Raw genomic sequence first — 57,671 nt, 5'->3', positions numbered from 1 at the left:
CTTACCGCAAGGAACCATGACATTAAAGTCAGGGTTTTGATAGAGTACGTTTGCAACACGCAGGCTATTGGTGATCACCTGTAACCCACGCTTCTGCAACAGATGCTTCGCAATGGTCTCAGTAGTGGTGCCAATGGAAACGAAGATGGAACTGTTATCAGGAATCTGGGCCGCAATAGCTTCTCCAATGGCTTCTTTTTCTTCGGTTTCGGAAGTCTGCCGGACGGAATAGTCCAAGTTGACAACGCTGGAATTGCGCGCGGCCCCCCCATGGTGCCGGATGAGAAGCTTTTGATCGCTGAGTTTCTTAATATCGCGCCGGATTGTTTGCGCAGAAACGTCGAGCAGCTCCGTCAATTCCTCTACGCTGATATAACCCCGTTCATTGACTTCCCTTAGAAGCTTGTCCTGGCGGGGGGTCCCAACAATGACGGCGTCTGACATGTGGCTTTATTCCTGTTCTTGCAAATCAGATTCATTCCCGACCCTTCGCTTCATCGGAAATGACCTCTTAATATGTTCATTGTTATAGGGCGGCGTCCCTATTGGCTGGCAGCCAGAAAGGCATTCACGGTTTCCAGATCAGGAATGCCTTCTCGCCCTCCATATTTTGTACATTTCAGCGCAGCAACGGCGCTGGCAAACCGCACGGTTTGCGACGTTTCCATACTCTTGGCCAGAGCGAATGCAAAGGCCCCGTGGAAAACATCTCCGGCCCCGGTTGTATCCAATACATCCACTTTGAAGCCGGAAGCATGCCGGATATCCCCATCTTCCAACCAGTAGCAGCCATTCGCTCCTGCTGTCACATAGACTTTACCATCGGTTCTAGTCTGAGCAAGGCGCAATCCACTCAAAAGATCATCTGTTTGTGCGAATTTCGCCAATCCCGGTTCGGAAAACGCCACATGATCGGCCAAACCGACCAGATCTGAAATGTCCTGCGGCGTGACGTCGGCATCCAGCACACTGGGAACAGAAGCATTTTTAGCCATTTTCAGAGCATATGCAGCCCCGTCGTGCCAGCGCACATCGCACAGAACGGCTTGGAACTTTGCGAAATCAACAGTCTGCATCCATGTTGGATCTGTGCTCAGGGTTTCATCCTGGTAGTTAATGATCATCCTCTCCCCCTCATCATCAACAAGGATGGCAGAGAAGGATGAGGTGGCATCTTGTACTTCACGGGTGAAGCGATGCCCGACACCATAATGATCGAATTCACGTATGATTGCCTGCGCCACATCGTCAGAACCAACCCGGCCAAGAAATTCAACCGGAAGTCCAAGTCGAGCCACGGCAACTGCGGCTGTTGCCGCCGGTCCACCTCCAATTTCGAAGTAATCCTTAGCAACAAACTTGCCACCATTGGAGGGGAGTTTTTCAACGCGGAATACGCGGTCGAGAACGGTAATACCGACGCATGCAACGGTCATGCTTTTTTCCTTGTGTTTGCAACGCGCTGAAGGCGCTTGTCTTCTGAGCTTGGCGTTCTATCTCCAAAATATCACCAAAAACGACCACAAAACAACTAATATGTGTTGTAATTTGTCTATTTTTATTGCAAATGTTGTATTGCGATCAAATTCGCTCAAATGGGAGGTCTGAATGACGACAGTCGGTTTTATCGGTCTGGGGCAGATGGGCGCCGCAATGGCAGCCAATCTGATCAAGGGGGGCAATCAGCTCAAGGTTTTCGACATCAACAAGGATGCAGTAGACAATTTGGCCGCGCAAGGGGCTATTGCATGCTCTTCTGCCGCAGAGGCTGTCAGCGATGTAGGATTTGTCATCACCATGCTGCCCAATGGCGCACTGGTGCGTGATGTATTGTTGGGAGGCGGAGGCGTTGCGGCAGCCATGCCCAAGGATGCATTGGTTATTGATATGTCGACCATTCATCCACTGGAGACAGATGCCCTTATCAAAGACCTCGCCGTCCAAGACATTGAAATGATGGAAGCGCCGGTGGGGCGCACGTCCGATCATGCCGTTGCAGGCACCCTGCTTATTCTGGCTGGCGGCACAAAGGACCAGATCGCGCGCGCGCAACCTCTGTTCGACTTGATGGGCTCGGAAACCGTGGATGCTGGCGGGCCGGGCAAAGGCATTCGCGTCAAGATCATCAATAACTATATGAGCATTGCGCTCAATGCCCTTTCGGCTGAAGCAATTACCCTCTCCGAGAAGATCGGCCTCGAGTTCGACACGGCCATGTCTGTCATGAGCGGCACACCAGCTGGCAAAGGTCATTTTACAACAACATGGCCCAACAAGGTGCTGGCTGGCGACCTTTCCCCTGCCTTCATGATCGATCTGGCACACAAGGATCTAGGCATCGCACTTGATTTGGCCAATCAGGTGGGCGTGCCCATGCCGATGGGAGCTGCTTCACGAGAGCTCTACAATATCAGCCGCGTTTCCGGACGTGGGCGTCAGGACTGGACCGCGGTTCTGGAACAAGTGCGCGATCTGTCCGGCCTTGAAACCAAGGCATAACAGGACAGGCACGGGAGGATTATCATGAAAAAGACTATAGAAACCTACGGCGCGGTGGACGGCAAACGGGTCGATCTCATCACACTGAGCAACAAGGGTGGCATGACCGTTCGTGTCACCAACTATGGCTGCATCGTTACCAGCATCGAGGTCCCGGATAAAAATGGCACCTTGGCAGATGTGGTGCTTGGCTACGAATCTCTTGAGCGCTATCTAAGTGGTCACCCCTTCTTTGGTGCGATCGCCGGACGCTTTGCCAACCGCATCAAGGATGGCCAATTCGCAATCGACGGCCAAAGCTATGAACTTGAAACCAACGAAGCCCCTACGGGCCAGCATTTGCATGGCGGTTCCAAGGGCTTTGACAAATATGTCTGGGGCTATGACCTTGAGGAAAGCGAAGACGCGATCCTCATTCACTTCCATCGGGTCTCGCCCGACGGTGAATCCGGCTATCCGGGCACCATGCAGGTCACCCACACCATAGGCCTTAGCGAAGACAATGCCCTTTGCTATGATTTCACGGCAAGTTGTGATCAGCCAACCATCGTCAATCTGGTCAATCACAGTTATTACAATCTGGCAGGCCATGATAGCGGCAGCGTCGCGGATCATGAATTGACGCTCTATTCCGATTTCTACACACCTGTTTCAGACACCATGATCCCCACCGGCGAAATCCGATTGGTTGAGGGCACTGGACTTGATTTCCGCAATCCGACGGTGATTGGCACCAACATGAAGAAAGTGGATGCAGGCGGAATTGACAATAATTTCATCCTCAGTGACAAACAAACCGAAGGCCCCTACACGCTCGCCGCTGATCTCTACGAACCCAAGTCTGGTCGCTCTATGACTGTGCTCACCACGCAGCCTGCGATTCAGTTCTACAATGCCTTCAAGCTTTCCAACAAGGAATGGATCGGGCGCAACGGGTTCAAATATGAAGCATTTGGGGGCCTTTGCCTTGAGACCCAAGGTTTCCCCGACGCTCCGAACCAGCCGCACTTCCCCAGTGCGGTTCTCAAACCCGGTGAAGTTTATCATCATCGCACCCTTCACCGGTTCGGCACCCGCTAAGCCACCTATCCCCCGAGAGGCCAGAGGTCATTTTGCAGCAGCATGATCTCTGGTCACCTTTTGGCAGGACCCTCCCCATGATCATGGAAATTATCGTCGTATCGGCTATCATCGCGCTGGGTAGCTTTACGCAAGGTCTGACCGGCTTCGGATTGGCACTCGTCAGCGTGCCACTTCTCTCCATGGCGGTCGATGTCAAGGCGGCGGTGCCAATCGCAGGCATCTTCGGCTGGCTGGTTACTTTTCCGCTGGTTTGGAAAATGCGCAAGAATGTGCAATGGAAAAGTGGTTTGATTCTGTTTGTCGGATCGCTTCCAGGCTCCTTCCTTGGTGCGGATTTGCTCAAGCGGTTGCCGGGAGAGGCAATTCTGATCACGATGGGCGTCGTGCTGATCCTCTCCAGCCTTTATTCCCTCTTCTCCCGTGCGCCCCTTTTCAAAAAGACGTCGCCCCCCATCACACTGGGAACCGGATTCTTCTCCGGTGCCTTGGGCGCCAGTGTTGGAGAACCCGGCCCACCTGTGATTGCCTACACATCAATGCAGCCATGGAGTGCCCATGAGGTTAAATCGACTCTGGTGTTCTTCTTCATGCTGCAGATGGTCGGGGCCATCGCTGGTTTCTGGACCAAGGGGCTTCTGGATGCCTATGTACTAGAGCGTGTGGCCTATGCCTTTCCTGCCTTTATCGTGGGCATGAGCCTTGGCATGTTCGCCTATCACCTGCTGCACACATACAAGATCAACTATCACGGCATCATCCATTCGTTGCTTTTGATCATTGGGGTCATGCTCGTGGTGAAAAATTTCCATATTTTGTAGGTTTCATGCAGTAATTTGTGTAATAGTGTTGCTTTTCACCCAATTATCCGTCAGAACACTTTCGGAAACGATCAAAACTTGGTAACCTGCACATAGAGAAACATGAAATATGACATTGGCAGCCAATAAGATCCCAGACAGCTGTCGCGGCGCATTTTTTCGAAGAGATGCGTAACAAGAGGTAACAGAATGGCCTATATTTCCGGTACAAAACTGATCGAACGCGCCTGGAAAGACGGATATGCGATCGGCGCCTTCAGTGTACACAACGCCGAGACAACACGAGCGATTCTCAAGGCGGCCGAAGAAGAGCAGGCCCCCATCATGGTGATGATCGGACAAAAAGTGATCAACACCATGGGGCTGGATGAAATGAAGGCCATTGTGGATGCCTTCATGACAAACATCACGGCTCCAGTAGCTATCCATCTCGATCATAGCCGCCAGTTTCCGCAAACCATGGCTGCGGCGCGCGTCGGTTTCCATTCCCTCATGTTTGATGGGTCCGGCCTTGAATTTGACGAAAACTGCCGCATCACCAAAATAGTGACAGAAGTTGCGCATGCTCTGAATATTGGCTGTGAAGGTGAAATCGGCAAGATTGGCGGTGTGGAAGATGACATCGCCGTGGATGAAGCAGATGCAATGATCACCACGGTTGCCGAGGCACAGGAATTTGTTGACCGCACCAACCTCGACTATTTGGCCATTTCCATTGGCACTGCGCATGGTATGTACAAAGCAGAACCCAAGTTGGCCTTTGACCGTATCAGGGAAATCAAGGAAATCGTGCAGAAACCCTTGGTGATGCATGGCGGTTCGGGTGTGCCGGACGAGCAGGTCGAGCGCGCAATAAAACTGGGTATCGCCAAGGTCAATGTAGACACTGAGCTGCGCCAGGCCTTCACTTATGGCGCTCAGGCCTATTGGAAAGAGAGTCCAGAAGACTTTGTTCTGGCCGACTCTCTTGGGGCTGCTGAAACCATCATGAAAGAAAAGGTGAAAGAGAAAATTCGCCTGTTTGGTTCCAGTGGAAAAGCTTCTGATTTTTAAATTGGACCTCGTTCTCCCGCGAGTTTTTTCCTCCACTATAGCTGGACCATACCTCGCCCTGACCCATTTACGGGTCAGGGTTTTTGTTGTTGGGCGTTCTTGCTTCTCCCGCACGTCCTCCGTTTGATACCAATAATGTCGATTACTTTTGCCAACGTTGGATGAGTTCAGGATAGGCATTGCAAGCAAAAGGCCCAGGCAAACAAACCCCTCTGCGCACCAAGAGCGCAGAGGGGTTTAACATTTGGCTCACCATGCAGCCGGTGAGAATTGCCCGAACGCCGCTCAACCGTGAGGGTACCGACTCCTGCTAAAGCAGATCTTCAGCTGCATCCTGGATCTTGGCAAACAGCACTGTGTCTGCGCTTGACGCTCTATAGAAAACTGCGGGCTTCCCGATGGGAGCCTCCACTTCAACCCAGCCACCCTGATAATGCTCACCGCTCCAGATATGAATCCACTGATCAGGAGGCAAATAGAGTTTGCGCTGCCTTGCGCCCTGCTCATAAACCGGTGCGACAAGCAGATCGCGGCCAAACAGATATTCATACATGATCTCATAAGACAGGGCATCACCTTCATAATGCATGAAGAGCGGGCGCTGAACCGGCATACCCGTTAAGGCATTCTCTTTAACTGCGGCCTTTATGTAGGGCTTCAGATGAGTGAAAATCCGCGTCATGCGGGCCAGATGGCAAAGGGTTTCGGTGTCCGTATCAAACTGGTGATTGTCTGCAGGTCGGTTGCCTTCATGGGTGCGCATCATAGGCGTGAAGGCGGCCATTTCCGCCCAGCGCATGAACAATTCCCGATCCCGCTTCATGCCGTGCAAAGTGGTATAGCCGCCAATGTCCGAATGATGGATGCCATTGCCCAGAAGACCTGAAGAGAGCGCTCCATTGATCACTGAGGGCATACCGTCGTCGATATTCCAGTTTACGCATTGATCGCCCGCCCATAGGGTGTGGCAATAGCGCTGAATACCTGTGTAGCCTGCGCGCATAAAAAACAGGATATCATCGGTCTTGCCGGCTTCCTCAATGGCTTCATGGTTGATCTTGGCCCAGCGACGTGGCCAGTCATTATGTTCGATCTCGGCGGATTTGCCATTGGCAAGAGTGCAGTCGGTGGGCAGATATTCCCCGAAATCCGCCATCCAGCCATCAAGGCCGAAATCGATCATGTTGGTCTTGATAACGCCTTTATACCATTCACAGGCCGCAGGATTGGTGAAATCCACCACGCCACAATAGAATTCGCCAAAGTCGACCACATATTTGGAGCCGTCCTGGCGGGTTGCCAGATAGCCCTTGCTGGCAGCCTCTTGATAAAGCGGAAAGTCTTCGAGCACATAGGGATTGATATAGCCAAGAAAGCGAATGCCCTCGCGCTTCAACGCATGGATCTTGCTGTCTAGCTCAGGGTATAGATCCGGGTTCCACTGCCAGTCCCATTGCAGGCGTTTGCCAAAGGACGTGATCTTGATGCCCTGCCAATCCTGACACCATGCGCCAGCCACCTTGATGCCAGCGGCCTTGGCCTTGTGCAATTTCTCTAGAGTGGTTTCGGTGCCTCCCTGAATGCCCAGAATGACCCCGTCATGAACCCAGTCAGGCATCTCGGGCTGGGTGCCGAATAGACCGTAAATATTATGCACCAGAGCCGGAAAGCTCTGCTCGCAATCAAAGAGCAGATAGTCGGGAATGGCCCAGCACTGCAATTCATGAAAGTCTGAGTGACGGAAGTCGAAATCGGCATAGGCCGTGGTTTGCAGATGCACGAAATAGCGGTCGCTTGAAACAAAGGTCGGCTGCGGATAGTTGGTGTTGTAGTAATCGCCCCCTGCCCGGTCTTTGACATCAGCCTGCCAGGTGATGTAACTGGCCTTATTGCGCCCCACGCCGGGCTCGGACGTCCAGAGCGGAAAGTTGTGACCTCTGAGATTGAAATAGGTGAGCTGTTCGCCGCAGCCGTAAATCTTTTCATCTTTGCTGGCGTCAAGCCTGATCCAAACCCTGTTAAGGCTTTCCTTGGCATCATGGAATCCTATCTTGAGGCGGCCTTCCGGGGTTTCCTCGGCACAGAGCGTGATTTGGAGTTCTCCTTCATAGTGGAACTCAATACGAACAGCCTGTCCATCACCCTTGATTGTGAAGCAGCGCAAAGCAATACGTTCGTTCACATAGTCCTTGATGTCGAAATTGCCGCGATACATATCGTAAGTGGCGTTACCAGTGCCGACAAACAGGATGGGTGAGCTATGAGAGTGCTGCAGCACGATCTGGTCTTTGTGCGAGAGTATAAAACCGGTCTCGGATCTTTCGAATTTCATATGATTGTCCCTCGATCTACTCTTGTGAATGCTGACGGCAATCAGAATTCAGAAGGGGAGGCCGCTTTGAGCTGTTGAAATATTGACGGTTTTCGGATTGTGAGAGATGAAGGGGGCGCGCCCCCTTCACTATCCTCAAAGACGATTACTCGGATGCCTTGATGAAATCTGCATCCAGCTTGGCTTCGCACGATTTTATTTCACTCTCAAAGCGGTCCAGCCATTCCTTGCCCGGTTCACCGACTTGATCGATGAAGAAATCTCTGACCGGTGCGGTTGCTTCCTGGAAGGCCTTCTTTTCTTCAGGAGTTGGCGTATAAACCGTGCCGCCAGCCTTGCGGAAGGTTTCGTACGCATCATATTCCTTCCATTTGGGATAAACGCGCAGGAACTGGTTCTGGGCGGCAACACCATCGATGATGACCCGTTTGAGATCATCGGGGAAGGCTTCAAAGCGATCATTATTCATGACCCAAACACCGCCCATATAGGCGTGGCCGTCCAAAATAATGTAGTTCAGACTTTCCTCGAATTTCATGGTGGTTATATCGACGATGCCATTCTTGGTGCCGTCAACAACGCCGGTCGAGAGAGCGGTATAAACTTCCGGCCATGAGATCGGCGTCGGAGCACCTCCAAGGGATTTGACCAATTCCTGCTGGGTTGGCGCAGGAACTGTACGGATTTTCAGTCCTTTGACATCTTCAGGGGATTTGATCTGCTTGTTGGTGGTGGCAAAATTACGCCATCCGCCCGAGTTGGAAACCATCATCAGGCGCAAATTGTCGGTTTCCTCAAGCAAATTGTCGCGCACATCAGAGAGGAAATCTTCGTTATCATAAACGCACTCGGCCACTCGGTCGTTGGGTAGCATGTAGGGCAGATCAAACGCCCCAACAGGTGCCCAATAGTTGGCCAGTTCCGGAATGGTGGTCTGGAAATAATCAAAGATGCCAGACTGCACGCCAGAGAGGCATTCACGAGCAGTGCCGCAAAGCTGTCCACTTGGATAGATGTCGACTTCGATCGCACCGTTGGAATGGTTTTCGACGAAGTTCTTGAACACCAGAAGCGATTGATGATTGTAGCTATCGATATTGGTCACATGTGGGACCGTCAGTTTGTAGTCTGCGGCCTGCGCTGTGGCAGAAAGCAGACCGGCGGTCAGCAGGGACAGACCAAGTGCTTTGATATTCATATGTTACCTCCACTGGTAAACGTTTCGCCGACAGAGCTTCCTCTTTTCACTGCCGGCCTCCTCCATAAGCCCGCTCACATCATTCCAAGCAGTTTCGGCAAGCCAATAACGAGTGACGGGAAGAACGAAATCATGAAAATCACCACAGCTTCCGCTAAAAGGAACGGGATGATCGCTTTTGAAATTTTCTGCAATGGCACACCGGATACGCCGGAGGCCACGAAGAGCACCAGCCCCATCGGCGGTGTTGCCAGCCCGATGGACAGATTGACCACCATGACAACGCCGAAATGGATCGGGTCAATGCCCACATTGGTCATGATAGGAGCCAGAATAGGCGCAAAGATCAGGATCGCAGGTCCTGCATCCAGGAACATGCCAACAAAGAACAAGAAGATATTCATGATGAAGAACAACAGGTAGGGGTTGTCCGTCACCGAATAAAAGAATTTCGTGATATGTTCCGCCACACCGGACAGAGAAATCGCGGATGCAAAGCCGCTTGCCGCAGCCACGATGATCAGAATTGCGCCTGCATTGATACCGATGCGCACGAACATCGGGAATACATCCTTGAGCTTTAGGATGCGCATGATGAAGACCGACAGAATGAAGGCATAGAAGACAGCTACAGCTGCGGCTTCGGTTGGCGTGAAGATACCGCCATAAATACCACCTAAAATGATAACCGGGGTCAGCAATGGCAGGATTGCCGCCTTGAATGCAGCGCTGCGCTCGGCGCGCGGAGCGCGTTCGAACTGTTCAACGGCGGGATATTTCTGGATCTGCCAGCGATTGATGAGCATCAATGCAAAACAAAGGATCAAGCCGGGCACAATACCAGACATGAACATGGCAGCAACCGAAGTGTTCATCACAAAGGCATAGATCAACATGATGCCACTGGGGGGGATGATAGTCCCCAGCACGGTCGCCGCTGCGGTAATGGCTGCGGCATAAGTCCGGTCGTACTTAAAGCGCTCCATTTCCGGAATCATCATGTTGCCGATAGCGGAAGTGGCGGCCACGGAAGAGCCCGTAAGAGCACCAAACAGGGTCGCGGAGATGATCACCACATGGCCGAGCCCCCCACGCATATGCTGCACCATCTTCTGCGAAAAACTAATGATGCGCGTGGTGATGCCACCATTGACCATGAACTCGCCTGCCAGCATGAAGAAGGGTAGCGCGAGAAGTAGGAAATTGTCCAAACCAGCATAGAGCCGCTGATAGAGTAGGTTCATGAACAGCACCTTGTCGGCTTGCAACAAGGCGATGGCCGGGGAGAGCCCGAGCGCAAAGAGAACTGGAACGCCGATAACCAGAAGGATCAGGAAATAAACGGCAAAGATCGGAGAAACCATAACTATTTTCCTCGTTTACGTCCTCGCCCGTCAGGCTTTGGGCGCATCATCGACTGGTATGAAGTGAAAAAACTGGCGCAGCTCGGAAACGATTTTCTGCAATGCCGAAAGCAGCGTGATAGCCATGAGAAGAGGCGGCGCGATATAGATGACATTCATCTTTATCGGCAAGCTGTCTGCATGACTGGTGCCGCGCAGGAAGAAGTCGTAGCCAAACTTGATCCAGACCAGAAATGTGAGGATGGCGAGAATATGGATCACGACCATCAACAGATGCCGAATCCGCGTGCCATGCAAAGCATCGAGCAGGAAAGTCATGGCAATATTCTTGTCCTGCAGATAGATTAGCGGCAGGCACAGATAGGTCATGTAGATCATCAGAAAGCGCGAGGCTTCATCGGTCCAGCTCAATGGCATATTCAGGATATAGCGGAAAAGCACCTGTAGCAGCACAATGACGGTCATGATGACCAGCATGATGCCCCCGACCCAACTGCCGAACTTACCCAAAGGCGCATTGATGGCATTGAGGCCCTTTTCAATTGTTGCCAACATTATTTTCATTCCTGTTTGAAAAAATCCGTTCTGAAACGCATGCCGACAGGGTTTGCCAGCATGCATTGGCAGTGTCAGGTCAGTTCAACCACTTCAATTCCAAGGCGTTTGGCAATCGCACGCAAAACCGGACGATGGTCGCCATAGGTCAGCGCAGTGTGGTGCTCAAGCCCTTCAGAGATCATACGATCAAGGAACTCCGCCACCGGAATATCCGGTTTGGCTGTTCCCGCTGTGCCTGAGAAGGCAAGCGGCGCTTTGATCATTTCGGCTCCGGCCAGAATGAGGCGCAGTTTTTCATGTCCCTGAGAGAAGCGGGCGACAGTGATGCGCCCGGGTTTGAGAGCGAATTCAGACAATAATGGCAATTTTCGGTTGGAATGGATCGTGCCCTGTATGGTCTGTTCTCTGTCGGCCATGTCGATCGGTGCCTGCCCGCAATGCCAGAAGACAATCGTGTCGTCTTCAAGATTGACATCGACGAGGTCGGTATTGAAAACGCTTCCGCCAGAGGCATTCTGCAACACAACGGAAGTCAACACGCCAAGCATGTCGGCTTCACAGCCTCCCGGTGTATGGTCTTCGTTGAGCAGAGCCAGCGCACCGCAGGCCGCGCAGCCATATTCGGTAAAGAAGTCAGGCCAGCAGCGCACGGCCACCCCCTTGTAGCCCTTGTCATCAGCCTCTTGGCGCAGCTTGGAATAGACCTTAAGGGTCTTGCGGGTTGCGTCCTGATCCAGCTCGGCAAGATTGGGGAAGTCCTTGGCGCGACGCTCATAGGGGGCATCAGCGACAGAATCTGGCAGCTCTTTGACTTCCTTGATAAAATCAAGGATCGGGATTTGATCCACGTCGACGCCGAATGTCGTCTTGAGCTGTTCTGCTTTGAAATTGCAGGCATCAAATCCATCTGGATGATGCCCGACCAGCTTCATGCGTGCTCCCTGAAGATCATTGACCACTGCACCGGCACGCGCCAGCACCATGAGGCGGTCTCTTGCAGCGGCGCTATCGGGCGCATCATGGATATAATCGATGCTGAGATTGTTGCGACTCAATGCATGACTGGCCAGATTGACACCACAGAAAGAATTGAGGCGCAGACGACCACCGGTTCTCGCCTCAGGGAAGGACCACATGACCAGAAGCCCATCAACCTCCTTGCCCAGCTCAACCGTCATTGTAGCATCGGTGAATGTCACCTGTAGCAACAGCAGCATATCAAGCTTACGCTCTTTGAGGGCAGGCAGAGCAGCGAGTACAGCATCGGCATCAAATAGCAGTTCGGGCTTGCCAATCAGCTCAACATCCAGTTTTTCGAGATTTTTCCAAGCCTTGGCCAGAATTTCTTCTGCATAGGGAACATCAAAAGTCGGCCTGCCAAGAGCGACGACTCCGACGCATGGTCTTTCAACGGACATCTTATTCCTCCACAATTCTGATTTCCTCTCAGCAAGCGAAGCCTGGTCTTGACTTCGTCCTGCCGGATACCTCCATATCTGGAAATCAGAAATTTCGTTATCGATCACAATAAGGCGACAAACGATCATATACCATAGGTTATTATACGTATAAACGGCTATTTCACACAAAATAGATCAAATTTTGAAACATAAATGTTTATTATATTCCAATTATGATCAACTTTACCCTCTAAAAGGCAACCCAAAATACTCTCCGACTTGAAAGCCGGCAGAGTATCGGGGCGCAGGAATATAATCCTGTGCTTGAGCGCCTGAACCGACAATGAATTCAGAAAAACTCAAAGCCTAACCGTAAATCAGGGGGGAGGAAGAGGGGAAGAGAAATCATCGGTGGTGAGGAAGGTGTGCGCCTGTCCCTCGCCGGTGCGCAGGATAAGTTGGCGGTATGCGTGATGGACGGTCAAATCTCGCTCCCCAGAGCCGGCAAGCCGACGACCCATATCCTCAAGCCCTTTATTGAAGGGCTGGATGGCACGGTTGAGAATGAACTCTTCTGCATGCGTCTTGCAAACCGCGTCGGGCTACAGGCTCCACATGTCATCAAATCGTCAGCAGGAGACACCGACTTCATTCTGGTGGAACGCTATGACCGCGTTCAGGAAGCCGACGGCTCCATTGCCAAGCTGCATCAGGAAGACTTCTGTCAGGCTCTCAGCATGCCGCCCGAACTCAAATATGAAGAAGAAGGTGGACCGGGGATCGCACAGTCGGCTGGTTTGATCCAGAAACACACGCGTCGCCCTGCCGCTGACAGGCTCGCCTTCCAGCGCATGGTGATGTTTCACTATATGGTCGGAAACGCAGATGCACATGGCAAGAATTTCTCTTTGCTCTATCACGCCAGCACACCGGATCTGGCGCCCCTCTATGACGTGGTTTGCACTGCGGCCTATCCCCGTCTCACCAAGAAACTGGCCATGCAGATAGGCGGGCGGGGTCTTGTTGACACGATCATGCTTGAACAATGGTACGCGCTTGCTGCTCCAACCAAGGCCGCACAGAGAGTGCTCCGCACCGAGCTGGCCACAATGGCCAACAGGATCGAAGAAGAAGCCGATGCTCTGCTCGTCGAGCTGCAAGCCGAAGACCTGTTTCATCCGATGCTGAAGACCGTCAGGACAATCATTGGCACGCGCGTCAAGCTTGTGAGAGACCAACTCGAGAAGGCATGAAGAAGGCTCCGGCGGTTGCCGGAGCCTTCGTGATTTCATTCGCCACGGTGCCCATTGGGACGAGACCAGATCAGGATGCAGCTCTCACCATCTTCATCGTCGAAGAGGTTGGCATAGATGGGAGCTGTAAAGCTGGGATCATCCAGTTTGAGGCCAAGATAGTCGCGACCTTCGCTGGATTGCTTGGACCAGGCAGCCTCAATTTCTGCACGGCCTACTAGGACACGGTGGCTGGGAGCGTTTTCACCAGTTGCGCGAATGTCGGGAATGATGCGGACGCCTTTTGCCTGGACGCTGAGAGTGACGATTTCGCCAGTGTATTCGTTGGTGCCGTTCTTCTTGAAGGTGCCGATGGTAGCCATTTTAAATCTCCATTTTGTTTCCGATCCCGCACCATGCGGTCTCGATGGCGATCAAAGGGCCGAAGACGATTGCCGCCGCATCCTTGCGACCGAAGCACAGCGGAGGATGGAAAGGAGTGGCTTTGTTGTTTCGCGAGGAATGTCGGCTCGACGAAGGGGAAGAAAGCCAATCAGAACCATTGCGGCCTAGGCAATCGAGGCGGCAGCCGATCTTCGGCCAGATCAGGCCAGGTCAAGAGACCGTTTGAGGCGATCGGGAAATGTTGGGGTTTCGAGAAAGCGCGAAGCGAGGGCTCAATGAAAACTGTACAAAAGAAAGAAGGCTTTTACAGTTACAAAAACAGCAAACGTAAGGCCAATGACGGCATCGTACAATGCAACGCCTGTGCCGCATCAAATGAGCGGCCACTGGTAAGCTTATTCGTCATCAAAGATATTGGAACCAAGCGGGTTCAAACATAAGAGAGAGTTCTCCTCATCTGGTTGCGGATATTATGCGGCTGTTTTGCGGTGAAGCAAGCGCCTTGTTGTGAGCGTTTTTGTTTGATGATTTCTCTTTGGTTCAGAATGGCTTAGTCTCGGCCAAAGTAGACGTCAGCAGGTGTGATATTTTCAAGAAAAAACCGGTTTCTCAAGGTTTTATGCCACCATTCAGTTTTGCCCTGTGTCTCCTGTTTGATATGTAATACCACGAGAATGCTTCATGTCTTTGACGATCTTCCCTCAAGAACTGAGTCCATTACCTGATGTTCACCTCATGCCTTCCCTATTGGGTTACAATGAGACAAAATCTATCTCTTAGAAAATCAACCTATTTGGCCCAATACGCGCTAACGGAGAGCACATTCCATAAACTAATCGTGCTTCCCCTGCCGAAGCATTTGGAATGACGATTGGTTTTATCCGCATCTACAGTTAACAGTTATTCTATGGAGCAAATCTGGTATATAGCCTCAACAAATGCGTGGTAGTTGTTCTCCGACCAGCATATCAACAATCCGCCTGCCCCCAAACAACGTTTGCATGATGACGCGTTTCGGATGGTCCTTCACGGCACGTCCTATGATCGCCGATTGATGTCCCGCAGATGTAGCTTTCATGGCACTGAGCGCGGCTTCGGCTTCAGCTTCAGGCACAAACAGAACCAAGGTGCCCTCGTTAGCCAGATAGAGAGGGTCAAGCCCGAGAATTTCGGAAACACCACGCACCTCAGAATGAATCGGCAAAAGCTTTTCCTCGATCTCGATCCCGACACCAGCCTCTTGAGCGATTTCATTAAGAGATGAAGCAAGCCCACCTCTGGTCGCGTCTCGCGCCGCCCTAACATGGGGAGCAACCCGTAGCACCGCTTCCATGAGGCCATTGAGCGGTTGGCAATCACTGGCAATGGAAGCCGATAGGGCAAGATCGCCCCGCGCTGCCAAAATCGCAGCGCCATGGTCGCCAAGCCGATGATTGACAATGGCCACGTCACCCGCCTTGACTGAAGAAGCAAGCAATTCCCTTCCCGGAGGGATCACTCCAACCCCTGACGTATTGATAAAAACACCATCCCCCTTGCCTTTGTCGACCACCTTGGTATCACCCGTAACGATTGATACCCCGGCTTCTTCAGCGGTGCAGACCATGCTCTCAACGATGCGCACCAAGGTCGCAATATCAAAGCCTTCCTCAAGGATAAAGCCAGCCGATAACCAGAGAGGCAGAGCTCCGCCCACGGCTAGATCGTTGACCGTGCCGCACACCGAGATCTTACCGATATCACCACCGGGAAATTCCAACGGAGAAACAACAAAGCTGTCAGTGGTAAAGGCCAGTTGCGCGCCCGGCTCTAACAATGCAGGATGCTTAAGGCGGGCCTGATCCTCTCGGCTTTGCGGCTTGAAGCGTGCAGCAAAAATCTGGTCGATCAGATCATGCATGGCCTTGCCGCCACCACCATGCGCAAGAGATATCCGCCCCGCAGCAAGTTTACTCATCTCATTCATTCTGCACCCTCCGGCCTCATATCGGCATATTGATAATAGGCTGCACAAGCCCCTTCAGATGAAACCATCAGCGCCCCAAGAGGATGCTCCGGCGTACAGCCTTTGCCAAATTCCGGACAAACGAAAGGCTTCATTCGCCCCGTCATCACCGCACCACAGGCAAAGCTCTCAATATCCGGTTGATGCGGTTTGGACGATCCATAGCCGATGTCGAATTTACGCTCTGCGTCATAGGAGGCATAAGCTTTGCGAATGCGCAGGCCGGACTTGTCAATTTCGCCAAGACCGCGCCACTCAAAGGTCGGACGCGGTTCATAGACTTGTGAAATCGCAGCCAAAGAGGCCGGATTGCCTTCTGCAGGCACGATCCGTGCGTATTGGTTTTCGATTTCGGCACGCCCTTCGGCCAGCTGCCTGAGCACCATAAGTATCGACTGCAAGAGATCAAGCGGCTCGAACCCGGCCACCACCAGCGGCTTGCAATAATCACGCGCAATGAAATCATACGGACGTGTGCCAATAACCATGGAAACATGCCCCGGCCCTATAAAACCATCAAGCTTCATTTCCGGATCTTCCAGCAACAGCCTGAGAGGCGGGGTCACTGTTATATGATTGCAAAAAAGTGAAAAATTGGAGATCCCTTCCTCAGCCGCCTGCAAAATTGTCAAGGCCGTAGACGGCGTCGTCGTCTCAAAACCGAGACCGAAAAACACAACTTCCCGATCCGGATTGGTCCGCGCCAACTCCAGCGCATCGAGAGGGGAATAGACCATGCGCACATCTGCCCCTTCAGATTTCGCATCAAGAAGCGATTTCTTGCGTCCGGGCACCCGCATGGCATCACCAAAGCTGGTGAAGATCACTTCCGGCTTCATGGCGATCTCCACGCATTCATCCACCCTCTTCATGGGCAGCACACAGACAGGGCAGCCCGGCCCGTGAATGAATTCCAGCCCTTGAGGGGTGAGACGATCCAGCCCATAGCGGAAAATTGCATGGGTGTGTCCGCCACAGATTTCCATCAGGCGCACAGGTTCTTCTGCCGTAGCCCCAATCTCGTCAATGGTTTTGCAGATCGCGCCAAGAAGGCTCTTTGCTGCTGTTGGATCGCGAAATTCAGTCACATATTTCATTACGAAGGTCCCTGCCCCGACTGAGTTTCCGCCCCCAGCATGGTCTTTGTTTCTTCGATGCTTTCCAGCGTGTCGGATACCTCATCCAGCTCATGCAGAGCCTTGAGGGTCAGGGCGGCCTCTGCTTCGTCAATCAGGCTCATGGCGAACCCCACATGGATGAGCGTCCATTGACCAACAAGATCTTCCAGAGCGTTGTTTATCGCTACGCAAGTGACATTGACCTCGCGGCGTACGCCGGAAATATCCACCATCGCCAGTTTTCGTTCTGGATCAGTGATCCCAACGATCTGTCCAGGAATTCCCAAACACATCTCGCACCCTTTCTTCTCTCAAGTCAGCCTCGCCAGATCAGCGCAAGACTGAAGCCAAATTTCACCCACCCATCACGTTCAGGCTACGCGCCACACCAATAGCGGCCTGCCCCAAAGACAATCCCCCATCATTACAAGGCACCTTGCTGTGACTCAGAATATGAAGCCCCGCATTTGCCAGACGATCATGCAAGAGAGCAAACAGTGACGCATTCTGGAAGCAGCCTCCGGACAAAGCGACGATATTGATCCTCTGCTGATGCGCCAATATCAATGTCAGCCTTGCCAAAGCTTCTGCCAACCCAAGATGGAAACGCGCAGACAGCAATCCCGAAGAAGCGCCTTTCAGTCTGTCTTCAAGCATGGCCTCTAGCGCCGGAGCAGGATCAAGCTGCAGCGGAGTTCCGGCCCGGATTACAAAAGGATAGGCAGCCCTCTCCTCAACTTTAAGACATTGGCGATCGATTGCCGCTTCGAACAGCATGGCCGCCTCGCCCTCAAAGCTCTGCCGCCCCCATGCAACGCCGCAAAGAGCAGCTGCAGCATCAAACAGGCGCCCACAGGAGGAACTCAATGGTGCGTTGATGCCCTTGCGCATCATTGCATCCAAGGTGGCCAAAGGTTGCGCACCGAAACGCTCTTCTAGGTCAAGGCCAGCAAAACGATCAGCAAATTGTGGCCACCCCATGCTGGAAACCACATGCGCATACGCATTACGCCAAGGTTCGCGCACGGCCGCTGCCCCGCCGGGCAATGGCACTGGTTTGAGATGAGCCAGACGCTGATAGCCCTGGTAATCAGCAAGGAGAACTTCACCACCCCATATGGTGCCATCATCTCCCAAGCCTGAACCATCCAGAGCCAGCCCCAGAACCGCACCATCTGCGAGCCTTACCCCATTCTCGGCCATACAGGCCGCAATGTGCGCATGGTGATGCTGCACCTCCGTAACGGGCCGCCCTTGAGCAATCTCATAACCAAATTGAGTGGGAAGATAATCAGGATGCGCATCTACGATGAGTTGCTCAGCCTGATGATGAAAAAGAGAACTGAACAGAGCCAGATTGTGCCGTTGCTCTTCGTTGGTAGCCGCATCTTCCAGATCGCCCATATGCTGACTGAGGATTGCCTGTCCTTTTTGTGTAAGACAGAAAGTGTTTTTCAGTTCCGACCCCATCGCCAAGATGCAAGGATCCTGAGGAAAATCATCTGGCAGAGTTATGGCCTGTGGCGCATAACCCCGCGCCCTGCGCAGAATGCGCGCCTCACCCAAGTCGACCGCCACCACGCTATCGTCAATCCGGTTCGCGATTTCCCGATCATGCATCAGTGCGAAGTCGACAATGCCCGAAAGCTTGTCGCGGATCTCCTGGTTGGTTGTGCATTGGGGATGCCCCGATATATTGCCAGAAGTCATGATAAGTGGCCGATCCAGATGCTCGAACATCAGATGATGCAGGGGCGTATGGGGCAACATGAAACCAAGGCGTGAAAGACCGGGAGCCACGGCCTCCGGCAATGTTTCCCCTTGTCCGTAGAGCAACAAAATAGGCGCAGCCGGGCTGGTGAGCACGGCTGCTTCCACAGTGGAAATAGCCACATATCGCCCAATGACCTTCAGATCCCGTGCCATCATCGCAAAGGCCTTGGCCTTGCGTCTTTTGCGTATACGCAGCGCTCCGACCGTTTTGGTGTTGGTCGCGTCACAGGCCAGATGCACGCCACCAAGTCCTCGGATGGCTACAATATGACCAGCAAGAATCAGGTCAGCCAGCAACCGGGGGCTATCATCGGCTTCGACCCGCGCTCCGCTTTTCAGATCTTCAATCCAGACCGTCGGGCCACAGTGTGGGCAGGCTACAGGCTGGGCATGAAAGCGTCGGTCGGCGGGGGTTTCGAATTCGTCCGCACAATCCTCGCACATGGCAAAGGGCGCCATGGTGGTTCTGGCCCGATCATAGGGGCCGGATTGAACAATGGTGAAACGTGGTCCGCAGTTGGTGCAATTGTTGAAAGGATAGCGATAGCGACGATCAAAGGGATCCCGGATTTCATCGAGGCAATCCGGACAGGTTGCCATGTCTGGCGTAACCGCCAACTGCGTTACGCTTCCCTCCTGACTGTTCACGATTTCAAAGCTTTGAGGAGCGGCTCCCGACAGGGAATGCCGAGCAATGCTGTCGATCCGTGCAAGCCCGGGCAGATTGGCCTTGAGAATGGCCTCGAACCTTTCAGCCATCTCCCCCCAAATCCGAACCTCTACGCCTTCGCCTGTATTCTTAACATCGCCCGTCAAGCCACACTCACGCGCCAAGCGCCAGACAGTGGGCCGAAACCCCACCCCCTGCACCTGACCGCGAATGATGAGCGATAGTGCCAACATAACCAGCCTTCCTCCAACACCTCATAGCAAGGGCTCTAGGGCCCAAGCCTAACCAGCTACAGACATGTCCCTTTTCAATTCTTTGAGAAAATCGATCCACTCAGCCATTCCCTCTCCTGTGCGCGCCGACAGCATAAAGATACGGGCCTGCGGATTGACTTGGCGGATATTTGCGGAAATCCGCTCTTCATCAAAATCCACGTAAGGCGCAAGATCGATCTTGTTGACAATCACCACTTCTGAGGCACTGAACATGTAGGGATATTTCACCGGTTTATCGTCGCCCTCGGTTGTTGAAACAATCGCGATCTTCATATGCTCCCCCAGATCGAACATGGCAGGGCATACCAGATTGCCGACATTTTCGATCATCACGATCGAACCCGGTGCAGGATTTAGTTTTTTCGTCGCGGCGGCTATCATGTCTGCCTCCAGATGACAGCCGGCCCCTGTATTGATTTGCAGGGCGCTGGCTCCGGCAGCGCGTATCCTGTCAGCGTCATTGGTTGTCATCTGGTCGCCTTCGATCACTGTGAGTTCCACAGTGGGAGATAAGGCCTCGATGGTCTTTTCTAGCAATGTCGTCTTTCCCGCTCCTGGTGAACTAACCAGATTGAGCGCAAGCACACCGCGCCCTTCAAACCAGCCGCGATTGCGCTGGGCCAGACGATCATTTTCCATCAGAATTGCCTGCTCCACAGAGATGATACGTCCGCTGTGTTCATGACTATGGTCGTGGTCATGATGATGACTGAGACCATGAGCATTGTGCACATGATGATGGTGGTGATGGGTATGGTCGTGATGATGGTGATCATGATCTGACCGCAAAAGGGACGCTTCACCAGTTTCAGGATCAATCATTGAAACCGCAGAGTTCGGATCGGAACAGCCACAGGTGCCACACATATTCATATCCTTTCAAAGCTGAACCTGCGCCGCGAGCGAAAGGGCGCACGGAGGCAGTTTCGTCATGTCGCATGCCCTGCCTTAACAGATCGGTCAACAATCAAGGCCGATGTCACAACAGGCTTTCAGGTCTTGCCAGAAGTCTTTTCGAGATTTTTCGAGAAGGCTTGAGAAAGAGGTATCTATTTCTTGTCCAGAAGGGCTTTGAGCTTGCCAAGATCCCTGACGAGGAACTCTTTTGAGCCAAGCCTTTCAACATAACCATCGCGGATCAGTCCTGCGATGGCGGTTGAAACCGTTTGTCGGGTCACACCAAGGCGCATCGCGATTTCTTCACCATTCGACTGCATCTGAACCGAAATTCCGCGCGCGGTCGGGCGCCCGGATTTCTCGACGCGATCGACCACCATCCGCACAAGCCTGAACTTGACGCTGTGAAAGACCATGTCCTCTATCAGTTCGATGGACTTTCTGAGCAGATGCTCAACAACAGGAATGACGGACAGGGCAAACTCGGTACTCATGCCAAGCGCTGTTTCAAATTCCTTGTGGCGCAAAATATAAACTTCGCCTTCCGTCCTCATTTCCATTTGCAGGTGATCGCGCAAGATCATGGCGTCGCCCGGTCCAAGCGAAAAAAGGGTCAGTTCCTTGCCCTCAAAGGAAGTGAAACAACGCACTTCGCCCTTGACCACAATGAGCACTGCTTCCCCGCTATCATCCCGCTCGTCAGAAGCTGTGAGCAGCGCTCCGGCATGAGGTTTGCGTCGTGAAATAGGGCCGACAATATTATCCTTCTGCAAATCATCCAGAATTTCATGAGGATGGCGCGGAAGATCTTTTACGTTTCTTTGTTGGCTAAGAGGTGCAGGACTAACGACTTGACGGCGCCGCTCCGACGTAGCCTGCACCATGCGGGCGAAGAAAGTCTGACCATTCAACGTCTGCACGATGCATTCGTCTGCAGAAGCAGTTCGGTTGACACTGCCATGCTGCACCGAGAAAAGATCATTGAAGCGCAAACCACCAATAGCGCTCCATGGCAAACCGAGCAGGGTCATCGCAATCCGGTTGGCCCCCACAAGCTTGTCTCCCTCAAAGGCCAGTACGCCTTCATGCGGACTGCCCAGAAGACTGGGATTGTTGTGAATAATCATTCGTTCCCAGCTATCGCTGTTATACTGGAAAACATTACGTTCAATATGCGTGACGGCGCGCCCGAGCAAGGCCAGCAAATGATCATGGGGAACATTGGCCGGTGTACTGAGATCAAGAGTGCCGAGGATGCTGCCTTGCGGATTGAGTATAGGAATTGCAGAACAGCTCAGGACACCATTGGGATCAAGAAAATGCTCGGTCCCACAAATAGTCAAAGGACTTTCTTCCTGAATGGCTGTACCGATGGCATTGGTCCCCATCAAACGCTCGTTCCAGGACGCCCCCGGCATCAGGGCGAGACGATTGGCCGCCTGCATGAAAGTATCATTACCGACCCGCATGAGGATCTGACCCTCGGGATCCGTCAGGATCACCACCCCTTCCGACTGCCCGATGTCGCGGCGCAAGGCCTCCACTTCCCCCCAAGATGCTTGCACAAGGGACTCATTGCGCTCGATCAGGGCGCTAAGCTCCGCCCGCGTGGGGATTTCAACCTTGGCGGGCGTTTCCATGGCAACGCCATAGTCTGCACTGCGCCGCCAAGATTGAAGAATGGTTACGGGTATATTGCCCTCAACATTCCCGGTATCAAGAAAAAAGCGGCGCGCACGAGCCATTGCGACATCATAGGATCCCGCAATCGAGTTCATTTGAGCCAGGTTGAATTTTTGCGTGGACGAGGACGCGCGATAGTCATCGCCGTCCTTGTCGTCATTCCCGGTTGTCATCATTGAACAAATTCTATGCCTCCAGCAGAACCCTGGTCCGGTTCTGTCCTCCCATTAAAGTAAATTGTCTCTCAGCCGTCCCCGAGCGCTTTGATGTAAAACAATTGATGGCGTTCCTCTGCCTCTTAAGGGCCGTTTCACTTTATTTCTTTAGATAAGCCATCAGATCATTCAGACTTTTGATTACCCTCCCTTCCGTTATTTCTTCGACAACACAGGGAACCGGCAGAATCTCCCTCTCGATTTTACTGCGCTTGATCAGAAGTGCGGGCATAGTGAGCCTTTGAGCCGCACTCCAATCTTCCGGTCCATCCCCAACGAAAAGACACTCCCCGACAACAAGCGACACATGGCGACAAGCCATCAGCAACAGGTCTGGTCTTGGCTTTGATGACAGCGAGGGTGTCTTTCCAACAATCGCGTCCAGAAACGCAGACAACCCAAGCCTTTTGACAAGCGCTTCCGCATCCCGCTGGCATTTGTTGGTCACAACCACGACGCGATAGGCCTCCTCGGTGAGCCTTTGCAAAACCGGCACCACATCAGGATAAAGCCGAGCCATCTGCTCTTCCATCATGGGATAGTAAGCCAGATAGTGGTCAAGCTGGACCTTTTGCTCCTCTTCTTTGATCTTTTCTCCCAAATGCTCCGCAATGGTGCCGATAAGCCGGAATGCTCCCTCGCCCAGAAGCCTTGCTACCAGATCCTCCGACACTGGAGGGCGCCCAACAGAAGCGCGAGCACAATTCACCGCCGCATGCACAGCAGGCAATGTATGAGCCAGGGTACCATCCAGATCGAACAGCACCGCCCTCGTTCTTGACCCGCCATTCTGCCGGACCGGAACTCTTTTGCTTTTGTGAGGGAGCAAAACTGCATCTGCCTGTTTCAGGTCGAGAGACAGGTGACCAAGACCAGCCGCCTGCTTGAAAGCAGGTAGCCTCTGCAATTCATTCAAAATACTTTGTTCCAAGCCATCCTTTTGCACAGTCGCAATGGAAGCGACATTCAGTTGCAATATCGCCTGCCCTTTACCATCGCTTGCCAAAGAGGCGGCGTAGTCGGTGACACCATCTGTCGCGAAAAGCGCTTCATCCAATGCACCACGCGTCAGCCTTTCGCTCCCGGGAAGTTCAAAGGCCGTGAGCAACCGGTCATCGGGGCCATAAAGACGTCGGGTGACATTGCCGCACGTGCACGGCTCGTCAACCAATCGCCCCAGATCTCCAGTCCTGTAGCGGATCAGTGGCAGCACTTCTCGGCGGAGCGTGGTAATCGTTATTTCGCCATAGCCCCCTTCAGGCAGAACAGTGCCGGTAAGAGGATCCACGATTTCCAGATAAAGATCCGTTTCCCTCACATGCAATCCATCATGGCAAACACACTCCAGCGCCCCGCCATAGCCGGTTTCCGTCATGCCCCAATGATTGAAGACAGATGTGCCCCACATGGTTTCAAGACCGCGAATTATTGCTTCGCAGGCATGGTCAGCACTGATAAGGATCGCACGAGGATGGGGCACCAGACCACCATCAGATAGAGAAAGACGAGCAACGGCAAAGAAGGGGACCGGAAGACCGAACAGCACATCAGGCTGTTCGGCACGAAGCCAATCAAGCAAGGCGTCCGCAGAAGAAACATCGGGCGCCGTCAGCGGTGTGGCGTTGAGGCGTCGCGTCGCTTCGTATAGTCCCTGACCGATACTACCAGACCGGGTCGCAGGAAAGGCGATTCCGACACGATCTCCGGCGTGGGTAAACTGGCTCATGCCACGGTGGAAATAGTTAATGGTGTTTTCCAAATCCGCATCCGAGAAGGCTATGCGCTTGGGAGCCCCCGTAGTGCCCGAGCTTTCCAGCGTTACCATACGCGCAACCAGATTGCGGGGCGCAGCGATGAGGGGTGGATCATTGCGCGCTAGATCTTCCGGCCATGTAAAGGGCAGACCTTGAACATCTGCAAGGCTCTGCGGCAGCCCTTCCGGCCAGCGGGGAAACTGGCGATAGAAACCACTGTTGGCGCGAGCATGCTCGATCGTATCGCGAATATGGGCAAGTTGATAGGCATCGCGCTCTTCTCGGGTTTCAAAAGGACAGAAGCCACGCTCGCATTGCCCAAAAACCTCACTCTGCATGAAAGTCTTCAGCATCCCTCCTCCTTCCGGTAGAGCGAACGCCCTTCCCGATCCGTAAGATTGAATGCACAAAAAGGCACAGCCTTCTGGTCAGGCATCATGACATGAATGTAGCATTGGCGCAGACGCTCCAGATCTAGCGTCCATGCATCCTGAAAAACCATCGCCGACAGTCCCAACGTGCGGGCACGCCGCTTCAGCACGGCATCAAAAGCAGCAAAAGAGGGATCGTCGGTATCATCCTCCTCATCTGCACAGCTCCACTGGTCAGCAACATAGCGACGCGCGCGCGCCACATCGGCACCAGGCACAGCTTCTTTCTGAGCATCAGGGCCAGGACAACAACTGGACTTGGCAGGCTCCGGCTCGTTCCCGGACGAACAGCGACATCCTTCTTGCTCATGCTCGATTTCTGTTTCCGGCGGCCGGACGAGCAGATCCTCTCCCGGCACACCACACCCACAGGACTGGCTGGCTGCCCCACCCGTATCTTCACCTGCCGAACAGCAGGATGACTGAGCAACCTGATCAGGGACCAAGCGCCCATCCTCCTCAACGACAAAGCGACCACTGAAGGAACAGAAAGGATTTTCCGCAGATCCCGGATGGAAATCATAAAGAGAAATTCCTCCCTTCTCATGAGAGATCAGTGCATCCATGACTTCCGGCAGCGTGAAACGGGTCTCCGGACGGGGAGGCTCCGGTGTCCGGCCAAAATAGCTCACAGGTTGAAAATGCACTGCGCGAACAGTCGGCATATGGGCTTTGGCATAGTCAACGATTGCGCCAATTTGATCGGTATTGACACCCGGCACGAGTGTCGGCACCAACACCACGCCAATATGCGCCTTTTCACAAGCAGCAATGGCATCTTCCTTGATGCGTGCCAACTTTGCACCGCGCATGGCTTTGTGAACAGCATCAGACACGCCATCAAATTGTAGGAAGACACAGTCTAAACCCGCATCAGCCAATGCTCGGACATAATCAGGATCCTTTGAAAGCCTTAAACCGTTGGTGTTGAGCTGAACAAAAGAAAAGCCCTTTGAGCGGACAAGCGCTATGATTTCGGGCAAATCGTCACGCACCGTCGGCTCTCCTCCGGAAAGCTGGATATGCACTCTACCTCCGGCCCGTTCCATCAGTGTGTCAAGCCACTTGTTTATGGTATGCATAGACACATCTTTGCCTTCCCGCTCTGCCGAAGCAAAGCAGAAGGGGCAAGCGATATTGCAGCGAGACGTCACTTCGAGCAAAACACAACAGCTTTGCTGCTGATGGTCGGAGCATATGCCGCAATCATGGGGACACCCCTTATCGACCGACGTCGCCGGATTGAGAATCTGCGACTGGTTCCGCGGAGCTTTGTCCCAAAGGAAGTAGCTTTTGAGACCACGCCAGATAGGCGTGCTTACCGTTCCATGTTCTGGGCAGCTTTTCTCAAGATAGACGGTGTCGCCCTCGGCATAGCGGATCGCAGAAACGGTTTTGAGACAATCCGGGCAAACGCTTTCTGTTGTGCCGAGAACCATACGACTGTCGGAATAGGTCATGATGCAGCCTCCAACATATTCCTGATTTCAATCGGCACACCGGGAACATCGCCCCCCAAAGTATTGATGGCAGCCACAATGGCAAGGGCATCGCTGAGCCGCTTGCGCACACCAGCCAACGCGTCCGGTTGATCGGCAAATCGCACAAATGCCGGAGCGAAGCGCTGTTCAAGGCCAACGATTTCCTCCCCGGAGACAAGCTTGTCAGCGAGATAGACCAGTGCGATTTCATCAAGACGCTGATATCCATTTGCCAAGGCCATGTGTTGCCCAACTATATTATGGAGCGCGGGAAATCCCCATTCGGCGAGCAATTCCGCTCCTAGAGAAGCGTGTTGAGGTCGGCCCTTTGCGATATCATGCAACAGGGCTCCAGCCGTGATCTGTCCCATGTCCAGATCCTGCTTATGTTCGAGAAGTCCGCTTGCCAGTAAATTGGCCAATTTGGCGACAGCTTGCCCATGACGACGGACGGATTGTGGCGTTCCAGCCGCATCAAACAGGGCTTCACATTCACGCTCATCGGGCAAATGGTGGTTTTGGAGAACCGCCAGCTGTTCTGCATGCTCTTCGGGATAGTCCATGTCCCTGAGGCAACCACTATCAAATACGGCGATTGTTTCCGACGCATGGCGCGACAGGATCGAGGCTGCCCCCCCCTCTTGTCCATCCCCTGCCAGCAGACCTTCAAAGAGGCCCCTAGCGATGAAAGGCGGGTGACCGATTAGGCCATCAAAAACCGGATGAACCAATAAAGCATCAGCATGGCGGGCTTTTGCCATAACCCGCTTCAGAGTGGTCGGCCTGACCAGCGGAATATCAACTGGCATCAACAGACAGCCAGCAACCATTTGGGGCAAGGACGCAATGCCAGCCTTGATAGAACTGAACATGCCGCTCTCATAATCCCGATTATACACCGCTACCGCCCCGATACTCTCGACATGGGAACGGAGTTCCTTGGCTTTATGCCCGATCACGACATGAACAGGTTCGGCACCAGCTTGGCGCGCCACCTGCACAACATGTCTGAGCACAGTGCCATCACCAAAGGGCAACAGCGGTTTGAAAGCACCCATGCGCGACGAAAGCCCGGCAGACAGAATGACAGCCGCAATTGGTGCCTCATGTTTGTTTCTCGATGCTGGCCTTTCAAGGGTATCGGTTTGCGCAAGATCCATCATGACAGGAACTCCAATGCGCCAGTATCCTCGCAGGTCTCACTTCCGCGTGGCGGGTGAGCGATATCGACGTCATAGCGGTTGAGTATTTCGTTGAGTTTCTGCCAGCTTTCAGCGATCAGAGCGGGGCAACGCCGGGCTTTCAAATTCATGTCAAACTGCATGATGTCGCTGCAATTACAACCGCCATACTCCTCTGTGCATCGATGCTTGAACCAACCACCGAACTCTTCAAGAATATCGACAAAGCGACTGTCTTCACTTTCATCCTCACCGGCCTTACCCACCAGCATGCCAACAACGCAAGAACCGGCAGAAAGAATGCCGCACGTCATGCCCTGCCCCATGCCAACAGCAAGGCCAGACATGGCGCGAACGAGATCTGGATCCTGTCGACCTGCGGCTTCCAACGCCAGTATCATCATGATGTGACTGCATTTGAGATCGGCGAGCAGCAACTCAGCTACGCGAAAGGAGTCTTCTGTCATGTTATTGCCTCCTGACTGTTGGCCCGATTGGTATTCGCAGGACGATCAATGGGCTTGACCGCAATGGCCATATAGTATCCGGGCTTCAAGGCATGCATCTGGGCACTGGTTCGAGCATCTCCCCACAAGGCGTCAAGGGAACCAAACCGGAAAATGAAACGGGCCACAAAGTTGCGCAGACATTCAGATCTATCCTCAAAATACAGCAGCTGAAAGCCTGCCGTTCCGATGGCCTTTCTCACTCTATCCGCCGATAAAAGGCGGATCGCCCTTTCATCCCATAGGGACATGTCCGGATTTCGGGCATATACATCGCACAAGGCTAGTTTGCCCCCTGCTCGTAAAACCCTGAACCATTCAGCCAGCGCGGCCCGGTGATCCGGCATGACTGTCAACACGCATTCAGATAGCACCCCATCCATGGCTTCGTTATCAATCGGCATGGCTGCACCACTGCAGCAGAACAGATCCACGTTGGGGAACAGATTGCGGGCCATCGCGAGCGGGGCCGCATCCGTGTCGACACCCACCACATTCAATCCGCGGCGGATCATGACTCCCAGACTGCGCCCCTGCCCGCATCCCACATCGACCACATGATCTGCGATAGCAAAGCCAGCCCGATCAAGAAGCTCACCAGTCATCCGCAGCCCACCAGGGCTTATTGGATCGCCATTTCTGTCCGTGACAAGACCATAGCCAAAGAGGCCCGCGCACCCACTGGCATGCTGACCCGCAGCCTGTCTGGTGACAGAATCCATTACGCCATGAGGGCCGTTGATCTTCATTTGTCCTCCAAAGCCTGTTCGACTTTCAACATGCGGCCATAAGCCAGATCTTCAGAAATATAGACAAAGCCGCATGTTGGGCAGACGGGAAGATCCACCGGAAAGGTCTGCCCCATATAGCTGGCAATGACCTTTCCCTGCTGGAGCGGAGTTTCGCATCTCGCACAGAGTAGATCGTCCAAATGCGGGGTCTCTTGTTCCTTGGGAGAAGTCATTTTTGCACCTCCACATCCATACGATGCCCATAGGCGCGGTGGATGAGCGCCCCCTCATCTGTGAGTTCATATTCCACCCAAGTGCTTACCGGCCCTGTGCGCAGAGTCGCGATCATATGCCCGCTTTTCCTGTCCTTCAGTTTCTGTCCTGATGTTTCCGCATGAGCCACGACCTCGCGCACTTCGTCATCGAGGATCAGCTTGCGCTCCATATCAACCCGGACGTCATCTGAAATTAGAATAGTCCACTCAGGATCTTGCTCTTGCATGCTTTCCCCCCATAGTTCACGCAGCAATCTGGCCTTCAAGCGGGCTCTATTGTCCCGGCGATTGGAGAAGCCCGGGTCTGGACGGGCCGCCGGATCGGCTCCATCTTCAGATGGAAACAGGAAATCGAGCAGGTGTGCAGATCTCTTCCCCCGTCGGGCAAAATTGTCCCGACACATGGCACAATAGGCCAAATAATCCTCGGAAAGCTCTGCAGCTCTTTGATCAACAATGGCGTCCGCTACCTCACGATTGGCAAAGGATACCAAACCGCCATAACCGCAGCAGGTCGTCTTTTCCGGACCAGAAATCTCTCGTATCGTCAGCCCGGTATCTGCAGCTAGGGAGCGCACAGCAGCATGGATTTCTGTCTCGTGACGCCCAGTGCAGGGATCATGAATGGCAAACACGGTGCCATCCGGCACAGCCCTTGCCTTTGTTGGCAACGGGCTTTTCGCGAGCAAAGGCCAGAGCGACCGCACAGGAAGGTCTGGCATGGCCTTCTTGAACATGGACAGACAGGTCGAGCAAGCCGTGATGATCTCCGGCTTGCCACAGCTTTCCCAGCTTGCACGCAGATGTGCCAAAACTTCATCATGCAGTGCTGTGCGTCCGGCCCAGTAGGCAGGCGCACCACAGCAATCCATCATCAATCCAACCCCTCCGGATACTATTGCACCAAGATGCAGATAGAGCCCTTGCACCTGATAAGGAGCGGAAGCGGCCAACTGGCAACCGGGGAAGAAAAGATAAGCACTTTTGTCATGGCCGGGTTGATGGCGCATGAAGGCAGAGCGATGTGACCGGCTGTCCGCCATGTCACGCAAGGCGAAGTCGTGATGAGAAGCGGGCATGTGGCCGCTATCAACCATCTCACGACGTGCTTCAAGACAGACATCCCCCATAGCCAGATCCGTGGGGCACACCGTCTCACACAAACCGCAGAGCGTGCAGCTGTCAATCATCCGGTTGGCCTTACGGTTGCCCATGACGATGCTGAGATTGTTATGAATCTCGCGCACCGCGCGTTTGGGATAGGTCTTGTAGTGGGCAAGATAAGCGCAGGCTTTTGTGCATTCCAGGCAATTACACGGAAAACACCGTTCCGCCTCTGCTATGGCTTCATCAGGGGTGTATCCAATTATGCTGTTTGCGGCCTCGACGGGAGGAACGGGCGGATGTGCATCGACATTGACATAAAGGCAAGAGGTTGCCGCAGCCGTGCTATCTCGATTTGCCGTCAAGGAAGCCCCTTGCAGGAACCTGTCTATGGAACCAGCGGCCCGCCTTCCATCATAGATGGACCGAACAGGTGAATAGACCTCGCCCAACGCGCCATGATAGCCGCCACCGAAGACTTTCGGATGGCTGGTCGCACGGCTTTCGGGATCGATCTCGATGCGCCCATTGTCACTCAGTCGGATGGTCGGAGCAAAGGCCGTTGCGACTCCGGGTCCAAGAGCAAGCAGAACGGCGTCATGGTCTTCGATCAGGCTTGCAAGACCCATCGGGCCCTCTCCGCCAGTCACCCTGCATTGGCAACGGATATCAACCCCGAGCGAAGTGAGACTGCCCAGATCAAGAGCAATGGCAGAAGGCGGGAGAATGGCGGGGTCATATTCATGATGCAACCGTTCGAGCGGATGGGCGTCCGCTTCCAGAACGGTGATCCTGTGCCCCTTCATAGCCAGATCGAAGGCAGCCGTCAGCCCCGACAACCCTGCCCCCACGATGGCAATCTTTTTGGGTTTGGCGATTCTTTGTGCCTGCCGACGCAAAGTGGAACAGCTTTCCTCGACAAGGGTCCGCTCAATCTGGGAAATGCGCACCGCCCCACCGGCTTCTGCCCGACGGCACCCTTCTTCACATGGATGATCGCATATATGTCCGAGAATGGCAGGAAAAGGCACATAAAGGCAATAAAGCGCAAATGCTGCGGGGAAATCCCCTTCCTTAACCTTGGCCAACATTGACCTCACATCGACGCGTAGGGGACAAGTCACCTCGCAAGCAGGAGGTTGTTCCTCAATGCATCTTGCTTCCAGAAGCTTTACCTGATCGCTATCCATTTTGATGCCCCGTTCATCTGTCTCTATTGCCGGGCCTGAAGAATCCGGTCCAGCCAGTTTGATGTCAGAGGTGCAGGGCCGGATAAGAGGCATACCCGGTCCCGCGCCCACCAGAAGCATGCATGGCATTGTAAGAGGAAATGCCATGCTGCTTCGTTTCAGGCTCAGGCCAGCTCTTTAGGGGCTTTTTCCCTTGCTGCCTTTGCTTCGAGTTCGGTTCTGATAATTTCTGGCAGAGCCGGAACACGGAAGATGCGAACACCACAAGCATTGTAGATGGCGTTCAGGATCGCCGGATGAGCAGCAGTCAAAGGCGCTTCCCCGACACCTGCTGCGCCGAATGGTCCATCAGGACGCGGCGTTTCCAGATACAGGATCTCGATGTCGTCAGGGATATCCTTCGGATACGGAATACCGCAATCCATCAGATTGGTATGAAGCTCCAGATCCTCGAAATCTTCGGATAGGGCCAGCCCGATCCCCTGCGCTAGGCCACCATAGATCTGGCCGTCAACGGTTGCCTTGTTGATGATTGTGCCGACATCTACCGAGGTGGTGAATTTGACCACCTTGACTTCACCGGTTTCGACTTCGACCTCGACCTCAGGCATGAAGACTTCATACATGTAGACCGGGAAAGGATCGCCCTGACCGGTTTCAGACGAACAGTCTGTACAGGCCGCAGCCACCCAGTTGCCGTCATAGACAAGCGGAATGCCATCGGCGACCATTTCTTCATAGGTGCGATAGCTACCATCCTCTTTTCTCATTGCATTGAGTAGCATTTCTGCTGCAACGCGGGTTGCATTGCCAGTAAAGACATTGGAGCGGCTACCGCCAGCAGGACCTGAATTCGGACCATTGGTATCATTCATCACCAGAGAAATCTGTTCCGGTGTAATACCGGTAGGACGCAGCACTTCATGCGCCATGGTCAGCGTACCAAGGTCAGCCCCCTGTCCGTGATCTTCCCAGGCATTGTAGATAGTGACGCCATCCTTGGTCAGTTCCGCGCGGGCATTGGAGCTGTCCGGACCATCCAGACCGCAGCCATAGATACCCAGAGCAATACCGACACCACGTTTTACCTCATCGGTAGAGAGCTCTGCGCAGCGTTTCTTGGCTTCTTCATATTTCGGCCGCAGCATGTCAAACAACTGAGGCAGAACCAGAACCTCGGGTTTCTGGCCGGTTGGTGTGGTCGAATTTTCGCTGTAGAGGTTTTTATAGCGAAACTCGAACGGATCCTCGCCCATCTTTTCAGCCAGAATATCAATGGCGGTTTCAGATGCCAGGAAGGCCTGTGGAGACCCATAGCCACGGAAGGCCGATCCCCATGCATGGTTAGTTGCCACGGTAAGCCCCTTGCCGCGGATATTCTCCAGATGATAGCCCGCCCCGGTAAACTGGGCCTGACGCAGGGTAACCAGATCGCCAAACTCGGAATAAGGACCATGATCAAGCCACCAGTCGGTTTCCATGGCTGTTAGCTTGCCATTGTCGTCACAACCCAATTTGATATTGATGTTAACCGGGCTGCGTTTCCCTGTATATGTGATGTTCTGGTACTGGTCATACACCAAAGATACAGGCTTGCCGGTAGCTAGAGCTGCCGCTCCCAGAAGGGCCTCCATGGTGGGAGAGAATTTATATCCGAAGGTACCCCCGGTCGGGTTCTGGATCAGGCGCAGTTTGTCAGGCTCAAGACCAAGCCCCGGACAGATCATGGCATGATGCAGATGCACGCCGATGGATTTTGACAGGATGGTCAGAACGCCATCTTCATCTACATAGGCTTCACCGCAATCCGGCTCCAGATGCAGATGCGGCTGGCGGCTGCAATAGGTGGTAATATCGACAAGAGCGGAAGAGCTAGCCAACAGCGGTTTGGTATCTTCGCCTTTGACAACCCCCTGCTCATAATAGGCGTTTGGTGTGCCCGGATGGATTTCAATGGCATCCGGAGCCAAAGCAGCAAAGCCAGACATATAGGCTGGCAGGGCCTCGACATCGACTTTCACCTTTTTGGCCGCTGCCCGTGCATGGTCTTCGGTATCAGCCGCCACGATGGCGATAGCGTCACCGAACTGGAAGATTTTATCCTTGCAAAGGATCGGACGATCCCATCCGTCACCCTTGTTATCGGGGAAGGTGATAAGCCCTGTGATGGCGTTACGCCCCTTGACGTCTTTCCAAGTAATGACCTTTTCGACACCCGGCATGGCTTCTGCTTCAGCAGTGTTGATGCCTTTGATCAAGCCATGAGGAATTTCGGCCTGAACAAGAGCCAGACGCAACGTACCTTCAGGCATACGCAGGGCAATATCCGCACCGAAATCCCATGTACCGGTTACCTTGGCTTCTGCCGATGGGCGGATATGGGAGGTCCCCAGAATGGAGCCGTCTTCCTTGGGCTTCGGCATGATCTGGGCAACGGTCTTTTCGCCGCGCATGACGGCTGCAGCATCCATGACTGCATCAACAAGTGGCTTGTAGCCTGTGCAACGACAAAGATTACGGTTGCGGTTGAACCATTTGCGCACTTCTTCCCGCGTCGGATTGATGTTCTTTTCCAACAAGGCCTTTGACGACATGATAAAGCCAGACGTGCAGATACCACACTGGGCGCCACCATGGGTCATCCATGCAATCTGGATCGGATGCAGGTTCCCCGGAGTGCCAACGCCTTCGATGGTCGTAATTCTGGCACCTTCGCGCACATCGCCGATTTTCTTGTTACAAGACCGGATTGGCTTGTCATCAATGATAACGGTACACGAACCGCATTGCCCATCATCACAGCAGACCTTGCAGCCGGTCAGCATCATCTGCTTGCGCAATACATCAGCAAGAGAGGCCTGTGGTTCGGCAACGACCCAGCGGTCCACTCCGTTGACGTTCAGTTGTATTCTTTTCATCACTCTTCTCCTAATCCTGCGGCTGGAAGCCTCCATCCGCCTGCTGATTCCCGAGTCCTAGGCACTGGCGTGCGCTAGCTCCTCCCCATCTTCGGTCCCTGAATTGGCTGTTAGGTACAAATCACCTATGGTCCTCGGTTGTCCGACCAATCCTTCAGCGCCCCGGACATGAGCAATCATTTGGGCAACCACCGAAACGGCGATTTCCTCGGGGTTGTCGGCACCGATATCCAATCCCACCGGTGCGCGAACTCGACTAAGCTGTTCGGCTGAGATTCCGGCCTCCAGCAATTTGCTATTGATCGTGCGGATCTTGCGCTTGGAGCCAATCATGCCGATGTAGCTCGCTGGCGTTTTGACCGCCCAGGCCAGTACGTCCTTGTCGCAAATATGTCCCCGCGTCGCGATGAAGATTATCGAGCTTGCATTCGGCTCAAGCTCCTCCATCCTTTCTTGCCATGATCCCGCCAGCGTTCGCTCAGCAAAGGGGAACCGTTTTTCATTGGCAAATTCAGCCCGGTCATCGATCACGACAACCTTGTAGCCGACGCGATGAGCCAGCTCGGCTGTTACCAGCCCCACATGTCCGCCTCCGAACATGTAGAGCGTTACTGCGGGCAGAAAGGGTTCGACGAAAATGTCAAGGCTCCCCCCGCAAACCATGCCGCTGTCCATCAGTGGATTGTCATGCAGGTTGAAAGAAATCATTTCCGACTTCCCATCCTCCATGGCCTTTATGGCCGCTTCGATGATCTTTCCTTCTGCCAGCCCCCCCCCAACGGTTCCCACGATCGTGCGATCGGCGCAAACAAGCATTTTTGCTTTGTCCGACGCGGGAATGGATCCGTTTGTAGTGACGATCGACGCCAGGGCACATGGACGCCCAGCCTCATTCTCCCTGATCAATTCCTTGAACACCTTCATTGTTTTTGCCTTTCAAAATGGCCAGATGCTTCCCTCTAGGCCTGCCTCCAACTGGTTTTTCTGAGCCAACCACCAGAAGAAAGAAAACACACGGTTTCTCCTCCTTGACAGCCAGTCCAGCGAAGGCAGGTCTTCAGGAGACATCAAACGTGATAGACGGCACCCGACTGGCAGACTTCGACGCATTGCGGCTCATCGAAATCGCCTTCGCATTCCTTGCATTTGCTGGCGTTTATGGAATAGAGCTTGCCTTTGCGGGTGATGGCCTTGTTCGGGCATTCATCGATGCATGCACCACAGGCTTCACAGATGTCCTGATCGATTGCATAAGCCATTTTTTTCTCCTCTCAGTTATCTTTGGCTGAACCGACCTGCCGGTCCGCCGCTATGGGGGACACCCCGACCAAAATTTGGGCCGGAATGTGCCTGATCACTATTTCCCGCCGTGTCCTCCCTTGCTGTTGCAAGATGTAGCGGGGCATGCCTCAACGTTCCGTGCAGGAAATGCACGGGTCGATGCTATTCACGATGATTGCGATGTCGGCGACTTTGGCTTCCTTCAACATGAAGGTCAGAGCATCCCAGTTGGGATAGCTCGGAACGCGCCATTTCAGCCGCTCCGGTTCCGGTTCGTCATTTGTTTTCAGGTAGTAAACCAACTCGCCCCGAGGAGCCTCGGTGCGGGCGATCGCCTGCCCAGGCGGAATATAGGGATCGCCGCCATCGTTGATCGGTCCATCGGGCAGATGATCAAGGCATACCCACAGGATCTCTATGGAATTGACAGCTTCCTGAAGGCGGATCATGGCCCGAGACCAGACATCACAACCGTCCAGCACAGGAACCTCAACCGGCAGACGATCATAGACATGATAGGGCGCAGCCGTTCGTACGTCATACTGGATGTCGCTGGCCCGGGCCACCGGACCGACAACGCCGCAAGCAATCGCATCTTCGTGGGTGAGAATGCCAATCCCTCTGGTCCTGCGCAAAATGGAACCGTTGGTGCGGTAGGTCTTCTCCAGTTCACGGACATCGGGTTCGATCTTGTCCAATGCAGTCCGCATGAAGGCAATGGCCTCATCATCCATGTCGCATCGGGTGCCTCCAAGGCAGTGAGCCCCAAGATCCATGCGATTGCCGTAAACGGCTTCCTTGAGGTCCTGAGCCACTTCGCGCACCTGCATGGCATGCATGAACAGGGCTTCGAAGCCGACAAGATGAGCCAGAATGCCAACATTAAACAAGTGAGAGGCAACACGTTTGACCTCACCGGCGATAACACGCAAATATTGCGCCCGTTCCGGCACTTCCACCGCACCGATGGTCTCAGCCGCCATCGCAAGAGCCTCGGGGTGGCTGTTTGAACAGAGCGAGCAGATGCGCTCCGTCAGGATCATGTTCTGAAGAAGAGTACGTTTGGTCGCAAGATACTCCACGCCGCGATGAACATGACCGGCGTTGAGTTCCACATTTTCAATCGTCTCTCCCTTGACCGAAACACGAAAATACATAGGTTCTTCAAGCGCCACATGCAGGGGCCCAACGGGGATTTTATAGCTGCTGGCAACAGTATGCTCTGTCATGCTCATGCCTCCTTGGCTGCGGCCATGACCCGTGCCCATAACTCATCGGACGTGGACGCATTTGCCATCTGGGAGAAAGGGATCAACCGGTCGAGGACAGCCCCTTCGATGCTTTCGTCAAGGAACAGCCGTCTCGGATCGGGATGATTGGTAATGGTGACGGAATAGATCTCCATAATCTCCCGTTCTGGCCAATCGGCCGAGCGGAACAAGGGCGTGAGGGAGGCTATGGAACCGCCAGCGGGGAGAAAAGCGACGACATTCACATAGTCTCCACCCACGTCGAAGTGATAGACCAGCTCGTAGGAGGTGCCGTCTTGTGGCGTGCCCCCAAAACTCATGGGCTGCTCAGGCTCATTGGTTTCACCCGCAGCTGATTCATCCTCTTCGTCATCATTGTCGTCCTCCTCTTCTTCTGGAGCAGGAGGTTTGTTTGCCGAAACCATGGCCAGCCGGGCATGATAGCGTCGCAGGCATTCGCCCACGGATGTGAGATCATTCCTGTCGGCAAGTTCGCACCACATCACCGAAACGCCATGGGCGTCGGTCGTGGTGGTCAGGTTCACACCCTTTGGCGCGGCAGCGCTCAGACTGGTTTCAAAATTTTCAGGAAAACGTGTCATGACCGGCTCTTTCTTTCTCTGAGATATTTGCCTCGGCATTTCGGACAGAGCGAACGGAACTCGGCGACTTCTGCTTCGCTGAAGCCTTTGATCTTGTTAGCCGGAGCGGCGGTATAAAGAGCTGGCTTGCCACAGCTTGGGCATTCGTGACTTGGAATGACTCCATGTTCGACCATGCTGAATTTGTCTTGCTGGACATGAGCCAGATGCCAGTCCTGTGTTTGGTGAATGGCATTCGTCGGGCAGTGAAACTCGCAGTTGCCACAGAAAACGCAGCTGTCATGCCAGCAATCGAATTCCAGACCATTGGCGGTCTTGGTGAAGCGAATGGCGCCTGCCGGGCAGACCTTTTCGCATTTACGGCAACCTTCACAGGTTTCAGGATCAAACTCGATCTTGCCACGGAAACGTTTGGCCGTTGGCGCAGGCTCAAAGGGGAACGGGTCTGTGAAGGGCCCCTTTGTCAGATTATGCGCAAATAATTGCAGAAAATTCATATCTCTAGCCCTCCTCACATCCGCTCACGCCATATCTCGATTGCCTTGGCGACACCTTCAATGATGGCTTGAGGGCGTGGCGGACAGCCGGGAACATTGACGTCGACGGGGAAATACTGGTCGATCGGAGCTTTGACCGAATAGCTCTCGCGGAAGATGCCACCCGAGATCGGGCACACACCAACCGCCACCGTGACCTTGGGATCAGGGATCTCGTTGAACACCACCATCGCGGCGTCCATCACCTTGGTTGTCAGCGGTCCGGAAATCAGCACGATGTCAGCATGGCGTGGAGAGCCACAATATTGGCATCCTAGCCGTTCGATATCGTAACGCGGAATAAGTGCCGTCGTGGCCATCTCCACATCACAGCCGTTGCAGGAGCCAGCATTGATCCGATAGATCCATGGGGACTTTGTTGCAATCGACTTGAAGTCTGGGATCATATTCATCTTGTCTATCTCCTAGTCTCAGGCCACGACCGTGACGGTGACAACACTCGCGACAGCAAGCAGCAGAGGCCATTTCACGAAGAAACTGAACGCCTGATCAATCCGCATGCGCCCCATGGACAGACGCACGATGGTGACGCCGATTTCCATAAGCACGGCCAGTTGCACCAGCCAGCCAATAAGGCCCCAGATGCCGTCGAAGGGCAGCGGCATGAAGAGAGCGATGCCGAGGCTGAGAACGACCACCGCTTTAAGCGCAGACATGACCTTGAACAGCCCCAGCGCCGGCCCCGAATATTCAAGCAGCGGCCCTTCGAGTACTTCAGTTTCAGCTTCGGGGATGTCGAAGGGGATGATCCCCAGGTTAGCCGGAAAAAACAGGGCAAAGGCTGCAAGCGCTGGCCACATCACCGGGTCAAGCAGGAACATGCCATGGCTGCGCTGATAGGCAATGATGTCAACAAGCGAGAAGGTGATGACACCGCCCTGTCCCATGCCCGTGCGCAGGGCAACGGCCAACACCGCCAGCACAATCGGAGCCTCATAGGCGAGCATCAGCGTCATCTCTCGCGAGAAGCCAAGCGCCCCGTAGGGAGAAGTTGAAGCCGACCCTGCAATCATCAGCACGATGGCAGGAACCATCAGCAGGTAGAGCAGCACGATCAGGTTGCCCAGCATCGGATCAGGACTATAGAGCCCGGAAACCGGCACCAGAGCCACTGCTACCAGCATGGAGACGACACCGGCGAGCGGAGCTCCCAGAAAAACTGGCTGGCTTGCTGTGGCAGGCACCATCGTCCGTTTGAAGCTGAGCTTGACCAGATCAAAAAAGGGTTGTGCGAGAGGCGGCCCAATCCGCCCCTGAAGCCGGGCTGCGACACGCCGATCGAGGCCCTTGAGCGACAATCCCAATACCAGAGCGAACAGGCCGCCGGGGAACAGGAATACCGCAAGAAGAATACCGAGTTGCGTAGACATGGTTGTTCCCTTCCTTACGCTTGAGGTTCTGAGCCAAGGCCCTTGGGCATCAGCCCATGGATGGCGTTGTCCGGAGTTTCAAAGAGGCTGATGGCACCAAGGCGCGTCTGACCACCCGACAGATCGCCAACGCCGCAGACATGGGCGTTGGAGCGGACCACGCCACTCTTGCGCCCAAGCCGCAACCAAGGCAGCAGAATGAGGCCAAAGACCAGAACCAAGATGGAAAGCAGCACAGGGCTCCAGCCATCCGTTCCCGGCAGAGGACCCGTCAACGTGGCGGCAATCGGGGTCATGCCAAGGTCGTCCATGATCGCGGCAATCGGCACCAGAGCGAGGCCGGGAAAGAGACCGAGAGCCAGACTACCAAGGGTCAGAACACCCATTGGAACAAGCATGGCAACGGGAGCTTCCTCAGCGTCTTCAGCCCGCGGGTTTGGTGTTCCCATGAAGGCGGCATGGGCGAATTTGAGCACAGCAGCCAGTGTGAACAGACTGCCGATCATTGCCATGACACCAAGCAGCCAATGGCCAGACTGGAAGGATGCTTCAAAGATCATCCATTTCGAGCTGAAGCCATTAAGAGGCGGCACCCCGGCAAGAGACAAACCGGCAAAGAGGAACATACCGAAGGTCATGGGCATCTTGCGGCCAAGCCCACCCAGCTCATCCAGCATGGTGGCGTGACTGCGCACCATGATCGCACCAGCGACAAGGAACAGTGTATCCTTGAGCAGCATGTGATTGACGAAATGCAGCAACCCGCCAGCAACTCCGAGCGTTGTACCAAGGGAAAGCGCCAGTAGCACATAGCCAAGCTGAGAGACGGTGGAATAGATCAGCACCATCTTGATACTGTTCTGGATAACCGCCATCACACCCGCATAGACAATGGTGATGCCTGCAATGATCGAGATGGCATAAAGCAGGACCGGCTGCCCGGCGACCGTTCCACCGAGTTTGGCAAAGACGGCTACACCTCCGAAAGCGACAAACAGCTTCAGCACACCCCACGGACCGCTTTTCAGCAGAACCGCCGAAATGTAGCCTGATACAGGGGTCGGAGCTGCGGCCGGATGCATCTGATAGTCAATGCGCACCGGCAACTGAGCTGCTTTCATAACCATGCCGAGGAAGACCAACACGATAGCTGGCGCAATCGTGGCGACCGGCAGGGCAGCAAGCGCGTTACCCAAAGCGGCCAGGAGGAAAGTGCCGCTTTGGGCAGCGACCATCGTGACGCCAAGGAACAGGAGGGACGCGCCGATGGTGTTGAACAGGAAGTATTTGAACCCTTCTCTACGAGCGACTGCCGTTTCCTCATGGACGATTGCGGCCCAAAGAGCCCAGGCACTCATCAACTCCCAGAAAGCGAAGAAATTAAATAGATCAGCAGCTGCGGTCATGCCCAACAAACCAGCGATCATCACCAGAAAGGCGGCATAGAAGCGCGGCTGGGCATGACTGTGAGCGAGATAGACTGTGGTATGGAGCATGTTGAGTGCCCCGACCCCTGCGATAAGAAGCGCAAAGTAGAAAGAAAGCAGGTCATAACGATCCGCCTCATATTGGATGGCGGCAATGGCCAGCAGCAGCGTGACGACTGCCAGACGACCAGCCCATACCACCGAGAAACGCCCGGTGAACAGCACCAGAATGGCACCAATCATGACCAACCCTGCCGAAAGCGGCCATTGCATGACCAGATCAGGCACCATGGCCGGAACGAGACCAGCATTCGCCGCCAGTTGATTGCCAATCGGCATAATCAGATTGAGCTGATAGGTCGGCATCAGACCGCCAAAGAGGATGGCAGCAGCCAAAAGCCCCATGGCCAACAACATGGTGGCAGGCGCTTCTTTAACCTCGCAGATCGCTGCGGATGCAGGATGATAAAACAGAACGCTGATGACACGGGTATAGTAAACTACGCCGATGATACCACCTAAGAGAAGGATCACAGCAACCGCATACTGTCCGGCTTCCGCCGCAGCGTAGATCATTAGGAATTTCGATATGAAACCGGAGAAAGGCGGCAGCCCCATGAGGGCAACGCTACCAAGCGCATAAACTCCGGCGGTGATCGGCATCTTCTTGCCCAGCCCTGCCAAATCACTGATCTGGCGTAGTCCGGTGCGCATCATGAAAGCGCCCGCCGAATAGAAGAGAAGGGTTTTCATGACCGCATGATTGAGGACATGGAGCAGAGCGGCGTCCGTTGCCAGCGCTGTGCCGATTCCCAAAATTGCCGTGATTTCCCCCACCTGCGCCAATGTCGAAAAGGCAAGCATCCGCTTGAGTTCTTTCTCGAACAAAGCGCGGATCTCACCATAGAGCAAAGTGAAGCAACCAAGCACAATGAGCACGGTTTGCAGATCGATGCCATTGCCTGCAGCGCGAGCAATGCTTGATACACCAAACACACCGAACAGGATTTTGACAATTCCGAACAGACCGGCCTTGGTCAGGATGCCCGACAATGGACCGGAGACCGATGAAGGGGCTTGAGGATGCGCCAGGGGCAACCAGGCATGGAAAGGAACCATACCGGCTTTCACCGCAAAGCCGAGGAAAACTGCACCCGTAATGACCAGAGCGGCGACAGGGGCAACACCAGCGAAGCCTTCAGCTAGAGCGCTGAATTCAAATGAACCTATTTCTGCGTGGGCAACCAGCATACCGTAATGCATGAGATAAGCACCACCGGCACACATCACAAAATAGACCAAACCGGCTTTCAGCGCCTTCTGCGTTTGTTCGTGAATGACGAGGAAGTAGGACGTCCAGGTCATCAGTTCCCAATAGACATAGAAGTTGCCGAACTCATGCGCCGTGGTTAGCCCCAACATCGACCCGAGCATCAAGAAGGTGAAGAAGTAGTAACGGTTGACCCATTCCTGCTTTGCCAGATAGCCAATCGAATAGATAACCATGACTGCGATGATTCCGGCAAACAGCAGTGCAAACAATTTTGAGGTCGGATCAAGCGTTACATCCAGAGCAACCATGGCCACGCTGGCAATCGCAAGTGCCACGGCGGACAAATCGCGCAATCGGGCGGAAACACGCCCCAGCAGGAAAATTACGAAACCACCGATATAGGGTACCAGCACAAGCAACGCCCAAGGTGATTCAAACTCCGGTAGTCCCTCCAGACCTGCATAGCCAGCAAGGCTGGCTGCCCAATGTTCAACCGGGGCAGGAAAGACGCTGATCAGCGCAGCAGCAACGCTCAGCAGGCTTGCCAAAGGCATCGCCAGCGAGGGCGCTGGACGTAGCAGGATGCGGTGTCCTGATTTCTCAAAACAGATTTTTTGAATGAGGATCAGATAATAAACCGCAGCAATGATCGAAGCGAGAGTTCCAACTGCCGCAATGGCCCACTGCCCCTGCTCGATCGCCGCATAAAGAATGAGAAATTTGGAAAAGGATCCCTTGAACGGCGACAACCCCATGACTGAGAACATGCCAAAACCAAACAGGGTAGCAGCGAAAGGCATCCGTCGACCACTGCCTGCCAGATCTCTCAGCCAGATCGAAGCCGTCCGGCGGATAAGGTACCAGCCACTCACCAATACCAGCCCACGCATGACGAGTTGATAGGTAATATGCATATAGGCTCCGGTCTCACCGGCAGCACCACCGATACCGAATCCGATCAGAACATAACCGATTTCTGCGATTGTCGAGACGATGAAAACACGGACAGGATTCTTAAGGCTCAGCAGAGCCCCTATCTCGCCGCACAATAGAAAAATGGCCCCCATCCAGGCCAGACTCATCGGGTCCAGGGTCATCATTATTTTGGTCCTCCACTCAGGAGACCGGCTTTTCGGCGCGGGTCAGCAGCCATACCGGTTCCCCTTTTGGAGACCAATGTGCGCGTGCCAAACCAAGCGGTCTGTCACACGGACGACAAAGCAAAAAAAATATTTTGTAAGGTACCCGACAGTCAGTTTTTAAGCTACGGGCGCCAAACATATATTCAATAAAAAACTACTTTTTACTGTTCTTCACCGCATCTGTATATCATTGAATACGCTTTGACTTTCAGTCTAAAACGCAACTATCTTCAACCAACATTCAAAATGAATCAAAGTATGCTTTGCTAAACTAAAGGACTATTTTATGCACGAGCTATCTCTCTGCCAAAGCCTCATTCAACTTACAGAACGGATAGCGAATTCTTATAACGCCTCCAAAGTTATTGGCGTTACTGTGGAAATGGGAACCGCCGTAGCCATCGAGGAGGATACATTCCGGTTTTGCTTTGATGCGGTTGCGAACGACACGATTGCAGATGGCTCGAAGCTGACAATTGAATGGATAAGGCTGAAGTTGCAATGCCAGCTTTGTGGCAACAGCTACCATCCCACGTCACCGGTCATACCTGAACCCTGCCCCCAGTGTGGGTCGTTTGATACGAAATGCCTGTCTGGCCGCGAATTTACCGTCAAGCATATTGAAGTGGAGGAGAAAGCAAAGGAAATCGAGCTTCATTAATGCAAACCGGCAGGCGCCAGGCCCTCAGGTGTCAACTTTAAAGACAAAACGGTGTTGGGAGGCATCGAAATGAAGTCGACAAAGAAACCACCCCGCTCTCGTGATCTGAACGATTCCTTCGGACGCACGATCGATTATCTCCGCCTTTCTGTAACGGATCGATGCGATTTCCGCTGCTTTTACTGCATCGGAGACAAAGTCACCTTTCTGCCCAAACCAGATGTACTCAGCCTTGAAGAGTTGGACAGACTCTGCAGCCTGTTTATCGATCAAGGTGTCAGAAAGCTGAGATTAACCGGCGGAGAACCTCTTGTACGCAGAGGCATCCTGACGCTCATCAGCGACCTCTCACGTCATCTCGAAAGCGGACGCCTTAGAGAAATAACACTAACAACCAATGGCTCCCAACTTGCCAAGATGGCCACGGCATTGGCCAACCTTGGAGTAATGCGCATCAACATATCGCTTGATACCTTGAGGGCTGAGCGCTTCACGCGGATCACAGGCAAGCCCCGCTTTGCACAAGTGCTCGATGGCATCGAAACTGCTTTGAAAGCCGGGATAAAACTCAAGGTCAACACCGTAGCCCTCAAAGGTGTCAATGATGATGAATTTGATGACCTCATCCGCTTTTGCCACGAGCGAGAAATGGATCTTACAATCATTGAGACCATGCCCATGGGGGGGCTGCTCTTGGAACGGCCAGATGTCTATCTGCCTCTCAGTGAAGTACAGGAACAGCTCACGGACAGATGGTCGCTGATAAAAACCGATCACCGCTCTAGCGGACCGGCCAGCTACTTTACCGTGGGAGAAACCGGTGGGCGGGTCGGTTTCATCGCCCCCATGACACATAATTTCTGCGACAGCTGCAACCGGGTACGCCTGAGTTGCACAGGCATTCTCTATACATGCCTCGGCCGCAATAATGCCACCAACCTGCGCACGCCCCTACGCACATCCCAAGACGATGCCCCCATTATCAAGACTATCCGCAAAGCCATCGCCAATAAGCCCGAGGGACACGATTTCAACATCAAAAAAGACCGGAATTATCCCGTGCTAGAGCGCCAGATGTCAGTCACGGGGGGCTAGGCCTGTCCATGCCAGTTTCCCTGACCGAGAAATAATCCCAATCGCCAGCCACGCAACCCAGCTCCGCAGGACATACCACAATGAACGAAACAGTCGCCTCTCTATTCGAACAAAGCCAGTTCCATATGGCGGATATCACCAGAAAAGCCCCCAGCTTCCGACGCGCGATAGCCACAGGGCGCATTTTTGTGGGGTCCGTCGGCTTCGCCCGCATCAAGGATCGGACATTGCCCAAGGGCGATGCCTTGAAACTGGCAGAGATTGCTGGCGTGCAAGGGGCGAAGCTGGCTTGGCAACAAATCCCTATGTGCCACCCACTCCTTCTGGATCATGTTGCCGTGCTTCCCGAATTGGATAAAGAGAGTCAAAGCATTATCGTCTATGCCAGCGTAGCAACCACAGCCAAGACCGGCGTTGAAATGGAAGCCATGGCAGCCGTCAATGCGGCATTGCTGACAATCTATGACTTGACAAAACCCGTTAACCCGGCTCTTACGATCACCCAAGCCCGCCTTGTCATGAAAGAAGGCGGCAAGCGCGGCGTTTGGATACACCCCGATGGTGTGCCCCCGGCGCTTCAGTCGCTAATACCGAAGGAAGGGTCCCTACCGCTTGAGGGCCGAACAGCCGCAGTCATAACCCTGAGCGACAGGGCCTATGCGGGAAGCTATGAAGACTATTCCGGCCCAGCCCTTGCATCCCGACTGGAACAGGCCGGATGCCAGGTATCATCCCGCAGCATCTTGCCTGATGACGCAGACCTGCTTGAAAAGGCAATCAAGGCCTTGGTCGGAACGGTCCATCTCATCATGACAACAGGCGGCACCGGCGTCGCACCGAGAGATGTTACCCCGCAAGTCATATCAAGGATTGGCGGCATTGCTGTCCCCGGTCTCGGCGAGGTATTGCGCAGCAGTGCGGCTGCTCATGTCCCAACCTCTTGGCTCAGCCGATCGACGGCCATAATCCTTGAAAAAACACTGATCATAGCCCTGCCCGGCAGCCTTGGCGGCGTAAATGACGGCATGAAGGCGCTCTCCCCTCTTCTGCCCCACGCGCTTGATCTGATTGACAATAAAAAGCCAGCCCATACCCATGATCACTCTCATGAGTACGGTCATAATATTATGGAGGAAAGCAAATGATTTCCTATAGCGAAGCCCTCAAGCGGCTTTTGCATTGCGCCCCGCTCCCCACCACAAGCCTGCCCATTCAGCAAGCATGTGGCTTTGTTACTGCTGATCGCATTACCAGTCCCCAGAGCGTTCCGCCTTTCACAAATTCCAGTATGGACGGTTTCGCCATCCGCTCCGAGGAATTGGCCACAGCAACCCCAAATGCTCCTGTCATTCTGACAATTGTCGGATCGACAGCAGCAGGAGAAAGCCCGGCAAACGCCAAAGGGGGCACATGGGAGATCATGACCGGCGCAGCTCTACCGCAAGGGTATGATGCCGTCGTCAAGATCGAGGATGTGGAATGTGTCGGAGACCGGGTGCGGTTCACCGCACCGATTGGCAAGGGCGAGAATGTCCGCCTTGCCGGCCAGGATTTCAATTTGGGCGATGTCGTTGTCTCTCCGGGCGACATCATCGGTCCTGCACAGATCATGGCGCTTGCTGCCGTAGGGCAAAAAAATGTGACAGTCCATCGTAAACCTTCCATCACCCTTCTCAATACAGGCAAGGAGCTGGTTCAGAATACGGACATACCACTGAAGCCGGGACAGATCCGCGATGCAAGCGGCCCTTATCTGATGACAATGCTCGAAGCGCTCAGATATGGCGCCAACTATGGCGGGCTAGTTCCTGACGATGACAAGCTCTTCCGCGCCCGTTTGGAAGACATATTGGCAGAAGGTGCTGCGGATGTAGTCATTTCCACCGGAGCAGTTTCTGCTGGCAAATTTGATTTCATCCCCGACATTTTACGTACCCTTGGAGCCGAGATCGTTTTTCATAAGGTCACCAATCGCCCCGGCAAACCAGTACTCTACGCGCGCTTTGCCAACGGCATTCATTATCTCGGCCTTCCGGGTAATCCGGTTTCCACCGCCGTCGGGTCGCGATTCTTCGCCCTGCCGCTCTTTCGTCACTTGCAGGCTTTGCCCGAAGAAAAGCCCTTGATGGCCAGACTCCTGACGCAGACGCGCAAAGTTCAGGGTCTGCGTTTCTTTTGCAAAGCCCACGCTTCTGTATCCGAGGACCAATCCTTGCAAGTGGAAGTATTCGATGGTCAGGAATCTTTCAGAATCAAACCGATGCTTCAGGCCAACTGCTGGGCAGTCTTTGACGAAGACAGAAGCGAGATTGCTCCTGGAGAAACAGTCGCCATCTATCCGCTCATGCCAGACAGATGGATGCTGCGCCCCCTTTACGCATGAGGACACAATCTATGAACATTACCATCCAATGCTTCGGTGCCTTTCGCCCCTTCGGTGAGGCGCTTTTAATTTCCGTTTCCCATGGAGCAACCGTTGCTGACTTACACGGCTTGTTCCTCAAAAAGCTGAAAGAAATCGATCCCTCCTTCGACAATCCAATATTGATAGACAATAGCCGCTTCGCAACGGAAACCACGCTTCTGGCCTCCTCGACCCTACTTGAAGAGGGTATGCAGCTAGCCGTCATTCCCCCTGTATCCGGAGGTTAGAAATGAACAACATTCTCGTAGATATCTGCTCCATAGACCAGCAACCGCCCGATGCTTTGCAAGCTCTCACCTTTGTAGCCCGCGCCCCGAATGGAGCCGAAAGCCTGTTCGTCGGTTCCGTACGCGAGACCAACAAAGGAAAAGAGGTTCTTGGTATCAGTTATGACGTCTTCGACCCGCTGGCCAAACAATCCTTCCTCGAAATTTGCAAGGAAGCCCAGTCGCATTGGGGAACGGACCTTTGCCTTTATGTGGCCCATGCCAAAGGCCGTGTGGATGTCTGCGGGACCAGCATCGTTATCGCAGTAGGTTCTCCCCATCGCGATGCCGCCTTTGAAGCCTGCCGCTATGTCATTGACCAGATCAAGCATCGCTCTCCAGTCTGGAAACTGGAGCATTATGCCGATGGTGACAGTGACTGGGTTCAAGGCAATGCGATCAGTGCCAATGCACATAGTGGGAAAGACGATTGCGACTCAACCACCAAGGGAGGAGCCCGTGAAGCTGCGCATTGATGGCCAGCAGGTCCATTTCAGGATCGACAAGAGCGAGCTGACACGCCTTTGTCTGGGCGCATCCCTAAACCAGTGCATCCACTTTCCGAATGGGCGAGGTTTGACGGTCAGTGTCCTGACAGGACGTTCGACATCCCCGATGCAACTGATTTTCGACAATGACGTCATGCAACTGCTCGTCGACAGGGGCTCTGCCTATGACTTGCTCAAGGCTTTGCCCCGTAAGGAAGGAATAGCGACCCATCAACCCTTCAATTCAGATCAGCGCATGGAGATCATCCTGGATGTTGACTTGAGGTTTCAGAACTATCCGGGAAAAGACCATGAATGGGCTTGAAAGACAGCGCTACAATAGAAATATCCTGCTCCCAGAGATCGGAACAGCGGGACAGGAAACACTCTTGGCCTCTCGCGTGCTCGTTGTTGGAGCTGGCGGTCTAGGGTCACCTCTCCTCTTGTATCTTGCTGCAGCTGGAGTTGGACATCTGGGTATTATCGATGATGATCTGGTAAGCCTGTCCAATCTGCAAAGACAAATCTTGCACGCAACGGAAGACCTCGACAGGCCTAAGGTGACCAGCGCTCTGGAAACACTGTCATCGCTGAACCCGGGCATCCATGTCACGCCTTACAATGAACGACTGACAGAACAGAACGTCCACCCATTGGCACATCAATATGATCTGGTTGTTGTCGCTTGCGACAATTTCGAAACGCGAACCATCGTTAATGCCGCCTGCATGCACCAGAAAAAGCCGATGCTCACTGCCGCCGTTTCAGGATTCTCTGGTCAAATTTATACCTTCAAGCCCTATCTTGGCAGCGCATGCTATCGATGTATCTATCCCAACCTTCCCACATCAAACCTCGTACCCCCATTAGCCTCCAATGCCTTTGAAGATGGCATTCTCGGCAGCGTAGCAGGCGTATTGGGAAGCTGGCTTTCAACGGAAGTCGTAAAGGAATTGCTGAATATAGGAGAGAGCCTAGCTGGCCAGATTCTTATTTTGGATGTATTGCGCAATAACTTCCGCAAATTGCACATTCCGAGAGATCCTGTATGCTCTTTCTGCAGGAAATCACAAACGGACTGAATGCCCAGCAATATCCAAAACTGGGCCCAACGAATACCATCGAGAATTGGAAGGCTTTTGCTATTGTCAAATCAGCAAACTCAATTCTCCGCAACCACAAGAAGAGCCTGTCGTACAAATTATATTCTTTTTTGAGAGCAGTTGGTGCGATCGCTATATCACTTCGAAATCCTATTCTAAAATAATCGCAAAGTAATAATCAGTGCATGAAGAAATATGAAGTCCCACCGTATTCCCTTTTAGCTGACGAGATCAGCTAATCTGAAACCATTTGCTAACGCCCACATATCACAAAGACGACCTAAAACTGCCGTTCGTCGGGCTCCATCCCAGAAGCCTACTTCCCCATTCCGAACATTCGATTGAAGCGCAAATATTTTTAACCGGTCGAGGTCAGCAGAGCGAACCTTTAAGACCTTCGTTGCGGTATCGAAATTTTATGGTGGCAGGGTGATCTTCGGGCAAAACTGGCGGATTGCTGACATTTCCGGCTGATGCGAGATCTGTGGTGCCTCCGGTCAAAGCTGCCATTCATGGGGGTTGCAATTGGATAGCGCAGCATGAAATCAGGCCAAACCCACTTATAAAAAAGATATAATCTGTTCAGATGAACCGAGCCACTTCTGCACACCCTATACGAGGATCTCCCAACCACGGATAACAACAAATCCCCTGTTCGGCTGATCTGATTGGAGCGTGCCGACAAAGAGCCTGCGATTCATCCATGCCCAACGACCCTCTGGAGCCAGCACATGAATTCTGGAGGCGGCATAGCGTTTAGGTTGCGCCTCAGTGTCCATCACGACCTCGTTCTCGATCCCCAGAACCGTTCCGTCTTCAACCTGCATTTCGTATGTCGCACTGAGCTGCTTGACACCATCGGCACGCAACAATTGCCGGTCTGCACCGCGCGGTAACACGATGCCTTTGAGATCAGGATGCTCTGCCCCTCCTCGAAACAAGCCACCAGTGATCGGAATGATGAAGCGTTGCCCAAGAGGCGTAGTCCCCAAGTTCTCGCGGGGTGCGACAGTAACGACAGCTTCCCAGGTGAGCCTCATATCAGGTTTTTGAACGCCATGCTCTGAGAGAGCCCCCAAAAGAGTTTCATCTGACAGCATCTTAGTCTCTCGCTTATTCGTTCGTGGCTTTCCTCTCACGCCAGAGGGGCAAGGCAGGTAAGGATGTCTTTGCTGCTTTCCAGCGCACTGCAGGCTGAAGAGATTTCCGCCTGCCGAGCAGATAGCTTCGCCCAAGTCAGACAATCGGAAAGCTTTGCCTCTTTTTGACCGGCGTTAAGCGCTTTGGAGCCGTTGCCGACAAGATCGTGTTGAACGTGCTGCAAGATCTTGCCATCTGCAAGCGTGACCGTAATTTTGTTGGGCATGTTAGGGCCTTCAGGCCCCATTGGCACTGCTACTCGCCGGACTTTTTCAAAATGAGTTCTGAGGGGCGTTGAAGCCAGCGCCTCCGCCGTGAAGTCGAACAGGGAGAGTGACCCTTTTTGTACCATCAGCAGAACGGGATAGCTCAGACTGAAGCGCGCTTCTGCTTCTGTTTTGGGCGCATCATAGCGTAGATTACGTGCCAGCATATCCGGCAGTTCGACTGATATTTCGGCGATATCTTCCAGTCCAAAGCCATGGGCATTGATCATGGTTTCAATACCGTCAAGCGCTCGATGAGAGGCCGCGCAACACGGAAATCGTTTGACCATCAGGCCGGTATCCAACAGTGCCCACCGCATGCCCAAACCGTCGATATCGAAGTCTTTGCCATTGCCATTGTAAAGCTCGGCAAAGCTCCATGGACCCGTTGCGAATGCCTCTTTTGCGCCGAGCCCGGATTTGGCAAGCATGGCTGCGGTCACAGCAGCGCGAGCGGCCAGACCAGCATGGGTTGGTTTGGCCTGACTGCCGAATTGAAGTTTGGACCCCGCCGCCTGCGAAAAGGCAAGGCTCATGGCATGTGCGATGCCTTCGGATCCGGCTCCCATAAGCCAGGCACATGCACCAGCTGCACCAATTGTGCCCAGAGTTGACGTTGCGTGCCAGCCTGCTCGATAGTGATCGGGATGCATGACGTGACCGATGCGTGCCTGCAGCTCGATGCCAATGATGTAGGCGGTAAGCAGATGCTTTCCGGCAACAGGCTCAAGACCGGAGGCCATTGCCAGAAGGGAAGGAACCAGTACCGCGCTGGCATGCGCCATAGAGGGCGCAAAATTATCATCAAAATCAAGAGCATGCGCCGCAGTTCCATTGACGAGCGCGGCGCCTGCCATGCTGAGCGAACGCCCCATGCCCCAAAGGGCTGCATGTCCTGCACCATGAGAAAGCTCGGCAGCTTTTGCGACCGCGCGGGTTGCTTCATCTTCACGCCCGGCCAAAGCGCAAGCCAACGTGTCAGCCATAGCGTCAGACGCCCGTTCCATAAGAGCGGAGTCGTCGATTGCCTCAATCCCTGCAGCCCAAACAGAGAGGGCAACGATCCCATTCAATTCACTTTGATCCGTTGACATCTCAGCCCAACTCCACTTGCACGAGGTTCAGCCAATAGGAAACACCAAACGGAATGATTTCATCATTGAAATCGAATTTGGGCGTATGAACAAAGGCGGATTCTTCGCCGTTGCCCAGACAAATATAAGCGCCTGCGCATTTCTCAAGCATGAAGGCGAAATCCTCGCTCGCTCCTACGCGCTCGGCCTCGGGGTTTACGCTGTCAGCTCCCACAGAGGCCGTGGCAGCTGCAACCGCCTTGATCGTTTCCGCCTTGTGATTGACCAGAGAGGGATAACGACGGATGAAATTATAGTCCGCAGCGCAATTATGCATTTGAGCCGCACTCTGCGCCAATTCGCCAATGCGCAACTCAACCAGATCGCGGGTTTCAGGTTTGAAGGTACGAGCCGTTCCGCGAACAAATACATCGGCGGGAATAATGTTCGGACTCATGGCATCGCCTGCACTGATGTGTCCGACACTGATGACAGCAGAATCAAAGCTTTCGACATTTCGGGCTGCAATTGTCGAGAGAGAAGTCAAAAAGGTTCCCAGTGCCATGGTCGGATCGGTACCTTTGTGTGGCATGGCACCATGTCCACCCGTGCCGCGCAAATGCAATTCCCAAGTGTCACCGGCTGACATCATCGGACCAGAGCGGATGAAAAATTCACCAGACTTGGTCTTGGGCATATTGTGCATCCCGTAGACTGCATCACATGGGAACAGGTCGAACAGGCCTTCCTCGATCATCACGCGACCGCCGCCGACGCCTTCTTCTCCGGGCTGGAAGATGAAATGCACAGTTCCTGCGAAATCCGGATTTTGCGCAAGCTTCTCGGCTGCTCCCAGAAGCATTGCCGTGTGACCATCATGTCCGCACGCATGCATCTTGCCAGGAACGTTTGAGCTGTAGCTTTTGTCGGTTTCTTCAGTGATAAACAACGCGTCCATATCAGCGCGCAAGCCGATCGTCCGTTCACCAGCAAGACGCCCCTTAAGGGTGCCTACAACACCAGTTTTGGCAAGACCGCGATGAATCTGAAGGCCGAGATTCTCAAGAAATTCAGCGACCAGATCGGAAGTTTTGACTTCCTCGAAGGCAGTTTCAGGGTGGCTGTGAATCTGTTGACGAATGGACGTAATGCGAGAAAGGAAATCTTTGTCGGCAGCAAGAGTCGTTGCTTCAATCTGTTTCATGGGGAGTGCTTTTGTCATTCAGATCAGTTCGTATTGGAAGCTCTGCGAGCGTGGAGAAGGTGCGTGCCAAGCCGTGAAACAGGGTGACCACTATGAAGATGGGCACACTGATAGCCACGAAAATCAAAGGCATCGGAATAGTTTCTGCCACCATCGTTGTGTTACGCGAAAGAAAGCCACGCGTGAAATTGGCTCCGGGTCCGAAAAAGCAGTACCAGAGAATGGGTGTCAGAAAGACAAGAACCGCGATTGCACGGACAAGTGCAGTTGCAAGCCGTAGCCAGCGAGGAAATGTCTCGGGAATTTTGGACAAAGACGGGTCAAAATTCTCATGAAACGAAGCACTGGCACCAAGCAGTCCCACCCACACCATTGCATAGCGTGCCATTTCTTCCGTCCATGCTGGCGGAGAGGCAAAGCCATAGCGTGCAATGACCTGCAAGCAGATCATTGCAACCATGAGGACAAGGAACAGGCAAGCGAAGGCCATCGTTATGCGGTTTATACGCAGACTGATGCCATTCAATCTTTTAGAGAGTGACACTAGCATGGTTTTACCCTTTCCGAGTTAGGCTGCCTGTTCATCATATTTTATTTGAGGGCTGTCTGGATCTTTTCGATGACGTCTTTGTCACCAACTTCTGTCCAGATCGCTGTTGCGGCCTTCACGAACTTCTCGCGTTCGCCTGGTTCCAACGGATTGACGCTTACGCCAAGATCCGCCAGCTGATTGATTGCAGCGGCTCCATATTCGGCCGACCATGCGCGGTTGGCAGCAAGGGCTTTATCATACGCCTCATCTACCCAGCCGCGCTCTTCGTCGGTCAATGCATCATACCAATCTTTTGACATCAGGATTACACGAGCGACCGGCATAGCATCAAGCGGAGTGAACTGCTTTAGCATGTCCGTATGACGCGCCTTGATCGCGGAAGAGGGTGGGTTGAAATAACCTTGTGCTACTCCGGTCTGAAGGGCGTTTGGCACTTCTGCAAAGCTCACAATTGTGCCTTTGGCTCCCCAGCTTTCAAAAAACTTGATCTGATCGCCGTTCTGGGCACGCAGACGCACGCCTTTCAGGTCAGACATCTTGGTGGCCGGAATGTCAGTCGTGAAGATGCCAACAAGACCGCCGCGCATATTGAAGCCCGGGACGCGAACGCCATATTTGGCAGCATCTTCATTGATTGATTCAAGAATGCTCGATTTTGCAATGACATCATCCCATTGCTTTTCACTCTGGAATAGGAAAGGCAGATAAAGCGAAGGGGCGCTCTTTGACATCTTGAACAGCACTGCCGGGCTACCCAGATCGATTTCAATGAGGCCCTGGCTTGTCTGGTCGAGGCGCTCGTCTTCCTTACCAAGAGTTCCGTTTGGATGGATTGTTACGTCCACGCCGTGTTCTGCGATCGTATCCTTGAAAGTCTTGGCAAAGACATATTCGCCGTCGACGCTGGCGTCTTCAGGGCCTGCAAAAGCTATATTGATCGGATCCATAGCAAGTGATGGACCGGCAAGGAAGACTGACAGGGCAACAGAGGCCAAAAGTGTTTTGAATTTCATGGATTGGTTCCTTAGTCTGGACAGGTTTTTTGTTTGGATTTTTCTGGGAAATTAGGTCAGCAACCCAAGGTAACGCGGGAGCGCGAGGGTCAGCTCTGGTATAAAGATCAGTGCTCCAAGCAAAATCAGTTCTGCGACCAGGAATGGGAAGACGCCTCGTACAAGACGCCAATAGTCCATCTTCAGAACCGTTGCGAGAATAAGCAGCACGCCGCCCAATGGAGGCGTCAACAGGCCAACGGTGAGATTGAAGCCGATCAGGATGCCCATGTGGGTAGGATCAACACCGAGCAGAATCGCTGGTGGAATGAGCAAGGGGCCCAAAAGAGCGAGCGCAGCCTTCACATCCATCAACATACCGGCAAAAAGAAAGATCACGTTGAGCATGAGCAGATATTGGGTCTTGCTGAGGTCCATCTCCTTGATGAGAGCGACCAACGCCTGAGGCAGTTGTTCAATGGACATGAGATACCCAAAGGTGGCGATAGCAACCAGAATAATGAAGACAGCACCGGTCAGCACTGCGGTACGTTCAAGAGCGATGAGAATATCATGGGGTTTTAGGCGACCATAATACCAGCCAACGAGAATGGCCGTTACTGATGCCAGACCGGCAGCTTCTGCCGGCGTCATAAAACCCATCAGAATCCCACTCATGATAATTACCGGCAAAGACAGTGCGGGAAGTGCGTCTAACAGCGCAGGAAAGAAGCGCGGAATTTCAGCTCCTCGTCCACCCGGATGGTCGTAACGATGGGCGAGAATAGCGTTGATGACCATAAGAACGGCAGCAAGCAGCAACCCCGGAACGATGCCGCCTGCAAACAGAGCAACAACCGAAGTATTCATCAGTGCGCCATAAAAAATGAGAATCACAGATGGAGGAATGATCGGGCCAATGATTGATGAGGCCGCAGTGACTGCGGCGGCATAATCCTTATCATACCCCTGCTTTTCCATTTCCGGGACCAGAGTATTGCCTAAAGCTGCGGCATCTGCCGTCGCAGAACCAGAGACTCCAGCAAAGAACACGGATGTCATGATATTTACATGTCCTAGACCGCCCTTGAAGCGCCCCATAATCGACATTGAAAATTTGATCAGGGCTTCGGTTACGCCACCTCTGTTCATCAATTCACCTGTCAGAATGAACAGTGGCATCGCTAGAAAAGCGAAGACATTGAGCTGCCCCATCACACGCTGTGGCAACGCGGCGAGAAAGCGCGCGTGATCTTCCGTTACGAAAGCAATGACCGATGCACTTCCCACGAAATAGGCAATGCCCGCGCCTGACATGATGGCGGCGAATAAAAACAACAGAGGAATGATTGGCATGCTGCTTGTCTCCTTTACACCATCTAAAGAAGCAAGCGGAATGTGAAGTCAAACTTAAAATTTGCTGCATGTGATAGCAATTTGCTATATAGTAAATTGTAATGGTAAGCCTTTTTTCGCTTTCGATGTCAGTGGATTTGAATAATTTTTGAGCAAATACAACTTTGCACAATGTTTGACCAAATTATGTCTCTCTCAAAATCGGGATGTGCCTTCAGTGAAACGCTCTCTAAACTATCAACGCATCAAGATCTTTCGCGTCATTTATGAGGTTGGAAGCATCCGTCAGGCCGCCCGAAGACTTGGACTATCTCAGCCGACGGTGAGCCGACATATCGCTGTGCTTGAAGACGAGTTGGGCTTTGCACTGTTTGCAAGGGAGAAGGGACGAACGGAACCTACATGGGAAGCTCAGCGCTTTTATTCAGAAACCACCGGCCTCATTGAGGGCATAGAAAGAGTAGAGAATAATGTCGAGGCTATCCGTGTCGGTGAAGGGGAGGCTTTGCGCATCATGTCGGCGACTTCAGTGGCCTTTGAACTTCTACCGAAGGCGCTTGAAATTTGGCGGCGAAAGGTTCCAAGAACGGAAGTTACAGTTGATAGCGGTCGGGCCATCGAGCAAATCAGAGCCATCCGCTCGGGGTTTATTGATGTGGGGTTGGCCGGCTCAGTTCAGCCACAAGCAGGACTGCGCATTACCACACTGCGAGAAGAAAAACTGGTTGCGATTATGCCATCTACGCACCCCTTGGCGAGTAGAGAGTTCGTCGATCTTGAAGATTTCGCTATCTATCCAAGTGTTTTGCTCAGCCCGCATGCCCCTATTGGTCACACAGTCATGCAAGCGTTCGAGCGGGCCAATGTGACGCCAAACAAGATCATGACTTCCTTTGCCCCATCCTTTGCCATCGGTTTGGTCAAAGCACTTAAGTGCATCAGTATTGTCGATTCCTTGGTTTACAGGGCATTGGCCAATGAACACGTTACGGCCCGTCCGGTTTCAACCAAGCTGTGCTTCGATATGGTTTTTATCGAAAATGAAAATACCCCCCAACGGAGAATTGTAGAAGCGTTCAAAGATGCAATGAAAGAAGCGATGGGATAAGTCTCTCCAAATCTCACTTCCGTACTATCGGATGCCTTCTGGGTTTACTATGTACATCATAGCTTGAAAGATTCGGGTCTGCATTCGCAATGGTGCCCGCGGCACGCTTCTTCAATGTCGTCGATCTGGTCAATAAACTGGATAATGAAGCAAGGGCTGATCGACAAGGGCGTACCGCCGATTTGATCTCTCGTCTCGACTTCCTGATCCTGGATGAGCTGGGCTATCTGAATTGCCCCTAGAATTGTAGACACCTTGTCCCCTAAAAGAGCTATTGTCAATTCTGGTGTTTGAAGCTTTTCAAGCAGCGGCCTTTTGTTGGTTTGACGGCTTGATGCCGTTGACGAAGTCGACGCCTTCAATGACGTCAGCGAGATGAGCGAAGCCACGAAGCTTTCGCCAGTTTTTCTCGGCGCATTGGCCGAGTTTGAACATCATATGCAGCATACCTTCTCTGCTCAGGCTTCCCTTTGTTCGCTTGGTGCGATGGCGGATGGTGGCAAAAGCGCTCTCAATCGGATTTGATGTGCGGATACTCTGCCAATGCTGAGCGGGAAAGTCGAAGAATGTCAGGAGTTCTGAGCGATCCTTGATCAAGCATTCAACTGCCCTGGGGTATTTGGCCTCATAGCTTTCGATGAACAGGTCAAAAGAGAGATTGGCATCCTCACGGGTCTCTGCCTGCCAAATATCATGCAGCATTTTCTTGGCCTTGGGCTGGGATCGCTTGGGCAGATAATTGAGCACGTTTGCCGTTTTATGGACCCAACAGCGTTGCTGACGGGTGGATGGAAATATCTCTTCCAGCGCCGCCCAGAATCCCATGGCTCCGTCGTGGCCAATTTCGGTGCCTTGAGGCCATGCTTTTGAAGGCCCAGCAGAACCTCTCG

General features: G+C 53.4%; 50 protein-coding genes and 2 pseudogenes (1 of these 52 running past the window's edge). 15 read left to right on the top strand and 37 right to left on the bottom strand.

The genetic code is table 11. The annotated features are described in order from the left end of the window. Positions 1-444, bottom strand: the 5' portion of a protein-coding gene (locus BM258_RS22055) for a DeoR/GlpR family DNA-binding transcription regulator (protein ID WP_090075412.1). The gene continues 348 nt to the left of window position 1, outside the view; 444 of the gene's 792 nt are visible here — the first part of the coding sequence; its start codon is at positions 442-444; its stop codon lies off the left edge, out of view. Positions 445-542: 98 nt separating this feature from the next. Next, a complete protein-coding gene (locus BM258_RS22050) occupies positions 543-1,436 on the bottom strand; it encodes a PfkB family carbohydrate kinase (RefSeq protein WP_090075411.1) in 894 nt (297 codons plus the stop codon). A gap of 172 nt (positions 1,437-1,608) precedes the next feature. On the opposite strand from BM258_RS22050, the gene yihU reads away from it, so the two are divergent. The 4 genes from yihU (at position 1,609) to BM258_RS22030 (ending at position 5,453) form a co-directional block, all read left to right on the top strand. Continuing rightward, positions 1,609-2,499, top strand: a complete 891-nt coding sequence (gene yihU, locus BM258_RS22045; protein ID WP_090075410.1) for a sulfolactaldehyde 3-reductase — start codon at positions 1,609-1,611, stop codon at positions 2,497-2,499. 24 nt (positions 2,500-2,523) lie between these two features. After that, positions 2,524-3,579 carry an aldose epimerase family protein gene (locus tag BM258_RS22040; protein WP_090075409.1) on the top strand — a complete coding sequence of 352 codons (1,056 nt, stop codon included), beginning with the start codon at positions 2,524-2,526 and terminating at the stop codon, positions 3,577-3,579. 77 nt (positions 3,580-3,656) lie between these two features. Then, positions 3,657-4,400, top strand: a complete 744-nt coding sequence (locus BM258_RS22035) for a sulfite exporter TauE/SafE family protein (protein WP_090075408.1) — start codon at positions 3,657-3,659, stop codon at positions 4,398-4,400. A 189-nt stretch (positions 4,401-4,589) separates the two neighbouring features. Beyond that, positions 4,590-5,453 (top strand): class II fructose-bisphosphate aldolase, encoded by an 864-nt coding sequence (locus BM258_RS22030; RefSeq protein WP_090075407.1) that lies wholly within the window; start codon positions 4,590-4,592, stop codon positions 5,451-5,453. 310 nt (positions 5,454-5,763) lie between these two features. Here the strand turns inward: BM258_RS22030 and BM258_RS22025 are convergent, their stop codons facing one another. The 5 genes from BM258_RS22025 to BM258_RS22005 all read right to left on the bottom strand — a co-directional run bounded on the left by BM258_RS22025 (position 5,764) and on the right by BM258_RS22005 (position 12,323). Continuing rightward, positions 5,764-7,815, bottom strand: coding sequence for an alpha-glucosidase (locus BM258_RS22025; protein WP_280141802.1), 2,052 nt, complete (start codon positions 7,813-7,815; stop codon positions 5,764-5,766). Positions 7,816-7,930: 115 nt separating this feature from the next. After that, entirely contained in the window at positions 7,931-8,983 is a 1,053-nt protein-coding gene (locus BM258_RS22020) for a TRAP transporter substrate-binding protein (protein WP_090075405.1), read from the bottom strand. A gap of 74 nt (positions 8,984-9,057) precedes the next feature. Continuing rightward, positions 9,058-10,347 carry a TRAP transporter large permease gene (locus BM258_RS22015; RefSeq protein ID WP_090075404.1) on the bottom strand — a complete coding sequence of 430 codons (1,290 nt, stop codon included), beginning with the start codon at positions 10,345-10,347 and terminating at the stop codon, positions 9,058-9,060. A gap of 30 nt (positions 10,348-10,377) precedes the next feature. Continuing rightward, a complete protein-coding gene (locus BM258_RS22010) occupies positions 10,378-10,902 on the bottom strand; it encodes a TRAP transporter small permease (protein WP_090075403.1) in 525 nt (174 codons plus the stop codon). Between the two features lie 74 nt (positions 10,903-10,976). Then, complete coding sequence (locus tag BM258_RS22005) at positions 10,977-12,323, bottom strand: L-fucose/L-arabinose isomerase family protein (protein ID WP_090075402.1); 1,347 nt, start codon at positions 12,321-12,323, stop codon at positions 10,977-10,979. A 407-nt stretch (positions 12,324-12,730) separates the two neighbouring features. On the opposite strand from BM258_RS22005, the gene BM258_RS22000 reads away from it, so the two are divergent. Next, complete coding sequence (locus BM258_RS22000) at positions 12,731-13,558, top strand: HipA domain-containing protein (protein WP_342029364.1); 828 nt, start codon at positions 12,731-12,733, stop codon at positions 13,556-13,558. 35 nt (positions 13,559-13,593) lie between these two features. Here BM258_RS22000 and BM258_RS21995 read toward each other — a convergent pair whose 3' ends face one another. From BM258_RS21995 to BM258_RS21885, 23 genes are all read right to left on the bottom strand, one after another. Beyond that, on the bottom strand, positions 13,594-13,920 hold the full coding sequence (locus BM258_RS21995) for a DUF736 domain-containing protein (RefSeq protein ID WP_090075401.1): 327 nt from the start codon (positions 13,918-13,920) through the stop codon (positions 13,594-13,596). A 953-nt stretch (positions 13,921-14,873) separates the two neighbouring features. Further along, positions 14,874-15,908 carry a hydrogenase expression/formation protein HypE gene (hypE, locus tag BM258_RS21990; RefSeq protein ID WP_090075400.1) on the bottom strand — a complete coding sequence of 345 codons (1,035 nt, stop codon included), beginning with the start codon at positions 15,906-15,908 and terminating at the stop codon, positions 14,874-14,876. Further along, positions 15,905-17,044, bottom strand: coding sequence for a hydrogenase formation protein HypD (gene hypD, locus BM258_RS21985; RefSeq protein ID WP_090075399.1), 1,140 nt, complete (start codon positions 17,042-17,044; stop codon positions 15,905-15,907). Before hypD ends, hypE begins: the two co-directional genes overlap by 4 nt. After that, positions 17,044-17,358, bottom strand: coding sequence for a HypC/HybG/HupF family hydrogenase formation chaperone (locus BM258_RS21980; protein ID WP_090075398.1), 315 nt, complete (start codon positions 17,356-17,358; stop codon positions 17,044-17,046). The genes hypD and BM258_RS21980 overlap by 1 nt, the downstream gene beginning before the upstream one ends. Positions 17,359-17,419: 61 nt before the next feature. After that, positions 17,420-19,741: a carbamoyltransferase HypF gene (hypF, locus tag BM258_RS21975; protein WP_175528213.1), complete on the bottom strand. Its 2,322-nt coding sequence runs from the start codon at positions 19,739-19,741 to the stop codon at positions 17,420-17,422. A 48-nt stretch (positions 19,742-19,789) separates the two neighbouring features. Continuing rightward, positions 19,790-20,650 (bottom strand): hydrogenase nickel incorporation protein HypB, encoded by an 861-nt coding sequence (hypB, locus tag BM258_RS21970; RefSeq protein WP_090075396.1) that lies wholly within the window; start codon positions 20,648-20,650, stop codon positions 19,790-19,792. 182 nt (positions 20,651-20,832) lie between these two features. Beyond that, positions 20,833-22,539, bottom strand: coding sequence for a GAF domain-containing protein (locus BM258_RS21965; RefSeq protein WP_090075395.1), 1,707 nt, complete (start codon positions 22,537-22,539; stop codon positions 20,833-20,835). 139 nt (positions 22,540-22,678) lie between these two features. After that, positions 22,679-24,685: a DVU_1553 family AMP-dependent CoA ligase gene (locus tag BM258_RS21960; protein WP_090075394.1), complete on the bottom strand. Its 2,007-nt coding sequence runs from the start codon at positions 24,683-24,685 to the stop codon at positions 22,679-22,681. Then, positions 24,679-26,223: a radical SAM (seleno)protein TrsS gene (gene trsS, locus BM258_RS21955; RefSeq protein WP_210186848.1), complete on the bottom strand. Its 1,545-nt coding sequence runs from the start codon at positions 26,221-26,223 to the stop codon at positions 24,679-24,681. Before trsS ends, BM258_RS21960 begins: the two co-directional genes overlap by 7 nt. Further along, positions 26,220-27,407, bottom strand: coding sequence for a DVU_1551 family NTP transferase (locus BM258_RS21950; RefSeq protein ID WP_090075393.1), 1,188 nt, complete (start codon positions 27,405-27,407; stop codon positions 26,220-26,222). The genes trsS and BM258_RS21950 overlap by 4 nt, the downstream gene beginning before the upstream one ends. After that, complete coding sequence (locus BM258_RS21945; protein ID WP_090075392.1) at positions 27,404-27,892, bottom strand: DVU_1555 family C-GCAxxG-C-C protein; 489 nt, start codon at positions 27,890-27,892, stop codon at positions 27,404-27,406. Before BM258_RS21945 ends, BM258_RS21950 begins: the two co-directional genes overlap by 4 nt. Beyond that, a complete protein-coding gene (gene trsM / locus BM258_RS21940; RefSeq protein WP_090075391.1) occupies positions 27,889-28,680 on the bottom strand; it encodes a DVU_1556 family methyltransferase in 792 nt (263 codons plus the stop codon). The genes BM258_RS21945 and trsM overlap by 4 nt, the downstream gene beginning before the upstream one ends. Further along, positions 28,677-28,895 carry a DVU_1557 family redox protein gene (locus BM258_RS21935; protein WP_090075390.1) on the bottom strand — a complete coding sequence of 73 codons (219 nt, stop codon included), beginning with the start codon at positions 28,893-28,895 and terminating at the stop codon, positions 28,677-28,679. The genes trsM and BM258_RS21935 overlap by 4 nt, the downstream gene beginning before the upstream one ends. Beyond that, complete coding sequence (locus tag BM258_RS21930) at positions 28,892-31,378, bottom strand: pyridine nucleotide-disulfide oxidoreductase/dicluster-binding protein (RefSeq protein WP_090075389.1); 2,487 nt, start codon at positions 31,376-31,378, stop codon at positions 28,892-28,894. Before BM258_RS21930 ends, BM258_RS21935 begins: the two co-directional genes overlap by 4 nt. Before the next feature lie 17 nt (positions 31,379-31,395). Further along, positions 31,396-34,149, bottom strand: a complete 2,754-nt coding sequence (locus tag BM258_RS21925; RefSeq protein WP_090075388.1) for a molybdopterin-dependent aldehyde oxidoreductase — start codon at positions 34,147-34,149, stop codon at positions 31,396-31,398. Positions 34,150-34,206: 57 nt separating this feature from the next. Beyond that, positions 34,207-35,073, bottom strand: coding sequence for an XdhC family protein (locus tag BM258_RS21920; protein ID WP_090075387.1), 867 nt, complete (start codon positions 35,071-35,073; stop codon positions 34,207-34,209). Positions 35,074-35,216: 143 nt separating this feature from the next. Further along, positions 35,217-35,408, bottom strand: a complete 192-nt coding sequence (locus tag BM258_RS21915) for a 4Fe-4S binding protein (protein ID WP_090075386.1) — start codon at positions 35,406-35,408, stop codon at positions 35,217-35,219. 150 nt (positions 35,409-35,558) lie between these two features. Then, positions 35,559-36,659, bottom strand: a complete 1,101-nt coding sequence (locus BM258_RS21910; RefSeq protein ID WP_210186847.1) for a hydrogenase large subunit — start codon at positions 36,657-36,659, stop codon at positions 35,559-35,561. A gap of 2 nt (positions 36,660-36,661) precedes the next feature. Next, the gene (locus tag BM258_RS21905; RefSeq protein WP_175528212.1) at positions 36,662-37,282 is read right to left on the bottom strand and encodes an NADH-quinone oxidoreductase subunit C; all 621 of its coding nucleotides are present in this window, start codon (positions 37,280-37,282) and stop codon (positions 36,662-36,664) included. Next, positions 37,279-37,779: a 4Fe-4S dicluster domain-containing protein gene (locus tag BM258_RS21900; protein ID WP_090075383.1), complete on the bottom strand. Its 501-nt coding sequence runs from the start codon at positions 37,777-37,779 to the stop codon at positions 37,279-37,281. Before BM258_RS21900 ends, BM258_RS21905 begins: the two co-directional genes overlap by 4 nt. 14 nt (positions 37,780-37,793) lie before the next feature. After that, complete coding sequence (locus tag BM258_RS21895; RefSeq protein WP_175528211.1) at positions 37,794-38,231, bottom strand: NADH-quinone oxidoreductase subunit B family protein; 438 nt, start codon at positions 38,229-38,231, stop codon at positions 37,794-37,796. Positions 38,232-38,249: 18 nt separating this feature from the next. Next, positions 38,250-39,209: a respiratory chain complex I subunit 1 family protein gene (locus BM258_RS21890; RefSeq protein ID WP_090075381.1), complete on the bottom strand. Its 960-nt coding sequence runs from the start codon at positions 39,207-39,209 to the stop codon at positions 38,250-38,252. Positions 39,210-39,223: 14 nt separating this feature from the next. Further along, entirely contained in the window at positions 39,224-43,009 is a 3,786-nt protein-coding gene (locus BM258_RS21885; protein WP_090075380.1) for a proton-conducting transporter transmembrane domain-containing protein, read from the bottom strand. Positions 43,010-43,337: 328 nt separating this feature from the next. Between BM258_RS21885 and hypA the strand changes: the two genes are divergently transcribed. The 8 genes from hypA (at position 43,338) to BM258_RS21845 (ending at position 49,068) form a co-directional block, all read left to right on the top strand. Then, on the top strand, positions 43,338-43,712 hold the full coding sequence (gene hypA, locus BM258_RS21880) for a hydrogenase maturation nickel metallochaperone HypA (RefSeq protein ID WP_090075379.1): 375 nt from the start codon (positions 43,338-43,340) through the stop codon (positions 43,710-43,712). Positions 43,713-43,781: 69 nt separating this feature from the next. Then, positions 43,782-44,807: a GTP 3',8-cyclase MoaA gene (gene moaA / locus BM258_RS21875; protein WP_090075436.1), complete on the top strand. Its 1,026-nt coding sequence runs from the start codon at positions 43,782-43,784 to the stop codon at positions 44,805-44,807. Between the two features lie 80 nt (positions 44,808-44,887). Continuing rightward, positions 44,888-45,952: a bifunctional molybdenum cofactor biosynthesis protein MoaC/MoaB gene (gene moaCB / locus BM258_RS21870; RefSeq protein ID WP_090075378.1), complete on the top strand. Its 1,065-nt coding sequence runs from the start codon at positions 44,888-44,890 to the stop codon at positions 45,950-45,952. Next, the gene (locus BM258_RS21865; RefSeq protein WP_090075377.1) at positions 45,949-47,190 is read left to right on the top strand and encodes a molybdopterin molybdotransferase MoeA; all 1,242 of its coding nucleotides are present in this window, start codon (positions 45,949-45,951) and stop codon (positions 47,188-47,190) included. The genes moaCB and BM258_RS21865 overlap by 4 nt, the downstream gene beginning before the upstream one ends. An 11-nt stretch (positions 47,191-47,201) precedes the next feature. Continuing rightward, on the top strand, positions 47,202-47,459 hold the full coding sequence (locus BM258_RS21860) for a MoaD/ThiS family protein (protein ID WP_090075376.1): 258 nt from the start codon (positions 47,202-47,204) through the stop codon (positions 47,457-47,459). Positions 47,460-47,461: 2 nt separating this feature from the next. Further along, on the top strand, positions 47,462-47,974 hold the full coding sequence (locus BM258_RS21855) for a molybdopterin synthase catalytic subunit (RefSeq protein ID WP_090075375.1): 513 nt from the start codon (positions 47,462-47,464) through the stop codon (positions 47,972-47,974). Further along, entirely contained in the window at positions 47,958-48,311 is a 354-nt protein-coding gene (locus tag BM258_RS21850) for a DUF7009 family protein (protein ID WP_090075374.1), read from the top strand. Before BM258_RS21855 ends, BM258_RS21850 begins: the two co-directional genes overlap by 17 nt. Then, the gene (locus tag BM258_RS21845) at positions 48,298-49,068 is read left to right on the top strand and encodes a HesA/MoeB/ThiF family protein (RefSeq protein ID WP_090075373.1); all 771 of its coding nucleotides are present in this window, start codon (positions 48,298-48,300) and stop codon (positions 49,066-49,068) included. The genes BM258_RS21850 and BM258_RS21845 overlap by 14 nt, the downstream gene beginning before the upstream one ends. Positions 49,069-49,700: 632 nt before the next feature. Here BM258_RS21845 and BM258_RS21840 read toward each other — a convergent pair. From BM258_RS21840 to BM258_RS21815, 6 genes are read right to left on the bottom strand one after another with little or no spacing between them, the layout of a single operon-like run. Further along, positions 49,701-50,189, bottom strand: coding sequence for a DUF3237 family protein (locus tag BM258_RS21840; RefSeq protein WP_090075372.1), 489 nt, complete (start codon positions 50,187-50,189; stop codon positions 49,701-49,703). A 35-nt stretch (positions 50,190-50,224) separates the two neighbouring features. Next, on the bottom strand, positions 50,225-51,589 hold the full coding sequence (locus tag BM258_RS21835; protein WP_090075371.1) for an MmgE/PrpD family protein: 1,365 nt from the start codon (positions 51,587-51,589) through the stop codon (positions 50,225-50,227). A gap of 1 nt (position 51,590) precedes the next feature. After that, positions 51,591-52,772 carry a M20 aminoacylase family protein gene (locus BM258_RS21830; RefSeq protein WP_090075370.1) on the bottom strand — a complete coding sequence of 394 codons (1,182 nt, stop codon included), beginning with the start codon at positions 52,770-52,772 and terminating at the stop codon, positions 51,591-51,593. Next, complete coding sequence (locus BM258_RS21825) at positions 52,759-53,322, bottom strand: TRAP transporter small permease (protein WP_210186846.1); 564 nt, start codon at positions 53,320-53,322, stop codon at positions 52,759-52,761. Before BM258_RS21825 ends, BM258_RS21830 begins: the two co-directional genes overlap by 14 nt. A 41-nt stretch (positions 53,323-53,363) precedes the next feature. Then, entirely contained in the window at positions 53,364-54,338 is a 975-nt protein-coding gene (locus BM258_RS21820) for a TRAP transporter substrate-binding protein (RefSeq protein WP_090075369.1), read from the bottom strand. A gap of 51 nt (positions 54,339-54,389) precedes the next feature. After that, positions 54,390-55,673: a TRAP transporter large permease gene (locus BM258_RS21815; protein ID WP_090075368.1), complete on the bottom strand. Its 1,284-nt coding sequence runs from the start codon at positions 55,671-55,673 to the stop codon at positions 54,390-54,392. Between the two features lie 217 nt (positions 55,674-55,890). Between BM258_RS21815 and BM258_RS21810 the strand changes: the two genes are divergently transcribed. Beyond that, the gene (locus BM258_RS21810) at positions 55,891-56,781 is read left to right on the top strand and encodes a LysR family transcriptional regulator (protein ID WP_175528210.1); all 891 of its coding nucleotides are present in this window, start codon (positions 55,891-55,893) and stop codon (positions 56,779-56,781) included. A gap of 73 nt (positions 56,782-56,854) precedes the next feature. Then, positions 56,855-57,011, top strand: a pseudogene (locus tag BM258_RS21805) (ATP-binding protein); the annotation flags it as partial. A gap of 70 nt (positions 57,012-57,081) precedes the next feature. Here the strand turns inward: BM258_RS21805 and BM258_RS21800 are convergent. After that, a pseudogene (locus BM258_RS21800) lies at positions 57,082-57,671 on the bottom strand (IS256 family transposase); the annotation flags it as partial.

This window comes from Cohaesibacter marisflavi, from assembly GCF_900115225.1.
GTDB lineage: Bacteria > Pseudomonadota > Alphaproteobacteria > Rhizobiales > Cohaesibacteraceae > Cohaesibacter > Cohaesibacter marisflavi.
Note: the sequence above shows the minus strand (reverse complement) of the source record. Positions and strands in the feature narration are given on the sequence as shown.

Coding starts and splice junctions, on each gene's coding strand:
- BM258_RS22050 (WP_090075411.1), bottom strand. CDS start 1,436: ATGACCGTTGCATGCGTCGGTATTACCGTTCTCGACCGCGTATTCCGC.
- yihU (WP_090075410.1), top strand. CDS start 1,609: ATGACGACAGTCGGTTTTATCGGTCTGGGGCAGATGGGCGCCGCAATG.
- BM258_RS22040 (WP_090075409.1), top strand. CDS start 2,524: ATGAAAAAGACTATAGAAACCTACGGCGCGGTGGACGGCAAACGGGTC.
- BM258_RS22035 (WP_090075408.1), top strand. CDS start 3,657: ATGATCATGGAAATTATCGTCGTATCGGCTATCATCGCGCTGGGTAGC.
- BM258_RS22030 (WP_090075407.1), top strand. CDS start 4,590: ATGGCCTATATTTCCGGTACAAAACTGATCGAACGCGCCTGGAAAGAC.
- BM258_RS22020 (WP_090075405.1), bottom strand. CDS start 8,983: ATGAATATCAAAGCACTTGGTCTGTCCCTGCTGACCGCCGGTCTGCTT.
- BM258_RS22015 (WP_090075404.1), bottom strand. CDS start 10,347: ATGGTTTCTCCGATCTTTGCCGTTTATTTCCTGATCCTTCTGGTTATC.
- BM258_RS22010 (WP_090075403.1), bottom strand. CDS start 10,902: ATGTTGGCAACAATTGAAAAGGGCCTCAATGCCATCAATGCGCCTTTG.
- BM258_RS22005 (WP_090075402.1), bottom strand. CDS start 12,323: ATGTCCGTTGAAAGACCATGCGTCGGAGTCGTCGCTCTTGGCAGGCCG.
- BM258_RS21995 (WP_090075401.1), bottom strand. CDS start 13,920: ATGGCTACCATCGGCACCTTCAAGAAGAACGGCACCAACGAATACACT.
- hypE (WP_090075400.1), bottom strand. CDS start 15,908: ATGAATGAGATGAGTAAACTTGCTGCGGGGCGGATATCTCTTGCGCAT.
- hypD (WP_090075399.1), bottom strand. CDS start 17,044: ATGAAATATGTGACTGAATTTCGCGATCCAACAGCAGCAAAGAGCCTT.
- BM258_RS21980 (WP_090075398.1), bottom strand. CDS start 17,358: ATGTGTTTGGGAATTCCTGGACAGATCGTTGGGATCACTGATCCAGAA.
- hypF (WP_175528213.1), bottom strand. CDS start 19,741: ATGTTGGCACTATCGCTCATCATTCGCGGTCAGGTGCAGGGGGTGGGG.
- hypB (WP_090075396.1), bottom strand. CDS start 20,650: ATGTGTGGCACCTGTGGCTGTTCCGATCCGAACTCTGCGGTTTCAATG.
- BM258_RS21965 (WP_090075395.1), bottom strand. CDS start 22,539: ATGATGACAACCGGGAATGACGACAAGGACGGCGATGACTATCGCGCG.
- BM258_RS21960 (WP_090075394.1), bottom strand. CDS start 24,685: ATGCTGAAGACTTTCATGCAGAGTGAGGTTTTTGGGCAATGCGAGCGT.
- trsS (WP_210186848.1), bottom strand. CDS start 26,223: ATGACCTATTCCGACAGTCGTATGGTTCTCGGCACAACAGAAAGCGTT.
- BM258_RS21950 (WP_090075393.1), bottom strand. CDS start 27,407: ATGATGGATCTTGCGCAAACCGATACCCTTGAAAGGCCAGCATCGAGA.
- BM258_RS21945 (WP_090075392.1), bottom strand. CDS start 27,892: ATGACAGAAGACTCCTTTCGCGTAGCTGAGTTGCTGCTCGCCGATCTC.
- trsM (WP_090075391.1), bottom strand. CDS start 28,680: ATGAAGATCAACGGCCCTCATGGCGTAATGGATTCTGTCACCAGACAG.
- BM258_RS21935 (WP_090075390.1), bottom strand. CDS start 28,895: ATGACTTCTCCCAAGGAACAAGAGACCCCGCATTTGGACGATCTACTC.
- BM258_RS21930 (WP_090075389.1), bottom strand. CDS start 31,378: ATGGCATTTCCTCTTACAATGCCATGCATGCTTCTGGTGGGCGCGGGA.
- BM258_RS21925 (WP_090075388.1), bottom strand. CDS start 34,149: ATGAAAAGAATACAACTGAACGTCAACGGAGTGGACCGCTGGGTCGTT.
- BM258_RS21920 (WP_090075387.1), bottom strand. CDS start 35,073: ATGAAGGTGTTCAAGGAATTGATCAGGGAGAATGAGGCTGGGCGTCCA.
- BM258_RS21915 (WP_090075386.1), bottom strand. CDS start 35,408: ATGGCTTATGCAATCGATCAGGACATCTGTGAAGCCTGTGGTGCATGC.
- BM258_RS21910 (WP_210186847.1), bottom strand. CDS start 36,659: ATGACAGAGCATACTGTTGCCAGCAGCTATAAAATCCCCGTTGGGCCC.
- BM258_RS21905 (WP_175528212.1), bottom strand. CDS start 37,282: ATGACACGTTTTCCTGAAAATTTTGAAACCAGTCTGAGCGCTGCCGCG.
- BM258_RS21900 (WP_090075383.1), bottom strand. CDS start 37,779: ATGAATTTTCTGCAATTATTTGCGCATAATCTGACAAAGGGGCCCTTC.
- BM258_RS21895 (WP_175528211.1), bottom strand. CDS start 38,231: ATGAATATGATCCCAGACTTCAAGTCGATTGCAACAAAGTCCCCATGG.
- BM258_RS21890 (WP_090075381.1), bottom strand. CDS start 39,209: ATGTCTACGCAACTCGGTATTCTTCTTGCGGTATTCCTGTTCCCCGGC.
- BM258_RS21885 (WP_090075380.1), bottom strand. CDS start 43,009: ATGATGACCCTGGACCCGATGAGTCTGGCCTGGATGGGGGCCATTTTT.
- hypA (WP_090075379.1), top strand. CDS start 43,338: ATGCACGAGCTATCTCTCTGCCAAAGCCTCATTCAACTTACAGAACGG.
- moaA (WP_090075436.1), top strand. CDS start 43,782: ATGAAGTCGACAAAGAAACCACCCCGCTCTCGTGATCTGAACGATTCC.
- moaCB (WP_090075378.1), top strand. CDS start 44,888: ATGAACGAAACAGTCGCCTCTCTATTCGAACAAAGCCAGTTCCATATG.
- BM258_RS21865 (WP_090075377.1), top strand. CDS start 45,949: ATGATTTCCTATAGCGAAGCCCTCAAGCGGCTTTTGCATTGCGCCCCG.
- BM258_RS21860 (WP_090075376.1), top strand. CDS start 47,202: ATGAACATTACCATCCAATGCTTCGGTGCCTTTCGCCCCTTCGGTGAG.
- BM258_RS21855 (WP_090075375.1), top strand. CDS start 47,462: ATGAACAACATTCTCGTAGATATCTGCTCCATAGACCAGCAACCGCCC.
- BM258_RS21845 (WP_090075373.1), top strand. CDS start 48,298: ATGAATGGGCTTGAAAGACAGCGCTACAATAGAAATATCCTGCTCCCA.
- BM258_RS21840 (WP_090075372.1), bottom strand. CDS start 50,189: ATGCTGTCAGATGAAACTCTTTTGGGGGCTCTCTCAGAGCATGGCGTT.
- BM258_RS21835 (WP_090075371.1), bottom strand. CDS start 51,589: ATGTCAACGGATCAAAGTGAATTGAATGGGATCGTTGCCCTCTCTGTT.
- BM258_RS21830 (WP_090075370.1), bottom strand. CDS start 52,772: ATGAAACAGATTGAAGCAACGACTCTTGCTGCCGACAAAGATTTCCTT.
- BM258_RS21825 (WP_210186846.1), bottom strand. CDS start 53,322: ATGCTAGTGTCACTCTCTAAAAGATTGAATGGCATCAGTCTGCGTATA.
- BM258_RS21820 (WP_090075369.1), bottom strand. CDS start 54,338: ATGAAATTCAAAACACTTTTGGCCTCTGTTGCCCTGTCAGTCTTCCTT.
- BM258_RS21815 (WP_090075368.1), bottom strand. CDS start 55,673: ATGCCAATCATTCCTCTGTTGTTTTTATTCGCCGCCATCATGTCAGGC.